Below are 54,758 nucleotides of genomic sequence, written 5' to 3'. Positions count from 1 at the left end.
GAAGCCCCAGACCCAGCGACCGCGCTGGACGGCGTGCGGGTCGCGGCGGCCGAGGATGCCGTAGGGGCCCAGCAACTCCAGCGCGAACTCGTGCAGTTCCTGCTCGAAGGCGACGATGAAGAGCCGTGAGGTCGAGGAGGCGGGGCCCGGCTCGCCCTTGGCGAGGATGTCGGCGATGGTGCGCATGCCGGTGAGCCGCATGATGGTGGCCCGGATCTCGAAGTCCGCGAGCCGGTCGCGGACCAGGGGGTCGTCGAGCGCGCCGCGCTCGCGGGCCAGTTCGATCAGCTCGTCGAGGACGCGCCGGTACAGGGCCGCCTGGTTCATCGCCCCGGCGGCCCGCTCGTGTCCGAGGCTCGTACGGACCAGGGGCCAGCCGCCGTTCTCGGGGCCGACGCGGTGCGCGACCGGCACCCGGACGTCGTCGAGGAAGATCTCGCAGAAGTGCGCGTCGCCGGTGAGGTCCCGCAGGGGGCGGACGGTCACGCCGGGGGCGTGGGCGTCGATCAGGAGGTAACTGATGCCGTCCTGGCGGGAGTCGGGGGGCCCGGTGCGTACGAGGGTGAAGAGGATGTCGGCGATGTCGGCCGAACTGTTCCACACCTTCTGCCCGTTGACGACGTACTCGGCGCCCTCGCGGCGGGCCGTGGTGCGCAGCGCGGGGAGGTCCGAGCCCGCCTCCGGCTCGGAGTAGCCCTGGGCCCAGACCATGTCGCCGCGCAGCATGGGGCGCAGGAATCGCTCCTTCTGTTCCGTGTCGCCGTACTGGAGCAGGGTGGGGGCGGCGATGCCGAGGCCGGTGCCGAGCGGTCCCGGGACGCGGGCGCGGGCGTACTCCTCCTGGTAGATGACCTGGCGGGCGAAGGACAGTGCCATCCCGCCGTACTCGCGCGGCCAGCCCGGGCCGGCGTATCCGGCGTCGTAGAGCGTGGCCAGCCACTTCTTCTGCCAGGCGAGGCGCTCACCGGGGTCCTTGGGGCGGCGGCCGGGGTGCTGCTCCGCCAGGAAGTCGCGCAGCCGGGTCCGGAACTGCTCGTCCGTCTCGGTCCCGGCGTGGGTCCCGGTCTCGGGCGCGGTCATCGCGGGGCCATGCGGAGGGCGCCGTCGAGCCGGACCGTCTGGCCGTTGAGGTAGGGGTTCTCCAGCAGCTCCACGGCGAGCCGGGCGAAGTCGTCGGGGTCGCCGAGGCGCTTGGGGTGCGGCACGGAGGCGGCGAGTCCGTCGCGGATGTCCTCGCGCAGCCGGCCGAGCATCGGGGTGTCCATGATGCCCGGGGCGATGGTGTTCACCCGGATCTGCCAGCCGGCCAGGTCCCGTGCGGCGACCAGGGTCATGCCGTGGACGCCCGCCTTGGCGGCGGTGTAGGAGGTCTGGCCGATCTGCCCGTCGAAGGCGGCGACGGAGGCGGTGAGGACGACGGCTCCGCGGTCGCCGTCGAGGGCCTCGTTGCCGGCGAGCCGGGCGGCGGCCAGCCGCAGCACGTTGTAGGTGCCGATCAGGTTGACGCGGATCACCTCGGCGAAGGAGTCGAGTGCGCCGGGCTCGCGGTCGCGGTCGATGATCCGGGTGCGGTCGCCGCCGCGGCCCGCGCAGTGGACGACGAAGCGCAGCGGGCCGAGGTCCCGCGCGGCGTCGAGGGCGGCGGTGACCGAGGCCTCGTCGGTGACGTCGGCGCGGACGAAGCGTGCGGCCTCGCCGAGGTCGGCGACCGCCTTGGCGCCCTGTTCCTCGGAGATGTCGGCCAGTACGACCCGGCCGCCGCGGTCGATGACGCGGCGGGCGGTGGCCAGTCCCAGGCCGGAGGCGCCTCCGGTGACCAGTGCCACCGAACCGTCGATGTTCACATCAAGCTCCTTACAGGCCCAGGGACTTGCTGATGATGGTCTTGAGGACCTCGCTGGTCCCGCCGTAGATGCGGGTCGCCCGGGCGTCGGTGTAGAGCCGGGCGATCGGGGACTCCAGGATGTAGCCGTAGCCGCCGTGCAGTTGGAGACAGCGGTCGACGACCCGGCCCTGGGTCTCGGTGCAGAACAGCTTGGTCCCGGCCGCGTCGGCCGGGCTGAGCTCACCCGCGACAAGCGCGGTGACGGCCGCGTCCAGCAGGGTCTGGGCGGCCTCCAGCTCGGTCGCCATGGCGGCGATTTCGAACTTCGTGTTCTGGAAGTGGGCGACCGGCTTGCCGAACACCGTGCGGTCACGGACGTAGCCGATGGTCAGGTCGATCGCCGCGCGGGTCTGGGCGACCGCGCCGACCGCGATGGCCAGGCGTTCCTGCGCGAGGTTGCGGCCGAGGTGGGTGAAGGCGCCGCCCTCCTCGCCGAGCAGGTTGGCGGCGGGAACGCGGACCCCGTCGAAGGCGAGCTCCACCGTGTCCTGGACGGGGAGTCCGATCTTCTCCAGCCTGCGGCCGACGGTGAAGCCGGGCATGCCTTTCTCCACCACCAGCAGGGACAGCCCGGCCCGCCGGTCGTCCGGGTCGACGGCGGTGCGGGCCACCACGATCACCAGGTCGGCGTGGTGGCCGCCGGTGATGAAGGTCTTGGCGCCGTGGAGCACGAACGCGTCGCCGTCGCGCACCGCCCGGGTCGTGACGCCGGCCAGGTCGGACCCGGTGCCCGGCTCGCTCATGGCGATCGCGGTGTACAGGTCGCCGGAGGCCAGCCCCGGGAACCAGCGCGCCCGCTGCTCCGCGTTCGCCAGGCCCGTGAAGTACGGGACGACGATGTCGAGGTGGGTGCGCAGACCGCCGAGGGTCACACCCGCGCGGGCGCACTCCTCCTGGAGGACGACGTTGAAGCGGTAGTCGTCCTGGCCGCCCCCGCCGTACTCCTCGGGTACGGCCGTCCCGATGATGCCCAGCTTGCCCAGTGCGGTGAACAGTTCGCGGGGGACGAGGCCGGCGCGCCGCCAGTCCTCGTACACCGGGAGGACTTCGCGGGCGATGAAGTCACGGACCAGGAGGCGGAAGTCCTCGTGGTCCCGCTCGAACAGGGTCCGGCGCATCGAATCTCCTTCGATCGGACCCTATTGAGTATACGTAATTGACTTTCCGGGTCCAGATGATTCCCTGAACCGCCTCTCGTGACCCGTGAAGACGCCGGGCTGCTCACGGAAATCGTCAGTGCCACCAGGGAATGAGTGCATCCAAATGCCGCCGCATCCGATGCCGGGCCACCCCGGCGTCGCCCTGGACGATCGCGTCGAGGATGCGCTGGTGGACGTGCTGGACCTCCTCGGCGGCGGTGTCCCCGGGCAGCGGCCGGTCATGACCGGAGGCATGCCGGCGGAACAGCTCGGTGATGATGGCGAGGAACAGCGAGAGCACCGGGTTGTCCGCCAGGGCGGCGAGCTCGGAGTGGAAGAGGTCGGCCTTGCGCGGGTCGTCGGCCGGGCCCTCGGTGGGCCGGCGGACCGCCTTGCCCAGGCGCTCGGCGATCTCGGTGTCCCCCTCGGCGTGCCGGGCGGTCACCCGGGCGACGACGCCCAGTTCGATGGCGTTGCGCACGATCCGCAGGTCGTCGGCGGTGACGCCCTGGTACTCCAGGAAGAGCGCCATGGTGTCGATACTGGCCTGCGGCTCGGGCTCGGTGACGACCAGTCCGCCGCCGGGGCCGCGGCGCATCCGGGCGACCGAGTGGTACTCGAGGAGCCGGACGGCCTCGCGCAGTACGGCCCGGCTGATCTCGTACCGGGCCAGCAGATCCGTCTCGGAGCCGAGGACCATCCCGATCTGCCAGCCACGGGCGGCGATGTCGTCATGGATACGGGCGGCGACCACCTCGGCCAGCTTGGCCCGGGGCCCCTCGACCAGCTCGGGCTCGACCACGCTCCCCGAGATGCGCTGACCGCGCCGCACCCGGTGCTTCTCGATCCAGGCGGCCACCGACTCCAGGTGCGCGGTGAGTTCGGTCTGCGCCCGGGCTCCGTCGTCGGCGATGACGGCGTCGACGACGGCGGTGTGCTCGCGGTGCGAGATCTCCTTCGCCGCGTGCATCTCGGCCTTGGAGATCCGGCGGGAGGTGTGCGCGTAGCGTGCGGTGAGGCGGGTGAGCACATCGATGAACAGATGCAGCACCGGATTGCCCGACAACCGGCCGAGCACCGGGTGCAGCGGGTCCTGCGAGTGGACCGACGGGTCGTCCCAGTGGGCGAGTTCGGACTCCAGGGCGGTCCGCAGGGTGGCGATGCCCTCCTCGGTGATCCGGTCGGCGGCCAGGCCCGCGGCGATGGGTTCCAGGAGCCGGCGGGCCTGGAGGAGGTCGGTGACGCTGGTGCCGACGTACTCGAGGTAGATGACCATGGCACGGGTGGCGGGTCCGGCGTCGGGGGCGCAGACGATCAGTCCGCCGCCCGGGCCGCGCCGCATGCGGGCGACCTGGTGGTGCTCGACCAGCCGGACCGCCTCGCGCAGCACCGCGCGGCTGACGCCGAGCCACTCCCGCAGGTCCGACTCGGAGCCCAACGACTCGCCCACGGGCCACCCTTGGCGGATCACGGACGCCTCGATGCGCCGGGCGGTCTGAGCGGCCAGTTTGCCGACCAGGACGCCGCTCTCGCCGTCGGCGGGCTCGCGATCGACGGCAGTCGCCATGGGCCAACTCCTCTGAGGGGGTATTGCGGATCCCCAGTCTATTCAGAGCGGCCACCAGGCACTGGCAGACAGGGCGACACCATGGTTAAAGTATACTCATTTTGGCCGCGGTGGCACGACGACAAGGAGTCGACGGCGATGCGCCTTACGTCCACACCCGAGCTGGAGGCGTTCCGCCGCAAGGTGCGCGCCTTCGTCGCGGAGCACGCCCCGGGCGTCAAGACCCGCTCCGGGGTGCGCGCACCCGATCCCGAGCTGATGCCGGCGATCCGGGAGTGGACGGCCAAGCTCTACGAGGAGGGCCTCCTCGGCATCGACTGGCCCGTCGAGTACGGCGGCCGGCCCGACGCCCATCCCCTGGAGCCGTCCGTCGTCGCGGAGGAGATCGCCCGGGCCCGCACCTGGCCACCCGTCGGCGCCGCCTCGCTGGCCTCGGCGGCGGTGATCGAGTTCGGCACGGAGGCTCAGCGGGCGCACTTCCTGCCCCGGATCCGCAGCTGCGAGGACGTGTGGTGCCAGCTCTTCAGCGAACCGGAGGCCGGAAGCGACCTGGCGGCGCTGCGCACCCGCGCGGTCCGCCGGGGCGAGGGCACGGACGCGGTGTTCGTCGTGGACGGCCAGAAGGTGTGGACGACCAACGGCCAGCACGCCGACATGGGGTACCTGCTCGCCCGCACCGACCCCGACGCACCCAGGCACAAGGGCATCACGGCGTTCGCGCTGGACATGCGCGGCCCGGGCGTCGAGGTACGCCCGCTGCGCGAGATCACCGGCACGACCGACTTCAACGAGGTCTTCCTCGACGGCGTCCGGATCCCGGCGGCGAACGTCATCGGCGAGGTGAACGACGGCTGGCGGGTGGCGATGAGTAGCCTGGGCCGAGAGCGCTCCGGCGTGGCCGCGCGGGGCGTGGAGCTGCTCGCGGTGCTGGAGGACCTGGTGCGGCTCGCCGAGCGGACACCGGGCGCGCTCGACGACTCCGCCGTCCGGCAGACCATCGGCGAACTCGCCGCGCGGGTGCAGGTGAACGCGGCGATGACCGGCCTGGCGCAGTCCCGGATGCTGCACGGCACGGAACAGCCGGCCGACGCGCTCCTCGGCAAGATCTTCTTCAGCGAGCTCAACCACGATCTGACCGACTTCGGCCTGCGCCTCCAGGGCACGGACGGGCTGCTCACCGAGGACGACCCGGAGGCGGTGGCCGACGGCCGGTGGCAGGACGCCCATCTCTACTCGCGCGCGTACACGATCGCGGGCGGCGCGAACGAGGTGCTGCGGACGCAGATCGCCGAGCGGGGGCTGGGGTTGCCGCGCGAGCCCCGCCGACCGGCCGACGGCCGCGCGTCGTGACCCCGGAGGCATTGATTGTACCGATCGGTCGACCTATCTTTCTTGATGACCGGCGGGAGGAGCAGTCCGATGGCGACCATGAAGAAGCACCGGGACCGGATCGCCCGGCTCATCAGTCACCGGGTGCCGTTCGGTGAAGTGGCGCGGGCGTTCGAGCTGGCGCTGACCCCCGGGGCGGCCGAGAAGGTCGTCGTCACCTTCGACGCCCCGGCCTGAGCGTCGTGCGCGGCCGGGTCCGGGAGCGCGGGGCCCGCGGGCGCGTCAGGGCAGCAGTTCGATGACGGTGGCGTTCGCGGTGCCGCCGCCCTCGCACATGGTCTGGAGGCCGTAGCGCAGGTTCTCGCGCCGCATCCGCGCCAGCAGACGGGTCATCAGGATGGCGCCGGAACCGCCCAGCGGATGCCCGACGCCGATCGCGCCGCCGAGCGGGTTGAGGCGCTCGGGGTCGGCGCCGGTCTCGGCCAGCCACGCCAGCGGCACCGGTGCGAACGCCTCGTTGACCTCGTAGACGCCGATGTCGTCGAGGGAGAGACCGGAGCGGCGCAGCACCTTCTCGGTGGCCGGGATCGGGCCGAGCAGCATGGTGATGGGGTCCGCGCCGCTGACCGCGCCGCTGTGGTAACGGGCGATCGGGGTGAGACCGAGGTCGCGGGCGCGCTCCGGGGTGGTGATGAGCAGGGCCGCGGCGCCGTCGGAGATCTGGGAGGAGTTCCCGGCGTGGATCACGCCGTCCTCCTTGAACGACGGCTTGAGGCCCGCCAGTTTCTCCACCGAGGTGCCGCGCCGCAGCCCCTCGTCCGTGGTGAACTTGGTGCCGTCCACGTCGATCGGCACGATGTGGTCGTCGAAGACGCCCGAGTCGATCGCCGCGGCGGCCCTGGCGTGCGACGCGGAGGCGAACTCGTCGAGGCGGGTGCGGCTGAAGTCCCAGCGTTCGGCGATGAGTTCGGCACCGATGCCCTGGCTGAACTCGAATCCGCCGTAGCGCGCGACGGCGGCCGGACCGTAGGGCTGTCCCGTGGTGCGGTGCGAGCCCAGCGGCACCCGGCTCATGGTCTCCACACCGCCCGCCACCACCAGGTCGTACTGGCCGGACATGACGGCGTGCGCCGCCTGGTCGACGGCCTGCTGGCTGGAGCCGCAGGCCCGGTTGACGGTGACCGCGGGCACATGCTCGGGCCAGCCGGCGGCGAGCACCGCGAAGCGGCCGACGTTGCTGGACTGGTCGCCGATCTGGGTGACACAGCCCCAGACCACGTCGTCCACCGAACCCGGGTCGATGCCGGTGCGTTGGGCGAGCGCCTTGAGCACCTCGGCCGACAGATCCGCCGCGTGCACCGGAGCCAGCGTTCCGTTGCGCTTGCCGATCGGTGTGCGTACGGCGTCGACGATGACGGCCTCTGGCATGGGACAGCTCCTTAGTGAGGTCGGTCGGCGGTCGGCACCGGGGCGTCGACGCCCCAGTCCCGGAACACGGCCCGGGTGTCGGCGCCGACGGCCGGCGCGGTGCGGCCGGGGCGCGACGGGGTCGCCGAGAAGCGGGGGGCGGCGGCGGGCTGGAGCACGCCGTCGCGGGTGAACAGGCCCCCGCGCGCGGCCAGATGGGGGTGGGAGGCCGCCTCGGTGAGGGTGAGCACGGGTGCCACGCAGGCGTCGGTGCCCTCGAACAGCCGCGCCCAGTCGTCGCGGGTGCGTTCCGCGAACCGCTCCGTCAGCAGCCGCCGCAGCCGCGGCCAGGTCGACCGGTCGTGCTGGAGCTCCGGGTCCACGTCCAGGTCGAGCAGTTCGACCAGGCTGCGGTAGAACTTGCGCTCCAGCGCGCCGACGGCCATATGCCGGCCGTCCTTGGTCCCGTACACGGCGTAGAAGGGCCAGCCGCCGTCGAAGCGGTTGACGCCCCTCTCGTCGGTCCACTCGTCACGGGCGAGCTTGGCGTAGGTGCTGGCGAGCAGATGGGTGGTGCCGTCGACGATCGCCGCGTCGACGACCTGGCCGCGGCCGGTGCGGGCGACGGCGTGCAGCGCGGCCAGCACACCGATCACCAGGTAGCAGCCGCCGCCCCCGAAGTCGCCGACCAGGTTGAGCGGGATCTGCGGCGGACCGCCCGCCTCCCCGATCGCGCCGAGGGCCCCGGTCAGCGCGATGTAGGTGATGTCGTGTCCGGCGGCGGTGGCGAGGGGTCCGTCCTGTCCCCAGCCGGTCATACGGCCGTAGACCAGCCGGGGGTTGCGGGCGAGGCAGTCGTGCGGTCCGACGCCGAGCCGTTCGGTGACGCCGGGCCGGAAGCCCTCGATCAGCACATCGGCGCACTCCATGAGTCGCAGCAGCGCCGCGGTCCCGGCCGGGTCCTTCAGGTCGAGTACGACCGACCGCTTGCCCCGGTCGAGTACGTCCGCCGGCCCGCCCGCGTCTGGTGCGCCCGCCCGCCCGGGCCGGTCCACACGGACCACGTCGGCGCCGAGGTCGGCGAGGAACATCCCGGCGAACGGCCCCGGCCCGATACCGCCGAGTTCGACGACACGCACGCCCGCCAGCGGGCCGGCCGCGGTGGGCGCACCTCCGCCGATGTCCCTCGCCCGCACGCTCAGCGTCCCTTCCAGACCGGCGGCCGCTTCTCCGCGAAGGCCCTGGCCCCTTCCTCGGCGTCCTGCGACTGGAACACCGGCTCGGCGAGGTCGAACTGCTTGCCCCAGGCCTCGTCCAGGGTCCAGTCGGCGGTGGCGCGGGCGATCTCCTTGGTCGCCGCGACCGCCAGCGGGCCGTTCGCCGCGATCGTCCCGGCGAGCTCCAACGCCCCGTCGAGCGCGCCGCCCTCGTCGGTGAGGCGGTTGACCAGCCCATGGGTCGCCGCCCGTCCGGCGTCGATGGGCTGTCCGGTGAGCAGGAGTTCCAGGGCGATGGCGTACGGGATCCGGCGCGGCAGATGGAGCGCGGCCCCGGCGCGGGCGACCAGGGACCTGGTCACCTCGGGGACGCCGAGGCGGGCCGTGCGCGCGGCGACCACCAGATCGCAGGCCAGCAGGAGTTCGAAGCCGCCCGCCAGAGCCCAGCCCTCGACGGCCGCGATCAGCGGTTTGCGGGGCGGGGTCATGCTGATCCCGCACAGACCGCGGCCCTCGATCGCGGGAGTCTCGCCGCGCAGCCACGCCTTGAGGTCCATGCCCGCCGAGAACGTGCCGCCCGCGCCGGTCAGCACACCCACCCGCAGTGCGTCGGACTCGTCGAGTTCGTCGACGGCCGCCGCGACTCCCAGGGCCACGGCGTGGTCCAGGGCGTTCCTCACCGCCGGGCGGTTGATCGTGATGACCTGGACCGCGCCACGGCGTTCCACCAGCACCTCGTCGGACACGCCTAACTCCTCTGCTCGTCGGGTCGGTCGCCGGTGACGGCGAATCGGGCGAGTTCATGGGCGACCATGCCGTCGAGGTCGTCGGCCGGGGGTTTCGGCAGGGTGACGGGCCGGTCGTGGGTCGGCAGCAGGACGACGGCGGTGCCGGGGGTGGTGATCTCGCCGCGCTGGTTCTCGCACCGCACCTCGATGTGCACCTCGGCCCGGTCGTCCACCCGTTGTTTGCCGACGACGGTGCCGCGGACCCAGGTGGTGTCGCCGTGGTAGTTGAACTTCCGGTGCTCGCAGCGGAGTTTCCACAGCCAGCCGTCGTCGCCGGTCCAGTCGGTGAGCAGATGGCACAGCCAGGTCTCGCGCATACCGCCGTAGTCGTACGGGTTCGGCAGGCCCAACTCCCGTGCCCGCTCCGGCTCCCAGTGCAGCCGCTGCACGGTGTCGGGGACACCGAGCGGATTGGGCGGGTACAGTCCGGGCGCCTTGCGCCGCACCCGCGCCGCGATCCCGAACGCCCCGGGAGGGGTGAGCTGCATGCCCCAGCCCAGATGCCACACGACCACGTCGGTCGTGGTCAACGGCCCCTTCACCCGCGGCTGGAGCTCCTCGCCGACCTCGACGTCCTCCCAGTGACGGGGTTCGGCGCCGCGGCGGGTCTCGGCCGCGTAGGCGGCGTCGATCTCGGAGAGCTGCTCGGGCGTGTAGGGCTCCTGGACGAGCCGCTCCTTGGCGCGTTCACGGGAGGCGTGCCGCTCGGCGTTGATCCAGGTCCCGCGTCGCAGGGCGTGCATCTCGCCGCGCCCGTTGGCGTACAGGTGGTCGCGGGTGACGTGGGCGGTGCGGCCGCCGAAGCGGCTGGGCTTGAGGTGGACGCCCACCTGGGTCTGCAACAACCGGCAGCGGTCCCGGAGTTGCAGCGGCCGCCACCACTCGTACTCCATGACCGCCTGGTAGGAGCCGAGTCCGGCGAACGGATCGCCCCTGAGCAGTGCCCTGGTCTCCGGGTCGGGTGCCGGGGCCGCGTCCTCGCCCATGGTGTAGAGGAAGGTGGGCGGTGCGACGAGCGAGCCCCAGCGGGTGCCGGCCGCGTAGTCCGGGTCGCAGTACAGGGGGTTGTCGTCGCCGTAGCCGTACGCGAAGTGGCGTACGCCGTCCCAGGTCACCTCGTAGTTGTGCGGGGGGTTGCGCTGCGGCTCGGGCAGGCCGAGGCGGCGGCGGGAGCGTGCGACCGCCTCGTCGGTGAGGACACCGAACCGCTCCCGCGTCCGCGTCATCGCTGTTCCTCCTTCGGTCCGAGGTGCTCGCGCACCAGGGCCAGCAGTTCCACACGGCTCACCTTGCTCGACGGGGTGCGGGGCAGGGCGTCCACGACGACGAGGTGCGCGGGGACCTCGTAGGGCATGAGCCGGGTCCGGCACAGCAGGACGAGTTCGGCGGTGTCCGGGGCCGGCCGATGCGGCTCGATCTCGACCGCCGCCACCGGCACCTGGCCGAGCCGTGCGTCCGGCAGCCCGGCCACGGCGGCCTCCCGGACCGCCGGGTGGGTCTCCAGGACCCGTTGGACGGTCTCCGGCTGGACCTTGAAGCCGCCGCGGATGATGGCGTCGTCGGCGCGTCCCTCGATCCAGACGAACCGGTCGGCGTCGATCCGGGCGAGATCACTGGTGCGGGTCCATGCCGCGGCGCCCCGGCTGCTCTGTTCGGTGCGGACCTCCAGCCGCCCGGTCCTGCCGACGGGCAGTTCCCCGCCGTCCTCGCCGGTCACCCGGAGTTCGACGCCGTCGAAGGCGCGCCCGGCGCTGCCGGCCTTCCGTCGCCACCAGCGCCGGTGCAGCGGCAGCGTCCAGCCGGCCACCGCCCCCGCGAACTCGGTGGCGCCGTAGGTCATCAGGACCGGAACGCCGTAGGTGCGCAGGAACGCGTCGGCGAGTTCGGGCGGGCACGGGGCGGTGCCGGAGGTGACGACCTGGAGGCCGGCGAGCCGTTCCCGGGGCACTCCGGCGTCGAGCACGGCGCGGATGGCCGCCGGGACCAGGCTCGCCGCCTTGAGCCGGTGGCGTTCCACCGCGCTGACCCAGGGCTCGACGGCGAACCTGGGCATCAGCAGCATGCGGCGGCCGGTCGCGAGACAGGCGAGCGCCCGCCACAGTCCGCCGATGTGCACGAGGGGCGCCGAGACCAGTGCCGCCGAAGGCGACAGCAGCCGCTCCGACTTGGGGCTCTGGCCACCGGAGACGAGGGCCTGGTCGAGTTGGCCGAGGCGCAGACGGACGCGTTTCGGGGGGCCGGTGGTGCCGGAGGTGAGCATCTCCACGGCGGTGTCCGGAGTGGCCGGGGCGTCGGCCGGGGCGGTTCCGCCGGCCGGGCGCAGGGTGCCGTCGGTGCCGAGTTCCAGGGCCGCGCCGTGGGCGGTCACCGCCGCCAGCACACCCTCGCGGCGCAGTGGTTCGGGGCCGGAGACGACGACGGGCAGCTCGCAGGCGGTGAGGTCGGCGGTGAGCCGGGCGGCCGGCTGCAGGGGGCTCAGCATCACGAGGCAGCGTCCGGAGGCGATGACCGCGGCGACCACGGCGACGTGCTCGGGCCGGTTCTCCAGTACGACCCCGATACGGGCGCCGGTCTTCAGGCCGGCGGCGTCCAGTGTCTCGACGAGGTGCCGGGCGGTCCGCCGGACCTGCCCCCAGGTCCACCACTCCCCCTCGTACTCGATCGCCTCGGCGTCGACGGCCGCTTCGGCCAGCAGCCGGGACAGGCGGTCGCGAATTCCCACGTGATCAGCCCTTCGTCGCCGGGGTGGCCGGGATCGGAGCCGGGGAGATGCCGACCAGGTCGGCCAGTCGGCGCCGGTGTGCCGTGGGGCTGCCGAAGAGCTGTTCGGACGACTTGGCGCGCTTGAGGTGGAGGTGCGCGTCGTGCTCCCAGGTGTAGCCGATGCCGCCGTGGATCTGGATGTTCTCCTTGGCCGCGTGGGTGTAGGCGTCCGCGCAGTAGGCCCCGGCGATCGCCGCCGCCACCGCGGGCTCTGCGGTGGCGGCGGCGGCCACGGACAGCGCGTGGTGCGCGGCCGACCGGGCCGCCTCGACCTTCAGCAGCATGTCGGCGCACTTGTGCTTGACCGCCTGGAACGACCCGATGGGGCGGCCGAACTGCACCCGTGCCTTCGCGTACGCCACGGCCGCGTCCAGACAGGCCTGTGCCCCGCCGACCTGTTCGGCGGCCAGCGCGACGACGGCGAGGTCCAGCACCCGGCGCAGATACGCGGTGGCGTCCTGCGGCCCGACGGGCTCGGCGGGGGCGGCGTCGAGGTCCACGCGGGCCAGCCGGCGGGTCGGGTCGAGGGTGTCCAGGCGGGCGCGGGTGACCCCGGCGGCCGTGCCGTCGACGGCGAAGAGCGCGGGGCCGAGATCCGTTTGGGCCACGACCAGGAGCAGGTCGGCGCTGTGCCCGTCGACGACGAACATCTTGCTGCCCGACACCCGCCAGCCGGCGCGGTCGCGGACGGCCCGCGACCTCACGTCCGCGAGCTGCCAGGACCCGCTCTCCTCGGCCAGCGCGAGCGTGCCGGTCAGCGAGCCGTCGGCGATCCCGGGCAGCCAGCGGGCCCGGGCCGCCTCGTCGCCGCTGACGGCGAGGGCCTGTCCGGCGAGGGCGACGGTGGCGAAGTAGGGCGAGGGCAGCAGGGCTCGGCCCAGTTCCTCCAGCACGATCCCCAACTCGACCGGGCCGCCGCCGAAGCCGCCGTACTCCTGTGGCAACGCCAGTCCGTGCAGACCGAGTTGGCCGGCCATCTGTTGCCACAGCCGCCGGTCGTGGCCCTGTTCGGACTCCATCGACCGCCGTACCGCCTCGCTCGGCGCCTTGTCCGTGAGGAAGCGGCGCAGGGTCGAGCGGAGTTGCTCGTGCTCCTCGGTGAACGTCAGTGCCACGTCGGTGCCTTCGCACGGAGGTAGGCGTCGAAGTCCGGGATCAGGGCGCGGTCCACGATCTCGATGCGTACGCCGGAGGGGTCCAGATGGTAGGCGAACAGCGAGGGTTCCCCGTCGACGACCGCGCAGGCCTCCAGGGGGAAACCCGCCTCCGCCAACCGCTTGGACGTGGTCGGGACGTCGTCGCAGAAGTAGCCGAGGTGATGGGTGGCGATGCGCTCGGCGGCGGTCCACGGGGTGCCGGGGATCTCCTGGACGAGTTCGAGGTGCGGGGCGTCGAGCGAGTAGGCGTACCGCAGCAGCAGCGGGCGTTCTCCGTCCGCCGTGCGGATCCGTAGGTCGCCGGTCATGGTCTCGGTCCAGCGATGGCCGGCGACCTCTGCCATCCGGGCCTTCCACGCCTCGATGTCCGGGACCACGATCCCCGTGTGGTAGAGGTCCGCCGCGCTGAGGGGAGGGGCCATTCCCGGTCACCACTCCAGTCGCAGCGAGGTGATGCCGTACATGTTGCCGTGCTGCCACAGCTCCTGGCCCGCGGCGACCCGGTAGTCGGGGATGCGCCGGTGCCACTCCTCGACCGCCACGTTGAGTTCGAGGCGTGCCAGGTGCGAGCCGAGGCAGCGGTGCGGGCCGGAGCCGAAGGCGATGTGGTTGGTGGCCTTGCGGTGCAGATCGACCTCCAGCGGGTCGTCGTAGCGCCGGGGGTCCCGATTGGCGACCACGATCGGGAGCATCACCATCTCGCCCGCCTTGACCGGGCAGCCGCCGATCTCCACGTCCCGGGTCGCCTTGCGCGCCGGGACGACGGGTGAGTACACCCGCAGGATCTCCTCCACGCCGGTGGGGATGAGCGAGGGGTCGGCGAGGATCTCCGCGCGCTGCTCGGGATGGGTGGCGAAGTGGTAGAGCGCCCAGCCGACGGAGATGGGGACCGTGTCGAAGCCGGCCTGGAACATCAGGACGCAGAAGGCGTGCATGTCCCGGTCGTCGATGGGTTCGCCGTCGATCGTCCAGGCCATGGCGGTGGAGAGGAGGTCGTCGCGGGGTGCCTCGCGGCGCAGGGCGATCTGTTCCTCGAAATAGGCCGACACCTCCCGCATGGCCGCCAACTGCCTCGCCCCGTCCGGGTCTTCGCGGTGCGAGAGGTGCAGCAGCTCATGGGTCCAGGCGAGGAAGGTCGAGAGGTCCTCCTCGGGCAGGCCCATCAGGCGCATGAAGATCAGGGTCGGAAAGCGGCGGGCGAACGCGTCGAGCACGTCGGCGCCCCCGAGGGCCTTCAGCGCGTCGATCATCTCCCCCGCCACCTCGCGGACCTCCGCCTCCCGGGCGGCCACGGCGCTCGGGGAGAAGTAGCGGCCCAGCAGCCGCCGCCACACGGAGTGCGTGGGCGGGTCCAGCATCTCGGGGATCCACAGGAACTTCGGGTCCGGGTCCAGCACCGTCACCGACCTGCTGGAGAAGGTCCGCCAGTCCTGGAGCGCCTGCTGCACGGCGGGGCCGTCCGTGACGACCCAGTAGCCGCGGGCGGTGGTGCTGCGGAAACCCGAGTGGTCGGCGGCCAGTTCGTCCCAGCGTTCGTGGTGGCTGAGGACCGGTCCGCCGAGGCGGTTGTCGAAGTAGTAGGCGGGCACCCCGTCGTGGGTGCCGTCCGGTTCGAGCGTCGTACTCATCACGGCTCCTCGCTTCCCGCGTCCGTCAGGTCGCCGCGCCGTCGATCTTGAGCGCGATGAGCTCCTCGTCACCGAGGCCGAGCGAGCGCAGGACCTCGTCGGTGTGTTCCGCGAACTGCGGTGCCCTGGTGAGCTCGGCCGGGGTCTCGTCGAACTGGACCGGACTGGCGACGAGTTCGCGGTCCACCCCGTCGGCGTCCACCACGGCGGCGATGAGCCCGTTGGCGCGCAGGGCGGGATCCTGGCCGACCTCCCAGGAGTTCTGTACGGCGGCCCACTGGCCCTCGCCCCGGGAGAGGATCTCGACCCACTCCGCGTGGGGGCGGGAGGCGATGAGCCCGGCGACGATCTCGGCGGCCTCGGCGGCGTTCGCCATCAGTTTCCCGGTGCTGTCGAAGCGTTCGTCGGCGGCCAGTTCCTCGCGGCCGGCCAGTTTGCAGAACTCCGCCCAGTACCGGCCGGGTTGGAGCATCGACAGCTCGATCCAACGACCGTCCGAGGAACGGTAGGCGCCGACCAGGGGGTTGGTGACCGAACCGTGGCGAGGTGGGGTGTTCACCGGGAGCGGGCCGCCGGCCATCAGTGCCATGTTGACCGTGAACTGCGTGGCCCAGGCGCCGACGCCGAGCAACGACACGTCCACGACGGACGGTTCGCCGGTCGTGGCGCGGGAGTAGAGGGCGGCGGCGATGCCCCCGGCTATCGTCATTCCGCCCACGCAGTCGCCGTAGGCCCCGGCCGGCATCCGGGTCATGCGCTCCGCGCCGGGCGGGGTGACACCGGCGGCGCTGCCGCCGCGCGCCCAGAACGCCGTGCTGTCGTAACCGCCCTTGCCCGCCTCCTCGCCGCGCGCTCCGAAGCCGCTGCCGCGGACGTAGATGATGTCGGGGTTGACCGCCCGGACGTCCTCGAGGTCGATCCGGAGCCCGGCGCGGGCCTCGGGGAGGAAGTTCGTGAGGAACACGTCGCTGTTCCTGATCAGTTCCTCCAGCACCGGGCGCGCGGACGGCTTCTCCAGTGCGAGACCGACGCTGCGTTTGCCGCGGTTGGGGCCCTCGACGATCGGGAAGAACGACGACCCCTCGCTGATGGCGTCGTATCCGAGCACCCGGACCAGCCCCCGCTGGCCGTCGCCGCGTTCGGCGTGCTCGATCTTGATCACGTCGGCACCCCAGTCGGCGAGCACGGCTCCCGCCGCCGGGACGAAGGTGAACTGTGCGACTTCCAGCACCCGCACGCCCTCCATCGGCCTCTGCATCGAACCACCCCTCTGCGGCTCATCGACCATTGATTGCGCATACCCAATGCGGCTCTTGTGCCTCCGAGTATGGACCGAGAGCCATAAAAAGTATACTGTTTTCGCCATGCTGGATTTCACGATCGACCCTGGCTTCCAGGCCCGGCTGGACTGGGCGGCCGCCTTCGTACGGGAGGAGGTCGAGCCGCTCGACCTCCTCTTCCCGCACGGCGGGGACCCGTACGACACCCGCAACCAGAAGGCCCGCGCGATCCTGCGGCCGCTGCGGGAAAGGGTCCGGGAGCAGGGTCTGTGGGCCTGCCATCTGGGCCCCGAGCTCGGCGGACCGGGCTACGGCCAGGTCAGGCTCGCTCTCCTGAACGAGATCCTGGGCCGCTCCTACTGGGCCCCCACCGTCTTCGGCACGGCCGCCCCCGACACCGGCAACGCCGAGATCCTCGCCATGTTCGGCACCGAGGAGCAGAAGAGCCGCTATCTCCGGCCCCTGCTGGAGGGGGAGATCGTCTCCACCTTCTCCATGACCGAGCCGCAGGCCGGCGCCGACCCCAAGGAGTTCGTCTGCCGCGCCCGGCGCGACGGCGAGGAGTGGGTGATCGACGGCGAGAAGTGGTTCTCCTCCAACGCCCGTTACGCGGCCTTCCTGATCGTCATGGCCGTCACCGACCCCGACGCGCCGCCGCACCGCCGCATGTCGATGTTCATCGTGCCGGCCGAGACCCCCGGTATCGAGATCAAGCGCAACGTCGGCACGATGGACGAGCGCGAGGGCCTAGACGAGGGCATCCACGCCTATATCCGCTACCACCAGGTCCGCGTCCCGCTCGACGCCATGCTCGGCGGCCCCGGCGAGGGCTTCGAGGTGGCCCAGGCCCGCCTCGGCGGCGGCCGGGTGCATCACGCCATGCGGACCGTCGGCAAGTGCGCCCGCGCCTTCGACATGATGTGCGAGCGCGCGCTGTCGCGCCGTACACAGGGCACGGTGCTGGCCGAGAAGCAGGCGGTGCAGCAGTTCATCGCGGACTCATGGGTGGAGCTGCAGCAGTTCCGGCTGCTCGTCCTGCACACCGCGTGGCTCATCGACACCCAGCCGCACGGCGCCGCCCGCACCCAGATCGCGATGTGCAAGGTGCAGACGGCGAAGGTGCTGCACGACATCGTCCAGCGGGCGGTGCATCTGCACGGCTCGCTCGGCACCACGGGCGAACTCCCGCTCGCCACCTGGTGGATGGCCGCCCCGAACCTCGCGCTGGCCGACGGGCCGACCGAGGTGCACCGCACCACCATCGCCAAGCAGCTGCTGAAGAACTACCGCCCCGCGGAAGGCCTCTTCCCCAGCGAGCACATCCCGCCGAAGCTGGAGGCCGCCCGCAAGCGGTACGCGCACATCATCGAGGACGACAGCCTGTCGGGTCGGGTGGGCGCGTGACGAGCGACCGCGACACCAAGTCCATCGCCCCCGCGGACCTGTTCGACCTGTCCGGCAAGGTCGTCCTCGTCACCGGCGGAAGCCGGGGCCTGGGCCGGGAGATGGCGCGGGCCTTCGCCACCGCGGGCGCCGACCTGGTGATCGCCAGCCGCAAACTCGACGCCTGCGAGGCGGTCGCCGCGGAGGTACGGGACCTGGGGCGCCGCGCCGTCCCGGTCGCCGCCCATGTGGGCCACTGGGACGACCTCGGCCGGCTCGCCGACACCGCCTACGAGGAGTTCGGGAGGGTCGACGTCCTCGTGAACAACGCGGGGATGTCGCCGCTGGCCCCCTCGTCGGCGCAGACGAGCGAGGAGCTGTTCGACAAGGTAGTCGGCGTCAACTTCAAGGGCCCGTTCCGGCTCGCCTCGCTGATCGGGGAACGGATGGCCGAGGGCGAGGGCGGCTCGATCATCAACATCTCGTCCTCGGGGGCGTTGTTCCCCCAGCCGCGGTTCGGCCCGTACGCGGGTGCCAAGGCGGCCCTGAACGCCCTCACCACCGTCTTCGCCCTGGAGTACGGCCCGACGGTACGGGTCAACACCATCTCGGCCGGCCCGTTCCTCACGGACATCTCCAGGGCCTGGACGGAGGAGAAGCGGCGGAGCGCGCGGAGCGCGGCGGGCCGGCCGGGACGCCCGGAGGAGATCATCAGCACGGCGCTGTATCTGGCGAGCGACGCGTCGAGTTACACGACGGGGGCGCTGATCCGGGTGGACGGCGGCCTGTACTGAGGCTCAGCCGAGCAGTGCCGCCACCTCCTTGAGCAGCACGGGCAACGCGGGGCGCATCCGCCGATGCACGTCCTTCAACTCCCCCGCCTTCAGGGCACGTTTGATCAGCAGAGCCGTCGCGGCGCACTTCTTGTACTTGGTCAGCGCCTCGAACCACACGAGGTCCCGCAACGGCTCACCCCTGATCTCCTGGTAGGCGTCGATCAGCGGTGCGGTAGTCGCCCCGGGTGAGAGTGGACAGAACTGGGTGCGCGGGCGCTCGTGCAGATGAGGACGGCGGGGGCGTCGGACGCGCGGGTGGTTGGCGCGCAGCGCGTCGGGCTGCGGGTCGCCGAGGCGGTGGTTGACCGGCCGTTCACCCCGAGGTACACGATCGCGTCGGCGTCGGCCGCGCGTGTCAACCGCGCGCCACCGGCGGCCAGTTCACGCAGCCGCGGGGCGGTCAGGCCGTCGCCCGCGCGCCCGATGACGACGCGGTCGCCGAACCCCTCGGCGGCCATGTCCAGCAGCATCCCCATGTTCACGGGCGGGCCGCCCTCTCAGTCCGAGGCGGGGAGCGGCTTGGCGCTCTTCATGGGCATCGGCACGCCGTTCACGGCCAGCGTGCCCGGTCCCGGCTTGGTGCACAGGAGTTCGAGGCCGAGGCCGTCGTCCGCGTACCGCTTGCCCAGCAGCGCTCCGCCCATCAGCGTGGGGTCGGGCGCGCCGGAGGGCGCCGGATCGCTCCCCTCGGTCATGGCGGCCCCGCCGCAGGTGATCTCCAGGTCCCCGTCCGGGCACCGCACGACGATCACCGCCGTGGTGTCGACCGTACTGGCGAGCATCTGACCCACGCGTGGCCTCATCGCAGCGTCCTCCGCGGCTCTCGTGATACCGGTCAAGGTGTACCGAGTAACCAGAGAAAAGTATACTACTTTCCTCGATCGCGTCGAGAACGGAGCTGCGGGATGGACGGCATGGAACTGAAGACCGTGCGGTACGAGGTGGCCGACCACGTCGCCACCGTCACCCTCGACCGGCCCGAGGTCATGAACGGCTTCAACCAGCGGATGCTGGAGGAGTTCTCCGCCCTGTGGGACACCGTCAGGACCGATGACGACGTGCGGGTGGTCGTGCTGCGCGGCGCGGGCGAGCGGGCGTTCTCGACGGGCATGGACGTCAAGGAGGGCATCGAACGCCACCCCAACGCCTGGTCGCAGACCGACCCCGGCGAGTACCTCTCCCCCAAGCTCAACCAGGTGTGGAAGCCCCTGGTCTGCGCGGTGCACGGGATGGCCGCCGGCGGCGCCTTCTACTGGCTCAACGAGGCCGACATCCTGATCTGCTCGGAGGAGGCCACCTTCTTCGACCCGCATGTCAGCTACGGCCTCACGGCGGCCCTGGAGCCGATCGGCCTCGCCCGCCGCATCCCCCTCGGGGAGACCCTGCGCATCGCCCTGCTCGGCCTCGACGAGCGCGTCTCGGCGGCCCGCGCCCTACAGATCGGCCTGGTCAGCGAGGTGCTTTCACGCGAACGGCTGTGGGAGCGGGCCGACGACATCGCCCGCCTCATCGCCGCCAAACCGCCCGCCGCGATCCAGGGCACCGTCCGGGCGATCTGGGAGTCGCTCGACGCCACCCGCACCCAGGCCCTGCGCACGGGGCTGTCGTACACCCAGATCGGCAACCCCGTCGGGAAGGCGGAGGTCGACCGCTCGGCGGTACCCCGGGGACAGTGGACACTGCGCTGACACCACTTGATCCTGCCCTAAATAAGTATACTGTTTTACGGCATCGGACGTTGCGACGATCGGGAGGCTCCCATGCGGTTCGGCATGCCCTGGCCCGGCCGGGACATCGGGCGGGAGGCCGAGCGGGCCGGTGTCGGGGCCTTCTGCGCCGGGGAGTTCGCCGACCACGACGCCTACCTCACCGTGGCCGACATCGTGGCGAACACCGAACACGCCCTGGCAGGCCCCGCCGTCGCCTACGCCTTCGCCCGCACCCCCTACGCCCACGCGACCGCGCTGCGCCAACTGCACGGCCAGGCTCCGGGCCGGCTCTTCCTCGGCCTGGGCAGCGCGGCCTTCCGGATCAACCGGGACTGGCTCGGCGTGCCCGGCGAGCGCCCGGTGGACCGGATCGCCGAGACCGTGGCCGCCGTACGGACCTGGCTGCACGCGGAGAACGGCGAGCCCGTCCGCTACTCCGGCGAGTTCTACGAGCTCGACGCCGATGTCCGGGCCCCCGTCCTGGGGCGGCTGGACATCCCCGTCCTGCTCGCCGCGTTCAACACCCGTATGGCCAGGACCGCCGGACGGGTCGCCGACGGGGTCATCGGGCACGGACTGTTCACCGGGTCCTGGTGGAACGACGTCGTACGGCCGTCCGTGGAGCGGGGCCGTACCGGGACCGCGCGTCCGCTCGAACACGGCTGGATCATCACGGCGGTCGACGACGGGGCGCCCGAGCGGGCCGTCGCCGACGCCCGCCGGATGATCGCCTTCTATCTCACCGTCAAGACGTACGACCCGTTCGTCGCCCACCACGGCTGGCAGGAGCCGGTCGCCCGGCTCCGCACCGCGTTCCGGGCGGGCGACACCGAGGGGATGGCGAAGGCGGTGACCGACGAGATGGTCTCCGAGATCGCCCTGTGCGGGACGACGGCCGACGCGAAGGAGGCGCTCGTCCGCCGCGGCGGCTCACTCCCCCGCGACGTCGGCTACTTCGCGCCACCGAGCTTCATGGTGAGCCGCAGGCGCCGGTCCGCCTATGCCCGGGCGTCCCTCGGGCTCGTGGGTGCGGTGGCCGCGGCGGACTGACCGAAGCCGGCGCGGACACGCGTAACACACCGGCCCCGGAGCGGCGGCTGCGCTCCGGGGCCGGTCCGTCATCGACCCGACCGCCCCGGCTCAGGCATCCTGCGCAAGCGGCGCGAGCTTCCTGCTCTTGTCGAAGTGCACGACGTCGGCGAGCGTGCCGCCGAGGATGGCCGCGCGGTCCTCGTCGGAGACCGTGTCGTCGAAGTTCTCGGCGATGCACTCGGCACTGCTGCGGAAGGTGCCCTCCGCGTGCGGGTAGTCGTTGCCCCACATGACGGTCGACAGCCCGGTGATGTGCCGGGCCTTGACCGCGGTCGGGTCGTCCGCGAACTGCACATGGATCTGCCGCTGGATGTACTCGCTGGGCTTGAGCGGGTAGGGCCACTTCTCGTTGACGGCGAAGAGCCGGCCCATCGCGGGCTGGTCCTTGGGTCCGCGGCTGTCGTCCCAGAAGCCGAGCCACCAGTCGGCGTCCTGGCCGGTCCCGGTCCGCCACGCCTTGTCGATGTAGCCCATGAAGGAGACCAGCCAGCCGGCGCCGTACTCGATGAGGTTGAAGTGGAGGTCGGGGTACCGCTCGCAGACACCGCCGCCGACGAGGTCCGCGATGATGCGCCGCGGACCGCCGTCGCCGCCCCCTCCGGCCAGCAGCCGGCCCGACACCATGTCGTCGGTCAGCTGGCCCTTGCCCATGTTGACGGCCGTCATCATGCCCCGGACGGTGACCGCCGTGTCGGACTCCGCCTCGCTGACGCGCACGCCACCGGTGGCCACATGGACGAACACCGGCATCCCGTGCGCCTGGGCGGCCGCCCACACCGGGTCGTAGATCCGGGAGTAGTACGGCGCGGGCGGGGTCTCCGGGATGAGGATCGCGCCGAGCCCCATGCGGGCGCACCGCTCGATCTCGGCGACTGCCTCGGGGATGTCGGTCAGGGGGATCGCCGCGGTCGGACGCAGTCGGTCCTTGTGCTTCAGGAAGCGCTCGGCGATGTAGTCGTTCCACACCCGCGCGTGCGCCATGGACAGTTCGTGGTCGTCGGTGAAGAGCACGAACAGCGACAGGTTGGGGAACATCACGGAGGCGTCGACCCCGTCGAGGTCCATGTCCCTCAGGATGTGCTCCGGCTCGCCGTCCGGGGTCTCACCGCCGAACTGCCGGTACTTGGAGATGGTCCAGCCGTCGAAGCCGATCGTGTGGAGCTTCTTGAACTCGGTGTGGCCGCCGTCCACGATCGGCTCGTCGAGCGTGAACTCCTCCTCCCACAGGGCCCGCTCGCGCAGTTCCCTCGGCAGTCGGGCCTTGAAGAGATCGGCCGGCTCGATGATGTGCGAGTCGCCGGACACCACAAATTCCTTGAACACAGTCGGTACCTCTTTCGAACCTCGTCGTTCGTTCCGGAACCCACCCCCGCAGTACTGCCGAAGTTAGCTGTACCGACCGGTCGAGTCAATAATTCGGCATACGGATTGCAAGCCGGTCCTTCCAGCCGGATGCTGACATTTAGCTGACAACGGGCTTGCCTCGCAGCTGCACCGACCTCGCTCGCGTTATTCAGTACACTCTAATCGCTCGCTCCGCACTGACGGCGATCAGGAGACAGCTCATGACGACGGCGTACTCGTTCTCCACGCGGCTCTACATCGACGGACAGCGGACCGACGGCCGGGCGGACACCACGGTCCCCGTCCACAACCCCGCGACCGAGGAGACGATCGCGGAGGTCCCGGGCTGCGCACCGGCGGACGTACGACAGGCCGTCGAGGCGGCCCGGCGCGCCTTCGACGAGGGGCCGTGGCCGCGGATGAGGCCCGCCGAACGGGCCTCGGTACTGCTGCGCATGGCCGACGAGATGGAGCGCAGGCTGCCCGAGCTCGTGGCCGTCAACATGGCCGAGGCGGGCTCGGTCCGCGCGCTGGCCCAGACCCTGCAGACCCGGGTACCGGTGACGCATCTGCGGGACATGGCCGAGCGGGTGATGCCGGCCTTCACCTGGGAGCGCCCGATGGAGCCCACGATCGCTCCGGGAACCGGCATCTCCCAAGGGGTGCTGCGGCGCGAGCCGTTCGGGGTCTGTGCGCTGATCTCCGCCTACAACTTCCCGTTCTTCCTCAGCATGATGAAGGTGATCCCGGCCCTCGCGGCGGGCTGCACCGCCGTACTCAAACCGGCTCCCTCGACTCCCCTGGAGTCCCTGCTGATCGGCGACTTCGCCGACGCGGCCGGGCTGCCGGCCGGGGTGCTCAACATCATCACCGGCGACGCCGAGGCCGGCCGCGAACTCACCACGCACCCCATGGTCGACCTGGTGAGCTTCACCGGCTCCGACACGGTCGGCCGCATGGTCTACGCCCAGGCCGCCGCCTCCCTGAAGAAGGTCGTCCTCGAACTCGGCGGCAAGTCGGCCAACATCGTCCGGGCCGACGGCGACCTGGACGGCGCCGTACGGTCGGCGTTCGCGGGCATCACCACGCACGCCGGTCAGGGCTGTTCGCTGCTGACCCGCACGCTGGTGCACGAGTCCGTGCACGACGAGTTCGTCGCCCGGCTGACCGCGGCCCTGGCCGGAGTCCGGGTTGGCGATCCCGCCGACCCGGCCACCACGATGGGCCCGCTGATCAGCGAGGTGCAGCGGGACAAGGTGGAGAAGCTGATCCGGGTCGGTGAGGAGGAGGGGGCGCGCCTGGTCCTCGGCGGCAGGCGCCCCTCCGGCCTGGACCGCGGCCACTTCGTCGAGCCCACCCTCTTCACCGGTGTCGAAAGCCATATGACCGTCGCCCGTACGGAGTTCTTCGGCCCGGTCGGTGTGGTCATCCCGTTCCGCACGGACGAGGAGGCGGTGCGCATCGCCAACGACAGCCCGTACGGTCTCGCCGGCGCCGTCTGGAGCGCCGACACCGTGGCCGCGTACGACATGGCCTCCCGTATCCGGGCCGGCGGAGTCACGATCAACGGCGGAAGCGCCGGGGTGAATCCGCGGGCGGCGTTCGGCGGGTACAAGCAGAGCGGACTGGGCCGGGAATGGGGCGAGTTCGGGCTGGATGAGTACCTCCAGACCAAGACGGTGAGCTGGGCGGCGCGTTGAGCCGGCCGGCTGCGGGAGCGGCCCTTCGGCGGGTCCGGTGCCCCGGACCCGCCCCGGACCCGCCCCCGATCGCCGTCGGTCACACCGTCAGGACCATGGCGGAACCCATGCCGCCCCCCGCGCACATGGCCGCGACCGCCGTTCCGCCGCCCCGGCGGCGCAGTTCGTGGGCAAGGGTCACGACCATGCGGGCGCCGGTGGCCGCGATGGGATGACCGAGGCTGCACCCGCTGCCGAAGGGGTTGACCCGCTCGGGGTCGAGGCCCAGCTCACGGGTGGTGGCGACGGCCACCGCGGCGAAGGCCTCGTTGACCTCGAAGAGGTCGACGTCGTCGACGCCGAGGCCGGCGCGGGTGAGCGCCTTGCGGATCGCGGCGACCGGCGCGAGTCCCGTCTCCACGGGGTCGACTCCCACACTCGCCCACGCGCGTACGGTGGCGAGGGGCGCGAGCCCGTGCGCGGCGGCCGTGTCCGCTCCCGCGACGACGACAGCCGCCGCGCCGTCGTTGACGCCGCTGGAGTTGCCGGCGGTGATGGAGAACCCCTCGATCTCGGGGTGCAGCACCTTCAGCCCGGCCAGTTTCTCTGCGCTGGTGTCGCGTCGCGGATGCTCGTCGGTGAGGAAGACGGAGGTCGCGCCGTCCCGGCCGGTGACGTCGACGGGCACGATCTCCTCGATGAACCGGCCGTCGTCGATGGCCCGCACGGCCCGTTCGTGGGACCGGAGCGCCCAGGCATCCATCTCCTGTCGGGTGAGCCCTGCCAGCCGTGCGGTGTTCCAGCCCACGAGGACGGCCATGTCGTCGTTGGGCGCCTCGGGGGTGGACACATGGGTGGGTGCCATCCAGGGGTCCTGCCAGTCGTCGGTGCCCGGAATCCGCCGCCGTGCCGTCGGCGCCGTGGACGACGAATGCGTTCCGCCCGCGACGACCACCCGGTCCATGCCGGCCCGCACGCTCGCCGCGGCGGTCGCCACACCGGCGAGGCCGGAGGCGCAGTGCCGGTTGTGGGCCAGGCCGGGGGCGTGGACCAGACCCGCCGCGAGCGCCGCGTACCGGGCGATGTCCCCGCCTCCGGCGAGGGATTCACCGAGGACGACGTCGTCGATCGTCTCGGGCGGCAGCCCACTGCGCCGCACGGCCTCCCGGACGACGGCCGTGGCGAGTTCGAAGGCGTCGGTGTCCCGGAGCGTTCCTCGGCGGGCGGTTCCGATCGCGGTGCGGCACGCGGAGAGAAGAACGGCATCAACCATGAATTCAGAGTACTTAAATGGAGGGTCGGCCGACAGAGTTCCCAGTAGGTCGGCATAAATCTCGACCATGTCAGCTAAAGAGGATACCTTGTTGGGGTGGACTTCGAGCTCAGTGAAGAGCAGGCGATGCTCCGTGAGGCCTCGCGCGACCTGCTGGCCGACCAGGCCCCGATCGAGCGGGTACGGGCATGGGCCGACCGTGGCGAGGACGTCGATCCCGAGATGTGGCGGCTGACGGCCGGCCTCGGCTGGCCCGGCCTCGCCCTGCCCGAGGAGTACGGCGGCAGCGGCCAGGGACTGGTGGAACTCGCGCTCCTCGCGGAGGAGTTGGGGCGGGCGTTGGGGCGCGGTCCGTACGCGCCCACCGCGATCGTCGGCCGGGCACTGGCCGCGGCGGGGTCATCCGGGCTGCGGGCCGAGGTGCTGCCCGGGCTCGCCGCCGGGGCCGACTGGGCCACCTGGGCCTTCGCCGAACCGCACGCCCCGTGGTCCCTCGACGGCATCCGCGCCACCGCCCGCGCGGAGGGGGACACGATCGTCCTGGACGGCGTCAAGACGGCGGTGCAGGACGCCGGCGGCGCCCGCCGTCTGCTGGTCACCGCACGGTGTCGCGGGGTTCCGGCGTCGTTCCTGGTCGACCGTGACACCCCCGGTGTCGCCGTCCGCCGGCAGCAGGTCCTGGATCTGACCCGCTCGTTCTACGAGGTCCGCCTCCACGGCGTACGTGTCCCGCGCGAGCGCCACCTCGACGCCGGGCCCGACGAGATCCAGCGGTGGCTCGACGAGGCGTCCGTGCTGCGGTGCGCCGACGCGCTCGGCGTGATGGAGCGCATGCTGCGGCTCACGGTCGAACACACGCGGTCCCGGGTGCAGTTCGGGCGGCCGATCGGGATGTTCCAGGCCGTCAAGCACGCGTGCGCCGACATGGCCCTGCTGGTGCGGGGCGCCCGGGCCGCGACCTACTGCGCGGCCATGGCCGCCGACGCGGGCGCCGACGACGCCGAGCGGGCCGCCTGCGCCGCCGCCTCGTACGTCGCGGCCGGGGCGGGCGAGGTCGCGGGCCGGGCGCTCCAACTGCACGGCGGCATCGGCTTCACCTGGGAGCACGAGCTCCACCTCCACCTGCGCCGGGCCCGGGCCGACAGCGTGCTGTACGGCGACGCCGCGGTGCACCGCGACCGGCTGTGCGGCCTGCTGCGACGGTCTCCCCTGTCCGTCTGACCGGACGGGCGACCGGCGCCGGATCCACCAACCGCGTCCTCCCCGCGGCCGTCTTCAGGGCCGCCCGAGCCGAACGATCCGAAGGGTTCCCGATGGAGATCAAGGGCAAGAAGGCCGTGGTGTTCGGGGGTGCGTCCGGCATGGGCCGGGCCACCGCCGAACTGCTGGCGGCCCGCGGCGCCGACGTCGCCGTACTGGACCGTCCGGCATCGGCGGGAGCCGAGGTCTGCGCGGTGTTCGGCGGGAGCTTCCATCCCGTCGACGTGACCGACTTCGAGGCGACCGAGGTCGCGCTGGACGCCGCCGTGGAGGCTCTCGGCGGGCTGCATGTGTCGGTCACCACCGCGGGCGGCGGCAGCGTGCGGCGGACCCTCGGCAAGGACGGTCCGCACGATCTGGAGACCTTCCGGAGGGTGCTCGACCTGAACGCCGTCGCCACCTTCAACATCAGCCGGCTGGCCGCCGCGCGCATGAGCCGCAACGAGCCGGACGAGCCCGACGGCGAACGGGGCGTCATCGTCAACACCTCGTCGATCGCCGCCTTCGAGGGGCAGATCGGCCAGGTCGCCTACTCGGCGGCCAAGGCGGCGATCGCCGGGATGAGCCTCACCATGGCCCGCGATCTCGGCTCGCTCGGCATCCGGGTCGTCGCCATCGCGCCGAGTCTGTTCGAGACGGGTGCCACCGAGAAGATCCCCGCCGGGACGCGTGCCGCGCTCGTGAGGGACGCCGCGTTCCCCAGGCGGTTGGGCCGCCCCGAGGAGTACGCGAAACTCGCCCTCGCCGTCGTCGACAACCCGATGCTGAACGGCCAGTGCCTGCGCCTCGACGCCGGCCAGCGCTTCGGCCCGAAGTGAGGTCCTGATGACGGAGAACAAGACGGAGAACAAGAGGGAGAACGGCCCGGAGAGAAGCCCGGAGCACCACAGCAGGATCGCGCTCATCACCGGGGGCGGGCGGGGATTCGGCAAGGCGTTCGGTGAGGCACTGGCCGCCCTCGGTGCCCATGTGGTGCTCGCGGACATCGACGGGGACGCGGCGGCCGAGGCGGCGGCGGAACTCGGCGCGAAGGGCCTGGGAGCGACCGGGGTCGCCTGTGACGTGGCCGACGAGTCGCAGGTCGGCGCGGTCGTGGACGAGGTCGTCGAAGGCCATGGCGGACTGGACATCCTGGTCAACAACGCCGGTCTGCACGCGGCCTACAACAGGCCGTTCACCGAACTGGGCCTGGCCGCCGTACGGCGGGTCCTCGACGTCAACGTCATGGGTACCGTCATCTGTTCGCTCGCCGCCCACCCGGCCATGCGGGGACGCCCCGGCGCCTGCATCGTCAACATCTCCTCGTCGGCGGCCTACGCGAACCGCAGCATCTACGGCGTCTCCAAGCTCGCCGTACGCGGTCTGACGATGTCCTTCGCCCGCGAGTTCGCCGCCGACGGCATACGGGTCAACGCGATCGCTCCGGGTCTCATCTTCACCGACGCGGTGCGGGCCCAGCTGTCCTCCGCCGAGGCGGAGCGGGTGCTCGGCGAGCAGATCCTGCGGCAGGAGGGGCGGGAGCAGGACATCGTCGAGGCGCTGCTGTACCTGGTCTCGTCGAGGGCGTCCTTCGTCACCGGGGAGACCCTGCGGGTGACGGGCGGGTTCGCCCTGTCGGTCTGAGAGGCGACAGGGCTGTGGCCGTGACCTCGTGGAGGTCACGGCCACAGCCGTCCGATCAGACGGCCACCGGTTCGGCCTCCGCCCGACCGGCCGGCTCCTGTTCCTCCGCCTTGATCGCCTTGAGCAGTACATAGGGAGTGGCGATCTTCCAGACGAAGTAGGTGAGCGAGGGGATCACGTTCGCGAGCAGGCCGTTCCAGGCGAACGGACCGCTGTGGACGACGAAGACGAAGGCACCCGGGATGAGCAGCACGCCCAGCACGATGCTGAGCCAGCCGTACCACTTGGGGAAGACCTGCTTCTCGCGGTGGTCGATGAAGGCCGTGTAGCCGATCGACCAGACCTGGAGGACGAAGATGCACGCGTTGCCGACGAGCATGAGGTTGAACGTGTCGGTCAACGCGGACAGCACGTCGGGCGAGTGGATCTCCGGCCGGTAGGCGGCGGCGGAGAGGATGGCGAGGGGGAAGAAGAAGCCCAGCGGGGCGACGACCCCCGTGGTCAGCTGGATCATGGACAGCAGTCCCCAGCCGCCCTCGACCCGCTTCATCTGAAGGCTCGTCACGACGACGTACGGGTACTCGAAGGGCACGGCCAGCACCATGATCACGGTGCACCACAGGATCCCCGTGCGGTGGTCGTGCAGGAACGTGACGAGGTCCGCGGGGCTCATGTCCGGGTCGACCGGGGTGAGGAGGTGCCCCGCGCTGAAGGCGACGACGAAGGCCACCATCAGGACGACTCCGCACCACGCGGAGATGCGCTCGAGTCTTATGTAGAGGTCTTTTCTCACTGCGGCTCCCTTTCTGCCGAGCCGGCCGGTCTCTACCGGCCGATCTCGTGCCAGCCCACGAGGCTGTCGAGCAGCGGTCCCGCGCTCGACAGGTAGTCGCCGTATCCGCCCCGGAAGAACAGCAGCGGGGTCGCCGGCGACTCGGCGCGCAGGTCATGGACCCGCCCGACGACCAACAGGTGGTCTCCGATCTCCACGACCTGCTCGATCGTGCAGTCGACCCAGGCGACGACCCCGTCCAGCACCGGATTGCCGAGCGAGGACGTCCGCCAGTTCGTGCCGTCGAAGCGCTGCCCGGCCGGACCGCTCGCGAGTTTGCGCGACAGCCGCTCCTGGTTGCCGGCGAGGGCGCCCGCGCAGAAGCGCCCGGCCGCCCTGATCTCGCGCAGGGTCGCCGAGGAGCGGTCGGCCAGGAAGGACACCAGGGGCGGGTCCAGCGACACCGAGGTGAAGGTGCCGACGATCATGCCGTGCGGCCGGTCCTCACCGTCCGTGGTGGTGATCGCGACCACGCTCGTGGGGAAGTTGCCGAGGACGTCGCGGAACCGCCGGCTCATATCAGGACGCGCATCGACTCGGGCAGCTCAAGTCCCATCTGCGCCAGGGCGTTGGCGTGGTACGCGGTGCCCGGGACATGGATCATGTGCTGCAGCCCTACGTGGGCGTCCCGCCAGTACCGCTGGATCGGGTTGTCACGGCGGATCGCGTTGCCGCCGGACCTGGCGAAGATCTCGTCGAGCGCGGAGACGGCCCGCCAGGCACAACGGACCTGATTGCGCCGTACGTCGGCGCGGTCCTCGATGCCGATCGGCTTGCCCGCCTCCACCTTGTCGTACAACCGGCTGATGCCGTCGATGAGTTGGACCCGTGAGGCGGCGATCTCGGCCGCGGCCTCACCGGCGGCGTAGAGGACGTAGGGGTCGTCGCGCACCTGGACGCCGGTCACGGCGACGCGGTCGCGCTGCTGGGCGAGATGGACGGCGAGGGCGCCCTCGCAGATGCCGATGACGGCCGCGGTGATGCCGAGCGGGAACATCGAGGCGAACGGCAGCTTGTAGAGGGTGTCGGTCAGGCCGACCGCCTCCGCGGCGGCACCCTCCTGGACGGCCTCCTGCCGGATGGTGCGGTACTCGGGGATGAACGCCCTGTCGACCACGACGTCCTTGCTCCCGGTGCCCGCTAGGCCCACGACGTCCCAGGTCCCGTCGATGATCTCGTAGTCGGAGCGGGGCAGGACGACGTGCAGCACGGTGATGGGCCCGGCCGGTTTGCCCTTGCCGTCGCCGAGGAGGGCGCCGAGGAAGTCCCAGCGGCAGTGGTCGCTGCCGGAGGAGAAGGGCCAGCGTCCGCTGAGCAGATAGCCGCCGTCGACGGGTTCGGCGATGCCGTTGGGCATGTAGGGCGAGGCGATCCAGGTGTCCGGGTCCTCGTCCCAGACCTCGTGGGCGAGCCGTGGATCCAGCTGGGCCAGCTCCCAGGGGTGGACGCCGACGACACCGCACACCCAGCCGGCGGCCCCGTCGTGCCGGGCGACCGCCATCACCGCTTCCGCGAAGTCCCGCGGGTGCGCGGCGAACCCACCGAACTCCTTGGGCTGCAGCAGTCGTACGACCCCTGCGGTGCGGAGCAGTTCGACGGTGCGGTCGCTCAGCTTGCCGAGTGACTCGTTCTCGTCGGCGAGTCCGGCCAGTTCGGCACCCAACTCCTCCACACGCCCGACCACTTCATGCGTCACGGCGCACACCTCCCGGTCACTGATCCCTCGCACGCCGCGCGTCGCCGGCGGCCGAACGGCCTCAGTGTCGGCGCGCGGGGGCGGCGGCCGCTGGCCGCTTTCCGCTGACCGGGACTGGGTGGCGGGCACGCCGAAGGGCGGGTGGCCACCTGGCTCACCCGCCCTTTCGTGTGCCGGTCGCGGCGGTCGTCACCTGTCCCGTACGGCCGCGACCACCCCGCCGTCCACGAGGACGTCGATGCCGTTCAGGAAGCTCGCCTCGTCGGAGAGCATGAACGCGACGACGGCCGCGACCTCCTCCGAGCGGCCGGTCCGCCCCAGCGGGGTCGCCTCGATCAGCCGCTGCATCGATGTCGACCTGGCCGCCTCCTGACGGCCCTGCGGGGTGTCGATGATGCCGGGCGCGAGGGAGAGGACACGGGCTCCGACCGGCCCGAGCCGCACCGCTTCCTTGCGTGCGAACCGGGCGACGCCGTACTTGGCCCAGGGGTAGGCCAGGGTGGACTGTTCGAGATCCGGGCCGACGGCCTCACGGATCCGGTCCAGGAAGTCCTCGTGCAGCGGGTCGTCCAGGATCGCGCCGACGGCGGGGGCGGGGTCGACGCCGGCGAGCAGCGGGGACATGGAGGAGAAGTAGACGTGGGCGGTGCCCTCGGTGGCCAGCGGGCGCAGGGTTTCGGCCAGCAGGGCGGTGCCGATGAGGTCGACCTCGAAGATACGGCGCCAGTCGGCCATGGTGGGCGAGATGCCGGCCGCGTGGGCGACGGCACGCAGCGTTCCGGCCTCGGCGACACGAGCGGCGAGCCGCTCCAGGCCCGCGCGGTCGGTGACGTCGAGGGCGAAGGGCTCGGCGGTGGCCCGCAGCCCCGCCTCGTTCAGGTCCTTGGCGACCGCCGCCGTCCTCTCGGCGTCCAGGTCGACGAGCAGCAGCACGTCCACCAGGTCGGCAAGGCGCCATGCGCACGCCTCTCCCATTCCGCGTCCGGCTCCGGTCACTATGCCTACGGTCGTCATGGCTCTGCTCCTCGGTGAGGTCGGTGGTGTCGTTGTGTCTCGAGGTCGGTGAGCTCGAGATCGGTGAGCTCGGTGAGCTCGGTGAGCTCGGTGATGCGTGTCGGGGGGGTGTGTCGGGTCGCGGTGAGTGCGGTGGGCCGGCCTACCGGGCCCAGGCTTGCTCCATCGACGGCTGGGCGGCCCTGCTGACGAGCTCCACCCGGAAGGCGGTCTCCCCGCCGCTGCGCAGATACGCGAAGAACAGCCCGCCGTCGGGGCCCTTGCGGGTCACCTCTGTGACATAGCCGTGCTGTTCGAGCTCGGCGACGTCGGCCGCGACGTCGTCGGACCAGTAGCCGAAGTGGTGGATGCCGGAGCCGGGAGTCGGCTCCCACACCGTGCCGGGCACGCGCTGCACGATCTCCAGCCGAGGAGCCGTGCCCGACGAGCGCGAGTACGCGCACCGGAAGTCGACGACGGTGTCACCCTCGGGCAGGGTGACCTCGGTGGGCCCGCCCATGTCCGCGCACCACTCGAACCCGAACAACTTCGAGAGCTGCTTCTTGGTCGCCTCGAAGTCCTCGGCGATGATGCCCACGTGGAACTGGTCCGTGGGCCGCAGAGTGCCGGCCATGGTGTCTCCTCGCTGCTGGGCTCCGGCCGATGGGGCGGCCGGAGCCATGGGTCAGTGCGTGGCGCACAGCGAAGCGAGGAGGGCTGACGCTTGACGGACGGCTTCCTGACAATTTCCGGACGTGACTGGCGTCACATGCCGGACGCGGGCGTCCCTGCGCCCCGGGGCGGCCCCCGGGGTCGGTCAGCCCCGGGGCCGTCCGAGCCAGTAACCGAAGCCCCTGCTGGTGTGGATCAGCGCGGGCTCATGAGCCTGATCCACCTTCTGCCGCAGTCGGGAGACGAGCTTCTCGATGGCCTCGCCCGCCCGGAAGTCCCCCCAGACCTGCCGGCTGATCTGTTCCTTCGACACGACGCGGTCAGCGTTGGCCAGCAGATGATTCAGTAGGCGGTATTCGGCGGGCGTGAGTCCGAGCTGCCGAGGTCCGCGGCGGGCCTGCCGGGTGGCGTCGTCAAGGACGAGGTCACCGTAGGCGGTCGGCCCGCCGCCCGCCGGCCGGCTCCGCAGCAGGACCTCGGCGCGGGCCAGCACCTCGGTGGTGCGGACGGGCCTGGTGACGTAGTCCTCGTTCCGCTTGCCGAATCCGGGCAGGAGGGTGTGGAGATAGTCGCAGGTGATCAGGAAGAGCACCGGGGGCAGGTCGGCGGGCACGGGCCGGGGTCCTCTGGCCACGTCCTTCAGATCCGGGAGCGTGGCGTCCCAGACCACCAGGTCGAAGCTGCGCCGGGCGAGCCGGGCGATGCCCTCCGCGCCGGTCTCCGCCGTCTCGGCGACCTGGTAGCCGGCGAGCTGGAGCGTCGTGGTGAGCAGATCGGTCTCACCGGCGTCGCCGGCCACGATGAGGACGTCACGCATATCAGACACCTTACCATAAGATTGCTTGACTCAAGTAAATCTTCTACCTGGCACCAAACCCTCTATAGAGTGTCCTCTATTGGCAGCGTCTCGGTGGCTGGAGGGTCTGCTTCGTCTCCGACGGACGGTTCACGCTGGGCCTCGGGGCCTCCGGGCCGCAGGTGATCGAGGGGTTCCACGGGGGACCGGATTCCGCTCCCGCCCGAACAGGGCACCGGCCTCGGCCTGCCGCTCAAGCTCATCAACCACCCGGTGCGCGCAGGCATCCCCGTCGTGCCGGCCGCCACCGGTCCGAGGAACGTGGCGCCGGCCGCGGAGATCGCCGAGGGCTGGATGCCGATGTTCTTCCACCCGGAGCGGGCCACCGAGGTGTGGGGCCCGGCGCTGGCCGAGGGCTCGGCGCGGGGGGGATCCCGCCCTCGGCCCGCTCGACGTGGTGGTCTCGCCGCCCCTGGCCGTCGGCGAGGACGTGGCGGGCCTGGTCGACCTCGCCCGGCCCCAACTCGCCCTGTACTTCGGCGGGATGGGAGCCCGCGGCCGCAACTTCCACCACGACCTCGCCCGCCGCCACGGCTACGGGTCCGAGGCCGCGACCGTCCAGGACCTGTACCTGTCCGGCCGCAAGGACGCGGCGGCCGCCGCCGTACCGGCCGATCTGTTGCGGGCCACCTTCCGCATCGGTCCGGCCGGCCATGTCGCCGAACGGCTCGCGGCCTTCCGTGCCGCCGGCGTCACCACCCTCCAGGTCCGTCCGCCGGCGTCCGCCGCCGCACAGCGGCTGCGTGACATCGAGCGCCTGAAGGCGATGGTCTCCTGACCCTCGGCGGCGCGACGCGCACCCTCGGCGGCCCCTCGTGTTCACCAGGTCGCCGAGGCCTCCACCGCCAGCCCTCGCATGACGTGTTCGAGCAGGGCGAGCAGCACCCTTTTCACCGACTCCCGGTCGCGGGCGTCGCACAGCACGAGCGGCACGTCGGGAGAGAGGTCGAGCGCGGCACGGATCTCCTCCTCGTCCTCCTCGCAGCGGCCGTCGAAGCAGTTGACGCCCACGGCGAAGGGGATGCCCCGGTGTTCGAAGAAGTCGACGGACGGGAAGCAGCTCTCGAGCCGCCGGGTGTCCGCCAGCACGACCGCGCCGAGCGCACCGCGCGACAGGTCGTCCCACATGAACCAGAAGCGGTCCTGGCCGGGGGCTCCGAAGAGATAGACGACGAGCGCCCGGCTGAGGGTGATCCGGCCGAAGTCCATGGCGACCGTCGTTGTGGTCTTGCGCTCCACGCCCGCCAGGTCGTCGACGCCGACGCTGGCCTCGGTGATGAGCTCCTCGGTGCGCAGGGGCTCCGTCTCGCTGATCGCGCCGACCAGGGTGGTCTTGCCGACGCCGAAGCCGCCGGCGACGAGGATCTTGGCCGTCGCCGCGTCGGGCGCGGGCGCGGTGCGGCCGGGGTCAGATTCTACGAATGCCATCGATCACTGCCTGGATGAAGCGGGCGTCGGGGGTACCGGTCGCGGAGGGCGGGGAGACGGAGACGAGCCGATGGTCCAGCAGGTCGTCCAGCAGAACGCGGATCACGCTCACCGGGAGATCCAGCCGGGCGGCGACCTCCACCAGCGCCGTCGGGGTGCGGCACAGGGCGAGCAGGCGGTTCTGCTCCGGCTGCAGCCGCTGGTCCCGGGTCGGCGGCCGGACGGTGCTGATCAGCGAGATGAGTTCGATGCCGGGGCGGACGGACGAGGTGCGGCCGCGGGTCACGGTGTAGGGGCGGACGAGCGGGCCCGGATCGTCGTCCGCCCAGGGGTCTTCCTCCGACCAGTGCCTCATTCATGCTCACCCGCGAAGCGCCCGCCGTCGTACTCGGGGAACCGGGGGGCCGCGCTGAGGTACTGGCCCACCTGGCGGACGAGCATGGTCATCTCGTAGCCGACGTTGCCGACGTCCACCGCGGAGGTGGCGAGCACCGCCAGGCGGGCGCCGCCCCCCGCCGTGGTGACGAACAGGAAGAGGTCGTCCATCTCGATGACGGACTGCTGCACCCGCCCCCCGCCGAAGTGCCGGCTGGTGCCCTGGGCCAGGGAGTGGACACCCGAGGCGATCGCGGCGAGCTGCTCCGCGTCGGCCCGGTCGAGGGCCTCGGAGGCGCCGACGAGGAGTCCGTCCTCCGACAGGACGATGGCGTGGAGCGTCTCGGGAATCCGCTCGACGAGGCTGTCCAGGAGCCAGGCCAGTCCGCCGCGGGTGGTGTTGGTCGCTGTCATGAGGTGCTCCTTGTGGGGCGGGTACGGGTGGGCAGCGGACGCCGCTCAGGCGGAGCCGAGGGCCAGACGGGTTCGGGGACGTCCTCCTGGGCCCGGGCCCGGCGGGTGCCGTCCCGCAGCGCGGCGAGCATCGAGCGGGCCTGCTCGGGCCTGCGCTCCGGGGCCTGCCACGCCCGGTCGCCCTCGTCGTCCGGCTCCGCGGGCCGCTCCCTCAGCTGCGGAGCGAGACTGGCCAGCCGCACCCGCCGCGGCAGCCGGCTCGCGTGACCCGTACGGGGGTCGGCGAACGGGGCCTCTTGCGGGGCTACGACGCTCGGGCCGACGCGCGGTGGTACGGCCCCGGCGCCGGCCCGGTCCGGCGGCGCGGGCACGGAGGGTGGCTGCGCAGGCCGGGGACCGGGGGCCGCGAGGGGATGTGCGTCGGCGTAGGCGCGCGGGTTCGGCGGCCCCGGGACGGAGGGCTGCTGCGAAGGTCCGGTTCCGGTGGCCGTCCGTCCGGAGGCCGTCCGTTCGGGGGTCATGTGTCCGGGTCCCGGATGCGGAGAGGCTTCCCCGGAGAAGGTCCGGTCCGGCGGCAGCGGGGCGTCGTCCGGGGGCGCCGGCCGGGGGCGGCCCGTCGAGCGGGTGCGTCTGGGCAGGCCGCCCGTCCCCGTTCCCATGTCGGCGGGGCCGGCGACCGAGGCCAGATGGCGCTCCGCGCGCGGGTCCAGTGGAGGCACGGTCTCGGTGGCCGGCTCGGTGAGCGCGTGCGGGATGACGACGACGGCCAGGGTCCCGCCGTACGACGAGGGCCGCAGGCCGGCCGTGATCCCGTGCCGCTGTGCCAGGTGGCCGACGGTGAAGAGGCCGAGACGCGGGTCCTCGCCGAGCGCGGTGAAGCTGAAGTCCCTCGGTTCGTGCAGCAGGACGTTGGCCGCCTCGTACTCCTCCGCCGCCAGGCCCAGTCCCCGGTCCTCCACCTCGACGGCGTACCCCTGGGCCACGGGGAGCGCCCGGACCCGCACCTCGGTGTGCGGAGGGGAGAAGGTGACGCCGTTCTCGATCAGTTCGGCCATGAGGTGGATCGTGTCGCCGACGGCCGGGGCCGCCACCGCGACCGGCGGCATCGGCTCGACCACCACACGGGCGTAGCCCTCGATCTCGGACACCGCGCTGCGCAGCAGGTCCGCGAGCGGCACCGCCTGCTTCCAGCGCCGCCGCGGTGCCGCTCCGGACAGGACGGTCAGGCTCTCGGCGTTGCGCCGCATACGGGTCGCGAGATGGTCGACGCGGTAGAGGTCGGCCAGCAGCTGCGGGTCCTGCTCCCTGCGTTCCATGCCGTCGATCACGGTGAGCTGACGGTGCACCAGGATCTGGATGCGGCGCGACATGTTGTGGAAGACCAGCCGTGCCCCCTCGCGCAGCGAGGCCTGTTCCAGCGCGACGGCCACCGCGGTCCGCTGGGCGGTGTTGAAGGCCTCCGCGACCTTGCCCAACTCGTCGGTGCCGTAGTCGAGTTCGGGCAGCTGGTCGACGTCGGCCCGGCTGCCCTCGGTGCGCAGCCGGCCGATCAGTTCGGGCAGCCGGTCCTGGGCGACTTCGAGGGTCTCGGCGCGCAGGCCGGCCATGCGGCCGAGCAGGGACCGGGTGATGCGCCAGGACAGGACGGCGACCGCGAGCACCGCCGCCAGTACGAGGGCGCTGCCGAGGAGCACCGAGTACAGGAGGCGGCGGGTCCGGTCGTGGGCGTCGCCGGTGACCGTGGAGAGATACCGGCCCTGTACGGCCTGCACCTCGGCCGAGACCCGTCCCGCGGCGGAGGCCCGCCCGGCTGTGACGCGCGGGACCTCGACGGTGCCGTCCTTCGCCGCGCCCGCCTCGGTGACGGCCGTGCCGAGGGCGGTCATCGCGGCCCAGTCCGGACCGTCCATGACCTTCTCCAGCGCCGTTCGCGAGGACGTGGGCAGGTACGGCGCCACTTCATTGGTCAGCACGGAGGCGCGGACCGCGCCGGCGGCCGTGAGGTCGGTCCGCTCCCGGACACTCAACTTCCGGGTGGCGAGGGCCGCTTCGAGGATCGTCTCCTCCTGGGAGAGCGCCTCCGTCGCGCGCATGAACGCCAGGGCGTGGCCGGCGTCGGCCGCGGTGGCCCCGTCGCCGTTGTCGGTGTCGAGCATGCCGAAGAGGTTCAGCACGGACGCCACGGCCCCGGAGTAGACGTCGTAGGCGTGCTGCCGGGTGCTCTTCCCCCGGTCGACGGCGGAGCGTTCGGCGACCACATCCGCCAACCGCTTCCGTACGACGGCCAGTTGGGCCCGGTACCGCCGCGAGCCGTCGCCCGCGGAAGCGGAGTCCGCCTCGCGGAACCCGGCGAGCACCGCGTCGGTACGGCTCCGTTGCGTCCGCAGGGCGCCGGTGTCGCCGTCGCCGTGCGAGGAGAGCCGGCGGATCGTGAGCTGCCGTTCCTCCTGGAACGCGCCGATGGCCGGCACCAGGGCGTAGGTGGTGCGCGCCGAACTCCCGGTCTGCTCCGCCTTGTGCCACTGGTCGAGCTGTACGGCCGAGCCGCTGGCCCACAGCAGGGCCATCGCCGCCGCGGGGACCACCGCGAGGGCGATGAGGGAGGCCCGGATGCTGCGGCCACGGCCGGTGTTCGGTTCGGTCCGCGCGGACCTGATCCGGTGCCGGCTCACCTCGCCCACCCGCATATGACGGCACGACGGTGGAGTTGGGGTGCGAGGGGGAACGGAAGCACCGGGGATTTCCTTTCCGGGGGGCGCGCGGCACGGCGGAGCGGTCCGGGCATGCGGGAACACGCCGGGACTGGCAGGGGAGTTGGCGGAGCGCAGCGGGAACGCCGGTGGGGGGCCGCAAGCCGGATAGGTATGAAACCGAGCCTTCCGACCCGGGTCAAGGGAATGCGTGAAAACACCCGCGCTGCGATTAGGACGACCAGTCCATTACGTGCGCCGGAAAACCGACGCCACGCCGCACACCCTCGCCCGGCCCGAAAGGATGTTTCAGCTGATTACACAGGGTGAAGCGGTTGCGGAGCGCACTTCGGCGGGCACCGTGAGGTCACCCGCGGGCGTCCCGGCGAGACGGCCGGCCCCGGGCCCCCATGTGACCCAGATCACGCCTGCCCGGTGGTCACTCGTCCCCCACCGCCGCGCACAGTCCGCCGTCCACGACGATGTCGACGCCGTTGACGAAACTCGCCTCGTCCGACAGCAGGAACGCGGCCACGGCGGCCACCTCCTCGTAGCGGCCGGTGCGGCCCAGCGGGGTGCGCCGGATGAGCTGCTGGACGGCCTCGTGCCGTGCCGCCTCCAGACGGGTCTGCGGGGTGTCGATCGCACCGGGCGAGACGGAGCAGACGCGGGCACCCACGGGGCCGAGCCGCACCGCCTCGGCCCGGGTGAAGCGCTGGACGCCGTACGTGGCCCACGGGTACGCCCACGCGGGGTCCTCCAGGGCCGGCCCGATCGCCTCGCGCAGATGGTCGAGGAAGCCCTCTTGGGCCGGGTCGTCCAGGACGCCCGCGACGACGGGGGCGGGTTCGACATGGGCGAGCAGCGGCGACACCGAGGCGCAGTAGACGAAGGCCGTGCCGGCCGTGGCCAGGGGGCGCAGTGCCTCCGCGAGCCGGGCGGCTCCGACGAGGTCGACCTCGATGATCCCGCGCCAGTCGGCGTCCTCCGGCTCGACGGTCTCCGCGTGCGCGACCGCCCGCAGCGTGCCGAGGCCGGCGGCCCGCCGGGCCAGCGCGGCGAGATCCGCCGGGTCGGTGACGTCCATCCCGACCGGCTCGGTGACGGCCTTTCGGCCGGAGCCGGAGAGTTCCTTGGCGACGGCGGCCGCGGCCGCCTCGTTGCGGTCGGCGAGCAGCAGCACGTCGACCCTGTCGGCCAGGCGCCGCGCGCACGCCTCCCCCGTCCCGCGACCGGCACCGGTGGCAATACCTACCGTGGTCATGCGCCACTCCTCACTGTCCCGCCTGAGCTGCCGACTTTTAACGTACCGTTTGGTCGAGCGAACCGAGTGACGTCCCGGCGTCCACTTCCCCCGGATGTGCGCGAGCACGTCCGACGTGGCCCCGGGCATCGGTTCCGATCGGTACTTGTCACAGGGAGCGGGGAGAGGACTCATGCCACGACCGCCGGGCCATGGACCGGGCTTCGAGGTCAGACGCCAGAAGATCATCGACGTCGCGGCGGAGCTGTTCGCCCGGCAGGGGTACGCGGCGACGTCCATCAACGACCTGGGCCGTGCGGTCGGTCTCGCCAAGGGCGCGCTGTACTACTACATCGGCTCCAAGGAGAACCTGCTCGTCGAGATCCAGTCCCGGGTGATGGGTCCGCTGCTGACCCGCACCCGGCAGATCACCGGGCTCGACGTCGACCCGCTGCTGCGGCTGCGGCTGCTGTCGGAGTCCCTGCTGACGATCATCTTCCGCAGACTCGACCACATCTGGGTCTACGAGCACGACTACCGCAGCCTCAGCGGACCGGAGCTCAAGACGCTGCTGGGCCAGCGTTCCGACTTCGAGGAGCTGATCTCGGGGTTGCTGGCGGAGGCCGTGGATCAGGGCACGTTCCGGGCGCTGCCGCCGCGCCTGGCCACGCTGCAGTTCCTCAACCTGCACAACCACACGTATCAATGGGTCAGGCCGGAGGGGCAGTGGGACGCCACCTATCTGGCACGGGAGTACTGCGCGACCTTGTTCCGCGGCTTCGGCGCGCCCGATCACGCGCTGCCGAAGGTGGAGGAGCAGGTCGAGGCGTTCAAGCGCGACCGGCCCGGTCTGCCGCTCGATCCCGAGGCGGAGTGGGAGCCCGCCTCGGACTGACCGCAGGCCCCAGAGGCGCCGCCGGGCTCACAGGGGTGTGGTGTGGGTGGGTGCGAACGGCGCCCCGTGCCCCGGCACGATCAGTGCCGGTTCCAGCGCGAGCACCCGCTGCCTGGCCGCGCGCAGCTGCTCGCGGTCGGGGGCGAAGGGGTCGTCGGCCGGCCCCTCGGCGCCCCACCACAGATGGGTGAGCACGACCAGGCCCTGGCCGGTGGTCACGAGGGTGCTGATGTCCTCGGCGGTGTGTCCCGGCGTCTTGATCAGCCGGATGGAGGGGGCGAGCTGGAAGCCGTCGGCGTCGCGGTCCTCCCAGACGTCGTCGTGGTAGACGGCCATGTGGTCGTGGAAACGGGCCTCCGGGAAGAGCGCCGCGTTGAGCGTGTGGTCGGGGTGGTGGTGGCTGAACACCACGTCGGTGACCTGCCCCGGCTCCACGCCCGCCGCCGCGAGCGGGTCGAGGATGAGCCGCCGGTCGGCCACCATGCCGGGGTCCACCACGGCGACGGTGTCGCCGTCGCGCAGCAGGGTCACCGTACCGGCGACTCGATCGTGTGCGTACCCGGTGGTCAGGACCTCGAATGTGGCAGTCATGGCGTGATCGTAGAGGCGCGGGTCCCGCATGTGGGGGTGCAATGCCGGTGGGGCGGCCGGGTCGTGCCGATGCGGCTGGGGCGACGGTGTGGTGTACGGGGTCTACGAGCTGCGCGTGACCTGGTAGCCGTAAGACCTCAACTGGCTTGTTCCAGGCGGGCGTTGACACTCCGACCGATCCGCGCGACGGTGAGGTCCCGTTTCGTGCCCGCCCGGAGGTCCGCCATGGCTCCGCCGTCAGCACCCTCGTCCGACACCCACCTGGTCGAGCGCCTGCGCGCCCTGGGACCGTTCCTCCGCGAGCGGGCACTGCGCACGGAGCAGGAGCGGCGGGTGCCGGACGAGGTGGTCGCCGCGGTGACGGAGGCCGGGCTCTACCGGATGAACGTGCCCCGGCGGTACGGCGGTTACCAGACGCCGCCGCACACCCAGGTCGACGCCATCGCCGAGATCGCGGCCGCGTGCGGCTCGACCGCGTTCGCCACGATGATCCAGGCGGGCTGCGCGTTCATCGCGGCGCTCTTCCCCGACGAGGCACAGGACGAGATCTTCACCAGCCCGGACATCCGGGTCGGCGGCACCCTCATCCCCGATGCCACCGCGGTCGCCACCGGCGACGGCTATGTGGTCAACGGCACCTCGGGGTTCGCCACCGGCTGCAGGCACGCCGACTGGCATCTGCTGACCGCCCGGGTCGAGTCCGGGGACGGGCCGCCCGAGGTGCTGTGGACGGCCGTGCCGATGGCGGAGCTGGAGATCCTCGACGACTGGTATGCCACCGGGCTGGCGGGCAGCGGCAGCAACAGCGTGGTCGCGCGGGACGTCTTCGTACCGGCGCACCGGGTGGTGCCGGTGGGCCCGTTGCTCGGCGGCGAGTTCCCCTCCAAGGCCAACGGGGACGATCCGTTCTACCGGATGCCGGTCCTGCTGATGTTCTGCGCGTGGACGGCCCCGAACGCCCTGGGTCTGGCGCGCGGCGCGCTGGCCGACTTCACCGGGCGCATCCATCGGCGGGGGATCACGTACACCTTCCACCAGCGGCAGAACGAGGCGACGGTCACCCATCTCCAGATGGCCGAGGCGGCGCTGAAACTCTCCTCCGCCGAGCTGCTGACCAGGGACTTCGTCGCCCGGATCGAGGCGGGCGAGCCGTACTCGGAACAGGAGCGGGCCAGGATCCGGGCGCAGAGCGGCTATGTGGCGCGGTTGGGCAAGGAGGTGGTCGATCTCGTCGCCTCCGCCTCGGGGGCGTCGTCGCTGCACCAGGACGTTGCCCGTGCAGCGCGCGGTGCGTGATGTGCAGGCGCTGAACCTGCACTCCTTCGTCAACCCGGCGACCAATCTGGAGCTGTACGGCCGGGTCCTGTCGGGGCTGGACCCCGGCACGCCGTTCCTCTGAGCCGCCCGTCCGCTACGGCCACCCCGCTCCCGGCACCTCGACGGGCACGGTGAGCACCTGGCCGCTGCCGGGTGTCACCATCTCGGCGTCCGTCATGCCCTGCCAGCGGGCCGCCGTGATGAACAGCGTCCTGCCGTCGCCTCCGCCGAGCGCACAGGCGAACGCCCCTCGGTCCACCGTCACCGTCCGCAGGACCGCGCCGCCTTCCGCGACGCGTACGCAGCGGCGGTGGGGGACGTCGGCGTACCAGACGGCGTTCTCCGCGTCGATGCAGATGCCGTCCGGGGTGCCCTCGCCCAGGTCGGCCCAGATCCGCCGGCCCGACAGCGTGCCGTCCGCCTCGACGGTGAAGGCGAGGAGCCGGTGGCCGTAGGAGTCGGCCACGATCAGGGTGGAGTTGTCCTCGGGCACCGCCATGCCGTTGGGGAAGGCGATGTCGTCGGCCACCTCGCGCACCGAGCCGTCCGGGGTGACCAGGTGCACGGTGCCGGGCCTGACGTCCTCCCCCGCGGTCGGGTCGAAGCCGGCCCGGTTGACGTACGCGTTGCCGCGGCCGTCCACGACGATGTCGTTCCAGCCCGGGATGCCGAGATCGGCGTGGGTGGTCAGGGAGCCCTCGGGCTCTCGGCGCAGCAGCAGACCGTCGGCCGAGGAGACGATCAACTGTCGGCCGTCGGGCAGCCAGGCGGTGCACAGCGGCAGGGCCGCCACCCGTGCGACGACCTCGTGGCGTCCGGCCGGGTCCACGGCGACGACCTCGCCGGCGGACCAGTCCGAGAAGTACAACCGTCCGCCGTGCCAGCGGGGCGACTCCACCAGGCCCAGGCCGCTGAGCAGCGTGGATACACCCGTCATCGTCATCACAGCCCTTCTGTCGACGCGGTCCCCCAGCTTCTACACGAACGCGGACCGCGAAATTCGACGACCCGGCCGGCCGAATCGGTTGATCATGTGGGGATGAAGGCTCACTTCACCGGTATCACCGGGCTCACTCGTGTCCCGTCCGCCGTCGTGGTGATCGACGTCCTCCGGGCGTTCACCACGGCGTCCTGGGCGTTCGCGGGCGGGGCCGACCGCATCCTGCTGGCCGCCTCGCTGGAGGAGGCCCGTGAACTCAAGGCACGGCGCCCCGAGTTGATCACGCTCAAGGACGGGCCGCCCGCGCCCGGCTTCGACCTGGTCAACTCCCCCGCGCTGCTGCGCTCGCACGACCTCACCGGGCGTGTCCTGGCGCAGAAGACCACCAACGGAACGGTCGGCGCGCATGCCGCCGGGACCGCGCCGCTGCTGCTGTGCGCCGCCTTCACCGTCGCCGCCGCGACCGCCGCCGTGCTGCGCGCGGAGCGGGTGGATCAGGTGACGTTCGTGGTCACCGGCAGGGACGGGCGCGCCGAGGAGGACCTCGCCTGCGCCGAGTACATCGCCGAGCTGGCGGCCGGTCGTACGACGAGTGCGGCGCCGTACCTCAGGCGCGCGGCCCGGTCGAAGGCCGCCGCCGACATCGCGGAGGGCGTCCGCCGTGGCCATGAGGGCGTCCACCCGGAGGACGTCCCACTGTGCCTGGAGGCGGACCGTTTCCCCTTCGCCATGGCGGTCACTCCCGAGGACGGCCACATGACCCTGCGCCGGCGCCCGGTCCCCGGGGCGTGAGCGTCAGGACGGCTCCACGGCCCGTACCCGGGCCAGCACCTCGCGGATCATGTCGGCACTGATGGTGAAGTGCTCGCGGGCGATCTCCTCCGCCCGCTCGGGCTCCCCGTCCGCGATGGCCTCGTAGAGCGCCTTGTGGTCGTGGCTCGCCCGGTGGAAGTGGGTGCGCTCGCCCTTGCCCCAGGGCTCGACCGGGAAGCCGAGGCTGATACGGGCCAGCAGGTCACGGCTGAGCATGACGATCTGCGGGTTTCCGGTGGCCGCGCGGACGGCCTGGTGGAAGGCGCTGTCCGCGGTCTGCTCGTCGCGCGGGGTACGGGCGGCCAGATAGGCCGTCAGGGCGTCCCGCATGGGGTCGAGGTCCTTGGGGCGCCGGCGCCGGGCCGCCGTCGCGGCCACCATGCCCTCGACCAGTCCGCGCAGGTCGAAGAGCTGCTCGAACTCCTCCCAGCGGGGCACCAGGGTGTGCCGGACCGCTGCGGCGGTGGACTCGGTCCAGCTGTCGCGGACGTAGGCCCCGCCGTTGCGGCCGCGCCGGATCTCCACGACGCCGACGGCCTGGAGCCGGGCGACCGCCTCGCGCACGGTGGGCCGGCTGACCCGCAGCAGCCGGATGAGCTCACGCTCGACCGGCAGCCGTTCGCCCGGCAGGAAGTCGCCGACGGCGATCGCGGTGAGCAGCCGGTCGGCGACCTCGTCGACGGCGGACACGACGCGCACCGGGCGCAGTTCGGGTGAGGGCGCCCCACCGAGGAGGACACGGTCGAGCACCCGGGAGAACTCGCCTCCGGGTTCGCTCGCCTCAGGTACGGATGTCAGCTGATACCTCCTCGATCGCCGGTTCTGTTAACGCGTGCGGGCCGCGTTAACTCGCCGTTACGTCTTCTCCTCGCGCCGCTAAAAGGTCTTGTGCGCTGACCATTTACCCAATCACCATCTCATCCATCCCGTCACACCCAACTCGTTTCGGACAGCGGCCGGATCTCCACGGCCGGTCTGGGAGGCATCCTTCGTGGCGATCCCCGAACCGAACCACACCGGAACCGTCGACTTCAACGGACATTCCACCTGGTACCGGATCACGGGCGAGCCGGGCAGAACACCCCTGGTGGTGCTGCACGGCGGCCCCGGCGCCGGTCACCACTACACGCTGAGCATCGCGGGCATCGCCCGGCAGGGCAGGCAGGTGGTGCACTACGACCAGCTGGGCACCGGACTGTCCACCCATCTGCCCGACCGGGGCGCCGACTTCTGGACCGTCCAGCTCTTCCTCGACGAACTCGATGCCCTGCTCAAGGAGTTGGGCATCGCCGACGGCTACCATCTGCTCGGCCAGTCCTGGGGCGGCATGCTCGCCGCCGAGCACGCGGTACGCCGTCCGGCCGGGCTGCGCGGGCTGGTGATCGCCAACTCCCCCGCGTCCATGGAGCTCTGGCTGAGGGCGGCGGCCGAACTGCGCGCCGAGCTGCCGCCCGAGGTCCAGCGGACCCTGCTCGCCCATGAGGCCGCCGGGACCACCGACCACCCCGACTACCGCGCCGCCGAGCAGGTCTTCAACGACCGCCATGTGTGCCGGGTGACCCCCAACCCGCCCGAGGTCCAGGCCACCTGGGACAACATCGCGGCCGATCCGACCGTCTACCACACCATGAACGGGCCGAACGAGTTCCATGTCGTCGGCACGCTCAAGGACTGGTCCGTCATCGACCGACTGCACCTGGTCGAGGCGCCGACCCTGCTGGTGTCCGGCCGGTACGACGAGGCGACTCCCGACACCCTCAAGCCCTTCGCCGACCGCATCCCCGACGTGCGCTGGCACATGTTCGAGCACTCGAGCCACATGCCGCACGTCGAGGAGGAGGAGCTCTACCTCCGGGTCGTGGGCGAATTCCTCGACTCCACCGACTGATCCCGGGAGTTCCCTGTCATGTACCGCAATGCCGGACGGCTGGCAGCGGCCACCGTCGCCCTCGCCCTCACGACCGCCGCGTGTTCGTCCTCCGGCTCGGGTTCCTCCTCGAATCCGAGCACCTCCGCGTCCGGCTCCTCCGCCTTCCAGGCGCAGCACAGGGGCGGCACCCTCAAGCTGGTCGCCCACGCGGCCGCGGGCAGCTTCGACCCGCAGGTCAACTACACGCTCCAGTACTGGCAGCTGTACCAGACGATGTACGACGGGCTGCTCTCCTTCAAGAAGGTCGGCGGCCAGGAGTCGTTCACCGTCGTCCCGGACCTGGCGGCCGCGCTGCCGAAGGTGACCAACGGCGGGAAGAGCTACACCTTCACACTCCGCAAGGGCATCACCTTCTCCAACGGCAAGGCGCTCACCACCGCCGACGTGGTGGCGTCCTTCGAGCGCATCTTCAAGGTCTCCAGCCCGACCGCCGGCACCTTCTACAACGGCATCGTCGGCGCCGACGCCTGTCTGAAGAAGCCGGCCACCTGCACCCTGGCCAAGGGCGTGACCGGTGACGCGAAGGCGAACACCGTCACCATCAACCTCACCGCCCCGGACTCGGAGTTCGAGTACAAGCTCGCCGTCCCGCACGCCAGCATCCTCCCCGCGGACTCACCCACCAAGGACGCCGGCACCAAGCCGCTGCCCACCACCGGCCCCTACATGGCCGCCTCCTACGACCCCAACCGCGAGCTGAAGCTGGTCCGCAACCCGCACTTCAAGGAGTGGTCGCGCGAGGCGGAGCCGCAGGGCTACCCGGACGTCATCGACTACACCTTCGGGCAGACCGTCGAGTCCGAGGTCACCGCCGTCGAGAACGGCCAGGCCGACTGGATGTACGACCCGCCGCCCGCCGACCGGCTCAACGAGATCGGCACCAAGTACGCCTCCCAGGCCCATGTGAACCCGCTGACCGCGTTCTGGTACGCCACGCTGAACGTCAACCTGGCCCCCTTCAACAACAAGCTGGCCCGCCAGGCCATCAACTGGGCCGTGGACCGGTCCGCCGTGGTGCGGCTGTACGGCGGCACCAACCTCGCCTCCCCCGCCTGCACGATCCTGCCGCCGGGCTTCCCCGGGCACGTCGACTCCTGCGCCTACACCAAGGGCGGCGGCACCACCTGGAAGGCCGCCGACCTGGCCAAGGCGAAGGCGCTGGTGAAGCAGTCGGGCACGGCGGGGCAGGAGGTCGGCATCGTCGTCCAGGACGACGACGTCAACAAGTCGATCGGACAGTACCTGCAGAGCCTGCTGACCCAGCTCGGCTACAAGGCGACGCTCAAGCCGCTGTCGGGGAACATCCAGTTCACCTACATCCAGAACACCAAGAACAAGGTGCAGCTGGCGCTGACGTCCTGGTACCAGGACTACCCGGCGGCCTCGGACTTCCTCAACGTGCTCCTGTCCTGCGCCAGTTACCACCCCGGCAGCGACTCCAGCATCAACATCTCCGGGTTCTGCGACAAGGGCGTGGACGCGAAGATGCAGACCGCGCTGAAGACGGCACAGACCGACCTGAAGAGCGCGAACACCCAGTGGGGCGCCATCGACCAGCAGATCATGGGCGAGTCACCGGTCGTTCCGCTGATCAACCCCAAGCTCATCGACTTCACGTCGAAGCGGGTGGGCGACTACCGGTTCAGCAAGCAGTTCTACATGCTGGTCGGGCAGTTGTGGGTGAAGTGACCGCCACCCTCTCCCCGCCCGCCGCCGAGGCCCGGCGCTCGCCGGGCCCCTGGCGGACGGCCGGCGCCGACCTGCTGCGCAACAGGTCGGCGCTGGCCGCGGGAGCCGTCCTGCTGATCGTCGTCGTGGCGACCCTGTGCGCGCCGCTGTACGCGCACCACGTCGCCCACACCGACCCCTTCCAGTCCCATGTCTCGGGCACCACCGTCGTCGACGGGAAGACCGTCCCGGTGCTCACCCCGAGCAGCACCGGCCTCGGCCTGGGCGTCACACCGATCGGCCCGACCTGGGACCCGGCCCACTACTTCCTCGGCTCCGACAACCAGGGCCGAGACGTCATGGCCCGTCTGCTCTACGGCGGCCGGACCAGCCTGTTCATCGGGTTCACCGCGGCCCTGCTGACCTGTGCCCTCGGTACGGCGGTCGGGGTCGTCGCCGGTTACGCGGGCGGGCTGGTGGACTCGGTCATCTCCCGGATCCTGGACGTCATCTGGGCGTTCCCGGTCTATCTGCTGGCCATCTGTCTGTCGGTGGTCCTGCTCACGAACGGGCTCAGGCTGGGCCCGCTCACCGTGGACGCCGGAAGCCTCTGGCTGCCGGTCACGATCATCGCGGCGATCTATGTCCCGTACATCGCGCGGCCGTTGCGCGGTCAGGTGCTGGTGCTGCGCAACAAGGAGTTCATCCACGCGGCCGTCGGCTCGGGGGCGCCCACCGTGCGCATCCTGCGCCGTGAGGTGCTGCCGAACGTACTGCCGACGGCCATCGTCTTCGTCCCCCTGATGACCGCGCTGGCCATGCTCACCGAGTCGGCCCTCTCCTTCCTGTCGGTCGGCGTCCAGCCGCCCGACGCCAGCTGGGGCACGATCATCGAGGACGGTCTGGGGCTGCTCTACACCCGCCCGGCGGTGACCGTCGCCCCGGGGCTGCTGATCGCCCTGACCACGGCGGCGCTCAACGTCCTGGGCGACGGGGTGCGCGACGCGCTCGACCCGAGCGCCCGACTGCGCGGAGGGGTGTGACGCCCCGGTGCTCTCCTTCGCCCTCAAGCGCTTCGGCTCGGCCCTGCTGGTGATGTTCGCGATCAGCGTCCTGGTGTTCCTGATCTTCTTCGCCACCCCCGGGGTCGACCCCGCCGCCCGCATCGCGGGCCGCAACGCGGACCCGGCCACGCTCGCCCAGGTCCGGCACTCCTTCGGCCTCGACCGGCCGATGCCCGTCCGCTATCTGCTGATGATGCGTCATCTGCTGGTCGACCGGGACCTGGAGTCGTTCGTCAACCGCGGTTCCCGGGTCATCCCGCAGATCGTGCAGGCGACCCCGGTCACCCTGTCCCTGGTCATCGGCGCCGCGGTCATCTGGATGGTGGCGGGCATCGTCATGGGCACGGCCGCGGCCACCCTGCGCGGCAGGGCCGCCGACCCGCTGATCATGCTCGTCGGCGTGGTCGGCGTCTCCCTGCCGGCCTACTGGCTCGGCGAGGTCGTCAACCTCATCACCCAGAAACAGCTCCACGGCTCGGTGTTCTCCTGGGTGCCGCCACCGGGCTACGTCGGCCTCGGCCAGGATCCCGGCCAGTGGGCCCTGCACATGCTCTTCCCCTGGCTGACCCTGGCCCTCCTGTACGCCGGGATCTACGCACGCCTCCTGCGCGGCGAGGTCGTCACCGCCCTCGGCGAGGACTACGTGCGCACGGCCCGCGCCAAGGGCCTGTCCGAACGCAGGATCCTGATCCGGCACGCCCTGCGCTGCTCCCTGATCCCGATCGTGTCGCTGTTCGGCCTGGACTTCGGCGCGCTCGTGGGCGGGGCCGCGCTGCTGACCGAGGTGGTCTTCGGCCTGCCCGGCATCGGCAAGCTCACCTTCGACGCCCTGCAGAACCTCGACCTGCCGGTGATCATGGGGACCGTCCTGTACGCGGCCTTCTTCGTGGTCCTCGCCAACGCGCTGGTCGACATCCTCTACGCCCGACTCGACCCGAGGGCCCGCCATGTCTGACCAACCCCTGCTGGACGTACGCGACTTGAGGGTGTCGTTCCGCACCCGCCGAGGCTCCGTCACCGTGGTCGACGGTCTGTCCCTGTCCGTCGCGCCCGGCGAGATCCTGGGCGTGGTCGGCGAGTCGGGCTCGGGCAAGAGCGTGTCGATGCTCGCCGTGCTGCGCCTGCTGACCAACCCGAACGTGACCGTGTCGGGTCAGGTCCTCTTCCGGGGCCGTGACCTGCTGTCCCTGCCCGACAAGGAGATGCGTGCAATACGGGGCCGGGAGATCGCCATGGTCTTCCAGGACCCGATGACCGCGCTCACACCCGTGTACACCGTCGGCTGGCAGATCGCCGAGCAGATCCGCGCCCACGAGCAGGTCTCCCGCAAGGCGGCGAAGGCCCGTGCCGTCCAGCTGCTCTCCGACGTCGGCATCCCCGACGCGGCCTCACGGGTGAACGCCTACCCGCACGAGTTCTCCGGCGGTATGCGCCAGCGCGCGGTCATCGCGATGGCGCTCTCCTGCGACCCGGCCCTGCTGATCGCCGACGAGCCGACGACCGCGCTGGACGTCACCGTGCAGGCCCAGATCCTCGATCTGATGCGCGAGTTGAACGCACGCGGCTCGGCCGTGGTGCTCATCACCCACGACATAGGCGTCATCTCGCAGATCGCCGACCGGGTGCTGGTCATGTACGGCGGCCGGGCGGCCGAGGAGGGTCCTCGCCGCTCCGTGTTCCACGGCCCACGGCACCCCTACACCTGGGGCCTGCTCGACTCGGTGCCCCGCGTCGGCGGACCCCGGCTGCGGCGGCTGCCCACCATCGCGGGCATGCCGGTCGCGCCCGGGAGCCTGCCGGAGGGCTGCGCCTTCGCACCGCGCTGCCGGCTGCGGCACGAGCGGTGCGAGGAGCTGCCCGTGCTGGCCGCGGGCCAGGCCGACCCCGCGCACCGGGACGCCTGCTGGCTGCCCGCCGACCAGCGCGCGGCACTGCGGCTGACGACACGGACGGCGGACTCGGAGGTGGCCTCGTGACGGCACAGGACATCACGGCGGTGGACCCGGAGGCACGGCGGGGCGGCGAGGTGCTCCTGCGGGCCACGGACGTCACCAAGCACTACACCCTGCGCGCGAACGGGCTCTCCCGGCGCCACCGGGTCCTGCGCGCCGTGGACGGAGTGTCACTGGAGGTGCGTACCGGGGAGACGCTCGGTGTCGTCGGCGAGTCCGGCTGCGGCAAGTCCACCCTCGGCCGCTGTCTCGTCCGGCTCACCGAACTCACCGGCGGTCGCGTCGAGTTCGACGGCCGGGACATCTCGGCGCTGTCCGCGCGCCGGCTGCGGCCGGTCCGCCCCGGTATGCAGCTGGTCTTCCAGGACCCGCAGGCCTCCCTCAACCCCCGCCGCCGTGCCGGGGACATCGTGGCGGAGCCGCTGCTGGTGCACCGCTACGGCGACGCGGCCGCGGTCCGCCGCCGGGTCGCCGAGCTCTTCGACGTCGTAGGACTGTCGACGGCGCATCTGGAGCGGTATCCGCACGAGTTCTCCGGCGGTCAGCGTCAACGCATCGGCATCGCACGGGCGTTGGCCACCGATCCCCGACTGGTCGTCGCCGACGAGCCCGTGTCCGCGCTCGATGTGTCCATCCAGGCACAGGTGCTGAACCTCTTCGCCGATCTCCAGGAGGAGCTGGGACTCACCTATGTGTTCATCGCGCACGACCTCGGCGTGGTCCGTCATGTCTCGGACCGGATCGCCGTGATGTATCTCGGCGAGATCGTCGAACTCGCCGGGACCGAGGCGTTGTACGGCTCCCCCGCCCACCCGTACACCCAGGCGCTGCTGTCCGCCGTGCCCGACATCGACGACGGGACGCTCACGGCGGACGGTCCGGTGCGGGAGCGCATCGTGCTCACCGGGGAGGTGCCCAACCCGGTGGACAAGCCCACGGGTTGCCCGTTCCGCACCCGCTGTCCGTACGCCCGGGAGCGGTGCGCGCTGGAGCGTCCGCCGCTGACCCGGACCGCCTCGGGCCGCGAGGTCGCCTGTCACTACCCGCTGGCCGACTGAGCGGCTACCGCGACGGGGTCGGCCCGAAGCCGCGCAGCTGCTGGATCTCCCCGCCGAGCTTCTCTCGGTAGGCCTCCAGCACCTCCGGTTTCGCGCTGACCACCCAGCGCGAGCCGACCAGATGCCTGCCCCCGAACCCGCTGGCCGCGTCCAGCCAGGCCAGTTTGTACTTCTCCTCGGGGAAGGTGGTGATGACCCGGTCGGCGTCCTCGGTGTGACAGACTCCCTGGCGCAGTTCCTCGGCGTCGACACGGATCCTGGGCCTGCACCCGATCAGCCCGGCGATCACCTCCACCTTGGCCGGTGCCACCACTCCGGCCTCGGGAGCGGCCGTCACCACCGGCCTGCTCGTCCGCGACTTCTCCGCCGCGTCGCCCTCCCCCGACGTACACGCGGCGGCCAGCGGGAGGAGGGCCAGGGTGCCGGCCAGGGTCGCGCCACGCACCAGACGAGCGGTGGGCGGAACACGATCGACGCGTCCATGGGGTCGCTGCAGTAACACGTGGCTCTCCGTCTCCGCGGTCCCGGCTCTCTCCACTCTCCGTAGGGATACGGATCAAGAGGGGCGGTCGTTCACCTCGCCTGCCGGTGCCCCGGTCACCCGCTCCTGCGGCCGACTCCCGCGTACACCCAGTACTCCGACGGCCTGTCCGGGACCCGCTCCTCGGGGTCCGGTCGCCACAGCGGGACGTACACCAGGCCCGGTTCGGTCAGTTCGAAGCCGTCGAAGAGGGCGTGGATCTCGTCGTGGGAGCGGGTGGAGACCTGGGAGGTGGCCCGGGAGTTGTAGAGCTGGGTGACGGCGGCGGCCGTCTCCGGGCGGTCCTCGTTGGTGGCGTGGGAGAGCGCGAGCCAGCTGCCGTCGGGCAAGGCGTCCCGGTAGGCGCCCACGATGCCCGCGGGGTCCTCCTCGGGCGTGACGAAGTGCAGGATCGCGACCATCAGGACGGCGACCGGCTGCTCGAAGTCGATCAGTTTGCGCAGCTGCGGCGAGGACAGGACGTCGGCGGGCCGGCGGATGTCGGCGTCGACGATGGTCGCGTCCGGGTTGTCGGCGAGCAGCGAGGTGCTGTGGGCGACGGCCACCGGGTCCTTGTCCACGTAGACCACCCGGGCGCCAGGCAGCGCGGCCTGGGCCACCTCGTGCACATTGCCCTGGGTCGGGATGCCCGAGCCGAGGTCGATGAACTGCCGTACCCCCTGCCGGGCGAGGAAGCGCACGGCTCTGCCGAGAAAGGCGCGGTTGGCGCGGGCCAGCGTGCGCACCTGGGGGTCGATGGCGGTGACCGCCGCGACCGCCTCACGGTCGATGGCGAAATTGTGCTCCCCGCCGAGCATCGCGTCGTACATCCGCGCGACACTGGCCTTGTCGGAATCGGTCCCTGGCGGTGGACCTGCGCTGTCGGGCACCACAACATCCTTTCCTCTCAGGGATCTTGACGTCCCATCATATAGTTGCCGTCGGCACGCGGAGATCCTTTGTCGCCGCCGCGCGCCCGGTCCCCCCACCCGGAAAGGCACGACCCTGCGGAACGAACCGCGCAGCCCCGCCGACGATCCACCCGCCGTCCTGCCCTCTCCGCGCCGGTCGGCCTTCTCGCCCGCGGCCGATGTCATCGGCTCGCAGCTCGATCTCCAGCTGACCGGCAGCCATGTGGTGCACGCCCTGACGCCGGGGTTCTGCGACGCGGCGTCGGTGTACCTGCTGGAGCGCTGGCGGCGCGAGGAGACCGCGTACGCCGTCGCCGACCCGCCGCAGATCGAGGCCCGCCGACTGGCCCTGCGGGTGGGCACGGACGCGCCCGAGACCTGGGAGGGGGTCCTGCCGGTCGGCGAGGTCATCGTCTTCCCCCGGGGGACGCCCTACGCCCGTGCCCTCGTCGAGGGACAGGCACAGTCGCTGGACTCCGTGGACGCGCACACCACGGAGCGGCTGATCGCCGCGGCCGCCGGCGACGAGCGCGTCGAGGAGCTGCTGAAGGTGGGGGCGTTCCTGGTGGCGCCGCTGCGGCTGCGGGGCGACACGATCGGCTTCGTCGCCTGCACCCGCGGGTCGGAGCGGGGACCGTTCTCCACCTCGGAGGTGGCCGCCGCCGAGTCGCTGGCCGCGCGGGCCGCCGTGGCCCTGGACAACGCGCGCCGCTACGAGCGCGAGCGGCGCACCGCGCTGGCCATCCGCAACAGTCTGCTGCCCGGCGCGGTCCAGGAGGTCGAGGGCTGCCGGATCGCCCATGGCTCGCTGCCGGCCGGAGAGGGCACGATCATCGGCGGTGACTGGTCGGACGTGCTGCACCGGCCGGGCGACCGGGTGAGTCTGATCGTCGGCGACGCGATGGGCCACGGCCCGGAGTCCGCGGTCGCGATGATCCAACTGCGCACCGCCGTACGCACGCTGGCGGGCCTGGACATTCCCGCCGCGGAGCTCATACGACGGCTCGACGCGCTGGCCAGCGAGACTCCGGGCGCCTCCTTCGCGACCTGCATCTACGCCGAGTGGGACGCGCGGCGGCGCACCTGCACCCTCGTGGGGGCCGGGCACCCGCCGCCTCTCCTGCGCGGCCCGGACGGCCGCACCGCGCCGGTACCGCTCGTCGGGGCGGGCCTGCCCCTCGGGCTCGGCACCGGCCACTACGAGCCGACCGTGCTGAGCGTCACCGAGCCCGGTCTGCTGGTGCTCTACAGCGACGGCCTGGTGGAGTCCCGGGACACCGACATCGACCACGAGATCGCCCGCCTCGCCCGGCATGTGGACGAGGCCTCCGCGGGGCCACCGGGCGGCGACCACGACGCCCTGTCCGCGCTGTGCAAGCAGCTGCTGCGGGCCCCCACCGGTACGCCCGGGGTGGACGACCGCACCCTGCTGCTCGCCGAGCTGACGCCCGCGAAGGACTGAGAGCCCGCCCGCCGGCGCGCCCACTCAGGCCGTCAGGTTGGCCCAGACGGCGTTGCCACCGGTGAGCCTGGACCGGTCG

At 71.8% G+C, this 54,758-nt stretch carries 57 protein-coding genes (2 of these 57 cut by a window edge); 22 read left to right on the top strand and 35 right to left on the bottom strand.

What is annotated here, in order from left to right:
- The 4 genes from ABZT17_RS05660 to ABZT17_RS05645 all read right to left on the bottom strand — a co-directional run.
- A protein-coding gene (locus ABZT17_RS05660; RefSeq protein ID WP_356344097.1) for an acyl-CoA dehydrogenase family protein crosses the window boundary here: on the bottom strand, positions 1–1,080 show its 5' portion. 123 nt of this gene lie to the left of the window's left edge; 1,080 of the gene's 1,203 nt are visible here — the first part of the coding sequence; the start codon lies at positions 1,078–1,080; the stop codon falls past the left edge of the window.
- On the bottom strand, positions 1,077–1,844 hold the full coding sequence (locus ABZT17_RS05655; protein WP_356344095.1) for an SDR family NAD(P)-dependent oxidoreductase: 768 nt from the start codon (positions 1,842–1,844) through the stop codon (positions 1,077–1,079). The genes ABZT17_RS05660 and ABZT17_RS05655 overlap by 4 nt, the downstream gene beginning before the upstream one ends.
- A gap of 10 nt (positions 1,845–1,854) precedes the next feature.
- On the bottom strand, positions 1,855–3,003 hold the full coding sequence (locus ABZT17_RS05650; protein WP_356344092.1) for an acyl-CoA dehydrogenase family protein: 1,149 nt from the start codon (positions 3,001–3,003) through the stop codon (positions 1,855–1,857).
- A gap of 115 nt (positions 3,004–3,118) precedes the next feature.
- Positions 3,119–4,591, bottom strand: a complete 1,473-nt coding sequence (locus ABZT17_RS05645; RefSeq protein WP_356344089.1) for an FCD domain-containing protein — start codon at positions 4,589–4,591, stop codon at positions 3,119–3,121.
- A gap of 138 nt (positions 4,592–4,729) precedes the next feature.
- Between ABZT17_RS05645 and ABZT17_RS05640 the strand changes: the two genes are divergently transcribed.
- Together ABZT17_RS05640 and ABZT17_RS05635 are read left to right on the top strand one after the other, a co-directional pair.
- A complete protein-coding gene (locus ABZT17_RS05640; protein ID WP_356344086.1) occupies positions 4,730–5,941 on the top strand; it encodes an acyl-CoA dehydrogenase family protein in 1,212 nt (403 codons plus the stop codon).
- Positions 5,942–6,010: 69 nt separating this feature from the next.
- The gene (locus ABZT17_RS05635; RefSeq protein WP_356344084.1) at positions 6,011–6,157 is read left to right on the top strand and encodes a hypothetical protein; all 147 of its coding nucleotides are present in this window, start codon (positions 6,011–6,013) and stop codon (positions 6,155–6,157) included.
- 45 nt (positions 6,158–6,202) lie between these two features.
- On the opposite strand, the gene ABZT17_RS05630 is transcribed toward ABZT17_RS05635, so the two are convergent.
- The 9 genes from ABZT17_RS05630 to ABZT17_RS05590 are packed head-to-tail and all read right to left on the bottom strand — an operon-like array spanning position 6,203 to position 16,138.
- Positions 6,203–7,348 (bottom strand): acetyl-CoA C-acyltransferase, encoded by a 1,146-nt coding sequence (locus ABZT17_RS05630; protein ID WP_356344082.1) that lies wholly within the window; start codon positions 7,346–7,348, stop codon positions 6,203–6,205.
- 11 nt (positions 7,349–7,359) lie between these two features.
- Positions 7,360–8,523, bottom strand: a complete 1,164-nt coding sequence (locus ABZT17_RS05625; protein ID WP_356344079.1) for a CaiB/BaiF CoA-transferase family protein — start codon at positions 8,521–8,523, stop codon at positions 7,360–7,362.
- Between the two features lie 2 nt (positions 8,524–8,525).
- Positions 8,526–9,290 (bottom strand): crotonase/enoyl-CoA hydratase family protein, encoded by a 765-nt coding sequence (locus ABZT17_RS05620; protein WP_356344077.1) that lies wholly within the window; start codon positions 9,288–9,290, stop codon positions 8,526–8,528.
- Between the two features lie 2 nt (positions 9,291–9,292).
- Positions 9,293–10,558, bottom strand: coding sequence for a MaoC family dehydratase N-terminal domain-containing protein (locus ABZT17_RS05615; RefSeq protein ID WP_356344074.1), 1,266 nt, complete (start codon positions 10,556–10,558; stop codon positions 9,293–9,295).
- Positions 10,555–12,054 carry an AMP-binding protein gene (locus tag ABZT17_RS05610; RefSeq protein ID WP_356344072.1) on the bottom strand — a complete coding sequence of 500 codons (1,500 nt, stop codon included), beginning with the start codon at positions 12,052–12,054 and terminating at the stop codon, positions 10,555–10,557. The genes ABZT17_RS05615 and ABZT17_RS05610 overlap by 4 nt, the downstream gene beginning before the upstream one ends.
- 4 nt (positions 12,055–12,058) lie before the next feature.
- Complete coding sequence (locus ABZT17_RS05605; RefSeq protein ID WP_356344070.1) at positions 12,059–13,210, bottom strand: acyl-CoA dehydrogenase family protein; 1,152 nt, start codon at positions 13,208–13,210, stop codon at positions 12,059–12,061.
- A complete protein-coding gene (locus ABZT17_RS05600; protein ID WP_356344067.1) occupies positions 13,201–13,674 on the bottom strand; it encodes a VOC family protein in 474 nt (157 codons plus the stop codon). Before ABZT17_RS05600 ends, ABZT17_RS05605 begins: the two co-directional genes overlap by 10 nt.
- 6 nt (positions 13,675–13,680) lie before the next feature.
- Positions 13,681–14,880 carry a cytochrome P450 gene (locus ABZT17_RS05595; protein ID WP_356344065.1) on the bottom strand — a complete coding sequence of 400 codons (1,200 nt, stop codon included), beginning with the start codon at positions 14,878–14,880 and terminating at the stop codon, positions 13,681–13,683.
- Between the two features lie 25 nt (positions 14,881–14,905).
- Positions 14,906–16,138: a CoA transferase gene (locus ABZT17_RS05590; protein WP_356344060.1), complete on the bottom strand. Its 1,233-nt coding sequence runs from the start codon at positions 16,136–16,138 to the stop codon at positions 14,906–14,908.
- A 106-nt stretch (positions 16,139–16,244) separates the two neighbouring features.
- Here ABZT17_RS05590 and ABZT17_RS05585 point away from each other — a divergent pair, with 106 nt between their 5' ends.
- Both ABZT17_RS05585 and ABZT17_RS05580 read left to right on the top strand, forming a co-directional pair.
- Positions 16,245–17,564, top strand: coding sequence for an acyl-CoA dehydrogenase family protein (locus tag ABZT17_RS05585; RefSeq protein WP_356344058.1), 1,320 nt, complete (start codon positions 16,245–16,247; stop codon positions 17,562–17,564).
- Positions 17,561–18,337 (top strand): glucose 1-dehydrogenase, encoded by a 777-nt coding sequence (locus tag ABZT17_RS05580; RefSeq protein ID WP_356344056.1) that lies wholly within the window; start codon positions 17,561–17,563, stop codon positions 18,335–18,337. Before ABZT17_RS05585 ends, ABZT17_RS05580 begins: the two co-directional genes overlap by 4 nt.
- A 3-nt stretch (positions 18,338–18,340) precedes the next feature.
- On the opposite strand, the gene ABZT17_RS05575 is transcribed toward ABZT17_RS05580, so the two are convergent.
- From ABZT17_RS05575 to ABZT17_RS05565, 3 genes are read right to left on the bottom strand one after another with little or no spacing between them, the layout of a single operon-like run.
- The gene (locus tag ABZT17_RS05575; protein ID WP_356344054.1) at positions 18,341–18,508 is read right to left on the bottom strand and encodes a hypothetical protein; all 168 of its coding nucleotides are present in this window, start codon (positions 18,506–18,508) and stop codon (positions 18,341–18,343) included.
- A 32-nt stretch (positions 18,509–18,540) separates the two neighbouring features.
- On the bottom strand, positions 18,541–18,861 hold the full coding sequence (locus tag ABZT17_RS05570; protein WP_356344052.1) for a hypothetical protein: 321 nt from the start codon (positions 18,859–18,861) through the stop codon (positions 18,541–18,543).
- A 15-nt stretch (positions 18,862–18,876) separates the two neighbouring features.
- Positions 18,877–19,182: a hypothetical protein gene (locus tag ABZT17_RS05565; RefSeq protein WP_356344050.1), complete on the bottom strand. Its 306-nt coding sequence runs from the start codon at positions 19,180–19,182 to the stop codon at positions 18,877–18,879.
- A gap of 102 nt (positions 19,183–19,284) precedes the next feature.
- Between ABZT17_RS05565 and ABZT17_RS05560 the strand changes: the two genes are divergently transcribed.
- Both ABZT17_RS05560 and ABZT17_RS05555 read left to right on the top strand, forming a co-directional pair.
- Positions 19,285–20,067, top strand: a complete 783-nt coding sequence (locus ABZT17_RS05560) for an enoyl-CoA hydratase/isomerase family protein (RefSeq protein ID WP_356344048.1) — start codon at positions 19,285–19,287, stop codon at positions 20,065–20,067.
- Positions 20,068–20,139: 72 nt separating this feature from the next.
- Complete coding sequence (locus ABZT17_RS05555; protein WP_356344045.1) at positions 20,140–21,138, top strand: LLM class flavin-dependent oxidoreductase; 999 nt, start codon at positions 20,140–20,142, stop codon at positions 21,136–21,138.
- Positions 21,139–21,228: 90 nt separating this feature from the next.
- On the opposite strand, the gene ABZT17_RS05550 is transcribed toward ABZT17_RS05555, so the two are convergent.
- Complete coding sequence (locus ABZT17_RS05550) at positions 21,229–22,485, bottom strand: amidohydrolase family protein (protein WP_356344043.1); 1,257 nt, start codon at positions 22,483–22,485, stop codon at positions 21,229–21,231.
- Positions 22,486–22,745: 260 nt separating this feature from the next.
- On the opposite strand from ABZT17_RS05550, the gene ABZT17_RS05545 reads away from it, so the two are divergent.
- Positions 22,746–24,224, top strand: a complete 1,479-nt coding sequence (locus ABZT17_RS05545) for an aldehyde dehydrogenase family protein (protein ID WP_356344040.1) — start codon at positions 22,746–22,748, stop codon at positions 24,222–24,224.
- A gap of 79 nt (positions 24,225–24,303) precedes the next feature.
- On the opposite strand, the gene ABZT17_RS05540 is transcribed toward ABZT17_RS05545, so the two are convergent.
- Entirely contained in the window at positions 24,304–25,476 is a 1,173-nt protein-coding gene (locus tag ABZT17_RS05540; RefSeq protein ID WP_356344038.1) for a thiolase family protein, read from the bottom strand.
- Between the two features lie 96 nt (positions 25,477–25,572).
- Here ABZT17_RS05540 and ABZT17_RS05535 point away from each other — a divergent pair, with 96 nt between their 5' ends.
- From ABZT17_RS05535 to ABZT17_RS05525, 3 genes are all read left to right on the top strand, one after another.
- Positions 25,573–26,697, top strand: a complete 1,125-nt coding sequence (locus ABZT17_RS05535; RefSeq protein WP_356344036.1) for an acyl-CoA dehydrogenase family protein — start codon at positions 25,573–25,575, stop codon at positions 26,695–26,697.
- Positions 26,698–26,789: 92 nt separating this feature from the next.
- Positions 26,790–27,554 carry an SDR family NAD(P)-dependent oxidoreductase gene (locus ABZT17_RS05530; protein WP_356344034.1) on the top strand — a complete coding sequence of 255 codons (765 nt, stop codon included), beginning with the start codon at positions 26,790–26,792 and terminating at the stop codon, positions 27,552–27,554.
- Between the two features lie 7 nt (positions 27,555–27,561).
- The gene (locus tag ABZT17_RS05525) at positions 27,562–28,359 is read left to right on the top strand and encodes an SDR family oxidoreductase (protein WP_356344031.1); all 798 of its coding nucleotides are present in this window, start codon (positions 27,562–27,564) and stop codon (positions 28,357–28,359) included.
- A gap of 55 nt (positions 28,360–28,414) precedes the next feature.
- Here the strand turns inward: ABZT17_RS05525 and ABZT17_RS05520 are convergent, their stop codons facing one another.
- The 6 genes from ABZT17_RS05520 to ABZT17_RS05495 form a co-directional block, all read right to left on the bottom strand.
- On the bottom strand, positions 28,415–29,152 hold the full coding sequence (locus ABZT17_RS05520; RefSeq protein WP_356344028.1) for a hypothetical protein: 738 nt from the start codon (positions 29,150–29,152) through the stop codon (positions 28,415–28,417).
- Positions 29,153–29,184: 32 nt separating this feature from the next.
- Positions 29,185–29,709 (bottom strand): flavin reductase family protein, encoded by a 525-nt coding sequence (locus ABZT17_RS05515; protein ID WP_356344025.1) that lies wholly within the window; start codon positions 29,707–29,709, stop codon positions 29,185–29,187.
- A complete protein-coding gene (locus tag ABZT17_RS05510; RefSeq protein WP_356344023.1) occupies positions 29,706–30,887 on the bottom strand; it encodes a hydroxylase in 1,182 nt (393 codons plus the stop codon). The genes ABZT17_RS05515 and ABZT17_RS05510 overlap by 4 nt, the downstream gene beginning before the upstream one ends.
- A gap of 189 nt (positions 30,888–31,076) precedes the next feature.
- A complete protein-coding gene (locus ABZT17_RS05505) occupies positions 31,077–31,901 on the bottom strand; it encodes an SDR family oxidoreductase (protein ID WP_356344021.1) in 825 nt (274 codons plus the stop codon).
- 142 nt (positions 31,902–32,043) lie between these two features.
- Positions 32,044–32,514 carry a VOC family protein gene (locus ABZT17_RS05500; protein ID WP_356344019.1) on the bottom strand — a complete coding sequence of 157 codons (471 nt, stop codon included), beginning with the start codon at positions 32,512–32,514 and terminating at the stop codon, positions 32,044–32,046.
- Positions 32,515–32,697: 183 nt separating this feature from the next.
- A complete protein-coding gene (locus ABZT17_RS05495; RefSeq protein ID WP_356344016.1) occupies positions 32,698–33,369 on the bottom strand; it encodes a response regulator transcription factor in 672 nt (223 codons plus the stop codon).
- 436 nt (positions 33,370–33,805) lie between these two features.
- Here ABZT17_RS05495 and ABZT17_RS05490 point away from each other — a divergent pair, with 436 nt between their 5' ends.
- Positions 33,806–34,186, top strand: coding sequence for an LLM class flavin-dependent oxidoreductase (locus ABZT17_RS05490; RefSeq protein WP_356344014.1), 381 nt, complete (start codon positions 33,806–33,808; stop codon positions 34,184–34,186).
- 41 nt (positions 34,187–34,227) lie between these two features.
- On the opposite strand, the gene ABZT17_RS05485 is transcribed toward ABZT17_RS05490, so the two are convergent.
- The 5 genes from ABZT17_RS05485 to ABZT17_RS05465 form a co-directional block, all read right to left on the bottom strand.
- Positions 34,228–34,836: an ATP/GTP-binding protein gene (locus ABZT17_RS05485; RefSeq protein WP_356344011.1), complete on the bottom strand. Its 609-nt coding sequence runs from the start codon at positions 34,834–34,836 to the stop codon at positions 34,228–34,230.
- Positions 34,817–35,191 (bottom strand): DUF742 domain-containing protein, encoded by a 375-nt coding sequence (locus tag ABZT17_RS05480; RefSeq protein WP_356344009.1) that lies wholly within the window; start codon positions 35,189–35,191, stop codon positions 34,817–34,819. The genes ABZT17_RS05485 and ABZT17_RS05480 overlap by 20 nt, the downstream gene beginning before the upstream one ends.
- A complete protein-coding gene (locus tag ABZT17_RS05475; RefSeq protein ID WP_356344007.1) occupies positions 35,188–35,625 on the bottom strand; it encodes a roadblock/LC7 domain-containing protein in 438 nt (145 codons plus the stop codon). The genes ABZT17_RS05480 and ABZT17_RS05475 overlap by 4 nt, the downstream gene beginning before the upstream one ends.
- A complete protein-coding gene (locus ABZT17_RS05470) occupies positions 35,622–38,306 on the bottom strand; it encodes a nitrate- and nitrite sensing domain-containing protein (RefSeq protein WP_356344004.1) in 2,685 nt (894 codons plus the stop codon). Before ABZT17_RS05470 ends, ABZT17_RS05475 begins: the two co-directional genes overlap by 4 nt.
- Before the next feature lie 448 nt (positions 38,307–38,754).
- Positions 38,755–39,579, bottom strand: coding sequence for an SDR family oxidoreductase (locus ABZT17_RS05465; protein WP_356344002.1), 825 nt, complete (start codon positions 39,577–39,579; stop codon positions 38,755–38,757).
- A gap of 172 nt (positions 39,580–39,751) precedes the next feature.
- On the opposite strand from ABZT17_RS05465, the gene ABZT17_RS05460 reads away from it, so the two are divergent.
- Positions 39,752–40,453: a TetR/AcrR family transcriptional regulator gene (locus tag ABZT17_RS05460; RefSeq protein ID WP_356343999.1), complete on the top strand. Its 702-nt coding sequence runs from the start codon at positions 39,752–39,754 to the stop codon at positions 40,451–40,453.
- A gap of 27 nt (positions 40,454–40,480) precedes the next feature.
- Here the strand turns inward: ABZT17_RS05460 and ABZT17_RS05455 are convergent, their stop codons facing one another.
- Complete coding sequence (locus ABZT17_RS05455; protein ID WP_356343997.1) at positions 40,481–41,044, bottom strand: MBL fold metallo-hydrolase; 564 nt, start codon at positions 41,042–41,044, stop codon at positions 40,481–40,483.
- Positions 41,045–41,269: 225 nt separating this feature from the next.
- On the opposite strand from ABZT17_RS05455, the gene ABZT17_RS05450 reads away from it, so the two are divergent.
- Both ABZT17_RS05450 and ABZT17_RS05445 read left to right on the top strand, forming a co-directional pair.
- Positions 41,270–42,340 carry an acyl-CoA dehydrogenase family protein gene (locus tag ABZT17_RS05450; protein ID WP_356343993.1) on the top strand — a complete coding sequence of 357 codons (1,071 nt, stop codon included), beginning with the start codon at positions 41,270–41,272 and terminating at the stop codon, positions 42,338–42,340.
- Positions 42,321–42,443: a hypothetical protein gene (locus ABZT17_RS05445; protein WP_356343991.1), complete on the top strand. Its 123-nt coding sequence runs from the start codon at positions 42,321–42,323 to the stop codon at positions 42,441–42,443. The genes ABZT17_RS05450 and ABZT17_RS05445 overlap by 20 nt, the downstream gene beginning before the upstream one ends.
- A gap of 12 nt (positions 42,444–42,455) precedes the next feature.
- Here the strand turns inward: ABZT17_RS05445 and ABZT17_RS05440 are convergent, their stop codons facing one another.
- Complete coding sequence (locus ABZT17_RS05440; protein WP_356343988.1) at positions 42,456–43,298, bottom strand: SMP-30/gluconolactonase/LRE family protein; 843 nt, start codon at positions 43,296–43,298, stop codon at positions 42,456–42,458.
- 102 nt (positions 43,299–43,400) lie between these two features.
- Here ABZT17_RS05440 and ABZT17_RS05435 point away from each other — a divergent pair, with 102 nt between their 5' ends.
- Positions 43,401–44,093 (top strand): 2-phosphosulfolactate phosphatase, encoded by a 693-nt coding sequence (locus ABZT17_RS05435; RefSeq protein WP_356343986.1) that lies wholly within the window; start codon positions 43,401–43,403, stop codon positions 44,091–44,093.
- Positions 44,094–44,096: 3 nt separating this feature from the next.
- Here the strand turns inward: ABZT17_RS05435 and ABZT17_RS05430 are convergent, their stop codons facing one another.
- Positions 44,097–44,864, bottom strand: coding sequence for an FCD domain-containing protein (locus ABZT17_RS05430; protein ID WP_356343984.1), 768 nt, complete (start codon positions 44,862–44,864; stop codon positions 44,097–44,099).
- Between the two features lie 241 nt (positions 44,865–45,105).
- Between ABZT17_RS05430 and ABZT17_RS05425 the strand changes: the two genes are divergently transcribed.
- Genes ABZT17_RS05425 through ABZT17_RS05400 form a run of 6 tightly spaced genes read left to right on the top strand, consistent with a single transcriptional unit; the run spans position 45,106 to position 51,786 of the window.
- Positions 45,106–46,002 (top strand): proline iminopeptidase-family hydrolase, encoded by an 897-nt coding sequence (locus ABZT17_RS05425; RefSeq protein ID WP_356343982.1) that lies wholly within the window; start codon positions 45,106–45,108, stop codon positions 46,000–46,002.
- Positions 46,003–46,020: 18 nt separating this feature from the next.
- Complete coding sequence (locus tag ABZT17_RS05420; RefSeq protein ID WP_356343979.1) at positions 46,021–47,733, top strand: ABC transporter substrate-binding protein; 1,713 nt, start codon at positions 46,021–46,023, stop codon at positions 47,731–47,733.
- Complete coding sequence (locus ABZT17_RS05415; RefSeq protein WP_356343977.1) at positions 47,730–48,755, top strand: ABC transporter permease; 1,026 nt, start codon at positions 47,730–47,732, stop codon at positions 48,753–48,755. Before ABZT17_RS05420 ends, ABZT17_RS05415 begins: the two co-directional genes overlap by 4 nt.
- Before the next feature lie 7 nt (positions 48,756–48,762).
- Positions 48,763–49,731, top strand: coding sequence for an ABC transporter permease (locus ABZT17_RS05410; protein WP_356343975.1), 969 nt, complete (start codon positions 48,763–48,765; stop codon positions 49,729–49,731).
- Positions 49,724–50,752: an ABC transporter ATP-binding protein gene (locus ABZT17_RS05405; RefSeq protein ID WP_356343973.1), complete on the top strand. Its 1,029-nt coding sequence runs from the start codon at positions 49,724–49,726 to the stop codon at positions 50,750–50,752. Before ABZT17_RS05410 ends, ABZT17_RS05405 begins: the two co-directional genes overlap by 8 nt.
- The gene (locus tag ABZT17_RS05400; RefSeq protein WP_356343970.1) at positions 50,749–51,786 is read left to right on the top strand and encodes an oligopeptide/dipeptide ABC transporter ATP-binding protein; all 1,038 of its coding nucleotides are present in this window, start codon (positions 50,749–50,751) and stop codon (positions 51,784–51,786) included. Before ABZT17_RS05405 ends, ABZT17_RS05400 begins: the two co-directional genes overlap by 4 nt.
- Positions 51,787–51,790: 4 nt before the next feature.
- Here ABZT17_RS05400 and ABZT17_RS05395 read toward each other — a convergent pair whose 3' ends face one another.
- Both ABZT17_RS05395 and ABZT17_RS05390 read right to left on the bottom strand, forming a co-directional pair.
- Positions 51,791–52,231, bottom strand: coding sequence for a hypothetical protein (locus ABZT17_RS05395; protein WP_356343968.1), 441 nt, complete (start codon positions 52,229–52,231; stop codon positions 51,791–51,793).
- Between the two features lie 152 nt (positions 52,232–52,383).
- Entirely contained in the window at positions 52,384–53,199 is an 816-nt protein-coding gene (locus ABZT17_RS05390; RefSeq protein ID WP_356343966.1) for an SAM-dependent methyltransferase, read from the bottom strand.
- A 244-nt stretch (positions 53,200–53,443) separates the two neighbouring features.
- On the opposite strand from ABZT17_RS05390, the gene ABZT17_RS05385 reads away from it, so the two are divergent.
- Positions 53,444–54,679, top strand: a complete 1,236-nt coding sequence (locus ABZT17_RS05385; RefSeq protein WP_356344123.1) for a GAF domain-containing SpoIIE family protein phosphatase — start codon at positions 53,444–53,446, stop codon at positions 54,677–54,679.
- 24 nt (positions 54,680–54,703) lie between these two features.
- Here ABZT17_RS05385 and ABZT17_RS05380 read toward each other — a convergent pair whose 3' ends face one another.
- A protein-coding gene (locus tag ABZT17_RS05380) for an ATP-binding protein (RefSeq protein WP_356343963.1) crosses the window boundary here: on the bottom strand, positions 54,704–54,758 show its end. Its footprint extends 389 nt past the window's final position; the window shows 55 of its 444 coding nt (coding positions 390–444); its start codon lies off the right edge, out of view — the gene reads right to left on this strand; it ends in the stop codon at positions 54,704–54,706.

Source organism: Streptomyces sp. NPDC005648, from assembly GCF_040605395.1.
In the GTDB taxonomy this organism is placed as follows: domain Bacteria; phylum Actinomycetota; class Actinomycetes; order Streptomycetales; family Streptomycetaceae; genus Streptomyces.
The sequence above is the reverse complement of the archived record's forward strand: the minus strand, read 5'-3'. Positions and strand labels throughout refer to the sequence as shown.

Bases quoted from the DNA above. Each gene is read 5' to 3' on its own strand.
- ABZT17_RS05460 (WP_356343999.1), top strand. From the start codon at position 39,752: ATGCCACGACCGCCGGGCCATGGACCGGGCTTCGAGGTCAGACGCCAG.
- ABZT17_RS05585 (WP_356344058.1), top strand. From the start codon at position 16,245: ATGCTGGATTTCACGATCGACCCTGGCTTCCAGGCCCGGCTGGACTGG.
- ABZT17_RS05435 (WP_356343986.1), top strand. From the start codon at position 43,401: ATGAAGGCTCACTTCACCGGTATCACCGGGCTCACTCGTGTCCCGTCC.
- ABZT17_RS05525 (WP_356344031.1), top strand. From the start codon at position 27,562: ATGACGGAGAACAAGACGGAGAACAAGAGGGAGAACGGCCCGGAGAGA.
- ABZT17_RS05590 (WP_356344060.1), bottom strand. From the start codon at position 16,138: ATGCAGAGGCCGATGGAGGGCGTGCGGGTGCTGGAAGTCGCACAGTTC.
- ABZT17_RS05530 (WP_356344034.1), top strand. From the start codon at position 26,790: ATGGAGATCAAGGGCAAGAAGGCCGTGGTGTTCGGGGGTGCGTCCGGC.
- ABZT17_RS05540 (WP_356344038.1), bottom strand. From the start codon at position 25,476: ATGGTTGATGCCGTTCTTCTCTCCGCGTGCCGCACCGCGATCGGAACC.
- ABZT17_RS05615 (WP_356344074.1), bottom strand. From the start codon at position 10,558: ATGACGCGGACGCGGGAGCGGTTCGGTGTCCTCACCGACGAGGCGGTC.
- ABZT17_RS05480 (WP_356344009.1), bottom strand. From the start codon at position 35,191: ATGAGGCACTGGTCGGAGGAAGACCCCTGGGCGGACGACGATCCGGGC.
- ABZT17_RS05635 (WP_356344084.1), top strand. From the start codon at position 6,011: ATGGCGACCATGAAGAAGCACCGGGACCGGATCGCCCGGCTCATCAGT.
- ABZT17_RS05405 (WP_356343973.1), top strand. From the start codon at position 49,724: ATGTCTGACCAACCCCTGCTGGACGTACGCGACTTGAGGGTGTCGTTC.
- ABZT17_RS05500 (WP_356344019.1), bottom strand. From the start codon at position 32,514: ATGGCCGGCACTCTGCGGCCCACGGACCAGTTCCACGTGGGCATCATC.
- ABZT17_RS05555 (WP_356344045.1), top strand. From the start codon at position 20,140: ATGCGGTTCGGCATGCCCTGGCCCGGCCGGGACATCGGGCGGGAGGCC.
- ABZT17_RS05560 (WP_356344048.1), top strand. From the start codon at position 19,285: ATGGACGGCATGGAACTGAAGACCGTGCGGTACGAGGTGGCCGACCAC.
- ABZT17_RS05595 (WP_356344065.1), bottom strand. From the start codon at position 14,880: ATGAGTACGACGCTCGAACCGGACGGCACCCACGACGGGGTGCCCGCC.
- ABZT17_RS05465 (WP_356344002.1), bottom strand. From the start codon at position 39,579: ATGACCACGGTAGGTATTGCCACCGGTGCCGGTCGCGGGACGGGGGAG.
- ABZT17_RS05455 (WP_356343997.1), bottom strand. From the start codon at position 41,044: ATGACTGCCACATTCGAGGTCCTGACCACCGGGTACGCACACGATCGA.
- ABZT17_RS05485 (WP_356344011.1), bottom strand. From the start codon at position 34,836: ATGGCATTCGTAGAATCTGACCCCGGCCGCACCGCGCCCGCGCCCGAC.
- ABZT17_RS05545 (WP_356344040.1), top strand. From the start codon at position 22,746: ATGACGACGGCGTACTCGTTCTCCACGCGGCTCTACATCGACGGACAG.
- ABZT17_RS05565 (WP_356344050.1), bottom strand. From the start codon at position 19,182: ATGAGGCCACGCGTGGGTCAGATGCTCGCCAGTACGGTCGACACCACG.
- ABZT17_RS05640 (WP_356344086.1), top strand. From the start codon at position 4,730: ATGCGCCTTACGTCCACACCCGAGCTGGAGGCGTTCCGCCGCAAGGTG.
- ABZT17_RS05440 (WP_356343988.1), bottom strand. From the start codon at position 43,298: ATGACGGGTGTATCCACGCTGCTCAGCGGCCTGGGCCTGGTGGAGTCG.
- ABZT17_RS05600 (WP_356344067.1), bottom strand. From the start codon at position 13,674: ATGGCCCCTCCCCTCAGCGCGGCGGACCTCTACCACACGGGGATCGTG.
- ABZT17_RS05630 (WP_356344082.1), bottom strand. From the start codon at position 7,348: ATGCCAGAGGCCGTCATCGTCGACGCCGTACGCACACCGATCGGCAAG.
- ABZT17_RS05420 (WP_356343979.1), top strand. From the start codon at position 46,021: ATGTACCGCAATGCCGGACGGCTGGCAGCGGCCACCGTCGCCCTCGCC.
- ABZT17_RS05505 (WP_356344021.1), bottom strand. From the start codon at position 31,901: ATGACGACCGTAGGCATAGTGACCGGAGCCGGACGCGGAATGGGAGAG.
- ABZT17_RS05650 (WP_356344092.1), bottom strand. From the start codon at position 3,003: ATGCGCCGGACCCTGTTCGAGCGGGACCACGAGGACTTCCGCCTCCTG.
- ABZT17_RS05495 (WP_356344016.1), bottom strand. From the start codon at position 33,369: ATGCGTGACGTCCTCATCGTGGCCGGCGACGCCGGTGAGACCGATCTG.
- ABZT17_RS05475 (WP_356344007.1), bottom strand. From the start codon at position 35,625: ATGACAGCGACCAACACCACCCGCGGCGGACTGGCCTGGCTCCTGGAC.
- ABZT17_RS05645 (WP_356344089.1), bottom strand. From the start codon at position 4,591: ATGGCGACTGCCGTCGATCGCGAGCCCGCCGACGGCGAGAGCGGCGTC.
- ABZT17_RS05515 (WP_356344025.1), bottom strand. From the start codon at position 29,709: ATGAGCCGGCGGTTCCGCGACGTCCTCGGCAACTTCCCCACGAGCGTG.
- ABZT17_RS05450 (WP_356343993.1), top strand. From the start codon at position 41,270: ATGGCTCCGCCGTCAGCACCCTCGTCCGACACCCACCTGGTCGAGCGC.